The sequence below is a fragment of the Micromonospora sp. B9E7 genome (assembly GCF_039871815.1).
GTDB lineage: Bacteria > Actinomycetota > Actinomycetes > Mycobacteriales > Micromonosporaceae > Micromonospora.
The window spans coordinates 112574-166308 of sequence record NZ_JBDPLX010000006.1 but is presented as its reverse complement, the minus strand read 5'-3'; the positions used below and the strand labels follow the sequence as shown (position 1 = coordinate 166308).

Sequence of the window (53735 nt, the reverse complement as noted above, 5' to 3'; positions counted from 1 at the left end):
GCACGGTCCGCGTCGGTTCCGACGGCGCGCGTCCGGTGGGGTGTCACGGTTGGGGTCCCACCGGACATGGAGTGAATGTGAGCTCCGGGACAGAACAGGACGAGGACCGCTTCCGACGGGTGTACGCCGACGATTTCGAGTCGCTGCTGGCGTACGCGTTGCGGCGTGTCGCACATCCGGAAGACGCGGCCGACGTGGTCGCGGAGACCTTCCTGGTGGCATGGCGTCGCCGGCAGGACATTCCGATCGCCGGTGCGACCCGGCTGTGGCTGTACGGGGTCGCCCGGCGTGTGCTGGCCAATCATCACCGTGGTGGCGTTCGCCGGCAGCGCCTCGGTGAGCGGTTACGCCAGCAGATTGCCGCGTCGGTGGCCGATCCGGGAAGTGAGGTGCCGGAGCGCCTTGCCGTTCGGGCGGCGTTGGCGGGTCTGGCCGAGGTGGACCGGGAGGTGCTGATGCTCACCGTGTGGGAGGGGCTGCAACCGCATGAGGTCGCCTCAGTGCTGGGGGTGTCTCCTGCGGCGGTCCGGACGCGGCTGTCGCGGGCGCGGACGAGGTTGCGGGGGTTGGTTGGTGACGATCCGGGGCCGCCCGGACATGTACTCGACGTGCTGACCACATCCACCCGCAAGGAGGACTGATGACCACAGAGGAGCGTGTCGACCAGCTGGTTCGGGATTCCGACCCGGGTGGGCTCGGGATGATGGGGGACCTCGGCGGGGTGAAGCACACCCTCCTGGAGGACATCATGTCCGAGTCGTTGGTCCGGCGTAGCGTCGGGATGCCGTCGCGGCGGTTGTGGGTGCGTCGCTTCGCGGGCGTCATGACGGCGGCGGCCGTGCTCCTGAGCATCGTGCCGGCGTCCATAGTGTTACGGGGGCAGGGCGAGGATGACGGGGTCTCTCCGATCGTCAGCGCGGGTGCGGGAGCCGGGGCCGTCTTTTCCCCGTTGGCGATGAAGGCGGCGGAGAGGAGCCCGCGGTTGCTGATCGATCAGGCCGGTTGGACGGTCGTGGCCCTGTCCGAGTTCTCCGAGAATTCTGGCGTGGTCAGGTTTCGCCGGGGTGGGCGGGAACTGGAGATGAACTGGTATCCGGCGTACGTGTACACGGACCGGTATGCCGGTCAGCGCGATGCGGGGCCGGGGAAGTCGGTGCGGGTGGACGATTGGCCGGCCGATGCGTTCCAGAGCCTCAGCGGTGATTTCACTGTGCTGTTGCGTCCCCGCGACAACCTGGTCGTGGAGATGAAGACCTCCGAAAACTGGTCGCGCGAGGACCTGGACCGGGTTCTCACGGACATCGTTCGGGTGGACGCGCGGACCTGGTTGGCCGTTCTTCCGGCGGAAATGGTCATGCCGGTGCGGGAGCGGGCGGCGAAGGTGCTTGCCGACGTGCCGCTGCCGCCGGGGTTCGATATGGCTGCGCTGGAGGAGATCGGGGTGAGCGACCCGTACCAGTTCGGCGTGGGGGTGACGTCCCGGGTGGGTTGTGGGTGGATCGCGGAGTGGCAGCGGGCGAGGGCGAGCGGGGACGAGGCCGGGGTGCGGCGGGCCGTCGACGCGTTGCGGAGCAGTCACGGGTGGCGGGTGCTGCGGGACATGAACAAGACGGGCGACTGGCCGGAGGTGTTCTGGGAGTACGCCGACGAGGTCGCGGCCGGGACCCTGCGGCCCTCCTACGTCCAGGGCCTGGGCTGCCAGTGACGGAAGACGGCGGCGCCCCCGGGAAGACCACCCCGGGGGCGCCGCCGTCGGTGGGTCAGTCGTCGCGGTGGTCGTTCCACCACTGCTGGCCGCCCTCGGGCAGGGTGTCGATCGGGTCGTAGTAGGCGTAGCGCTTGTTGAGCGCCTCCAGGTCGGCGGATTCGATGGAGGTGCGGTAGTTCTTCGTCCAGTAGGAGATGCCGCGCTCACGGTCGTAGTCGGTGAGCATGTGCACCCAGCGTTTGCCGACGAAGGGCACGTCGCAGACGATCCGCGGGGTGGCGTAGCCGGGGAGGTAGCCCATGATGTCGTGCTGGAGTTGCTGGGCGTGCCAGACGGGGACCCGCCAGTGTTCGGCGTTGGGGATCATGTCGCACATGTAGAAGTAGTACGGCAGGATCCCGGCTTCGCCTTGCAGGGCGAAGCAGAGGTCGAGCAGTTCCGGGGTGGTGGCGTTGACGCCGCGCATGAGGACGCCCTGGTTGCGGACGTCGCGGACGCCGACGTCGAGGGCGGTCTGGGCGGCCTTGGCGACCAGTGGGGTGAGCGACTGGGCGTGGTTGACGTGGGTGTGGATGGCGAGGTTGACACCGCGGCGGGCGGCGGTGCGGGCGACGCGCTCCAGGCCTTCGACGACGTCGGGTTGCAGCCAGTGCTGGGGGAGGCCCATGAGGGCCTTGGTGGCGAGCCGGATGTCGCGGACCGTCTCCAGTTCCAGGAGTCGCATGAGGTACGACTCGAGGTTGCGCCACGGGACGTTGGCGACGTCTCCGCCGGAGACGACGACGTCGCGGACGCCGGGGTGGGCCTTGAGGTAGGCGATGTGGGCGTCGTAGCGGTCGACGGGCTTGAGGGTGAGCTTGAGTTTGTCGACGGCGGGGGTGGAGTTGCCGACGAGGTCCATCCGGGTGCAGTGCCCGCAGTACTGGGGGCAGGTGGAGAGCAGCTCGGCGAGGACCTTGGTGGGGTAGCGGTGGGTGAGCCCTTCGGCGACCCACATGTCGTGTTCGTGCAGGCTGTCGCGGCTGGCGTAGGGGTGTGACGGCCAGTCGGTGCGTCGGTCGGAGGCGACCGGGATCATGTAGCGGCGGATGGGGTCGGCGAGCAGCGCCTCGGTGGTGAGGGGCGCGAACGGCACCATCGTGTTGATCATTTGGGGTGGCACCAGCATCGACATGGTGGCCAGGGCCTTCTGGTCGGCCTCGAGGTCGGCGTAGAAGGTGTCGTCGATGAGGTCGCCGAAGACGGCGCGGAGCTGCTTGATGTTCTTGACGCAGTTGACGCGCTGCCACTGGGCGGATTCCCACTGGTCGCGGGTGACGTGGCGCCAGCCGGGGAAGCGGGTCCAGTCGGGTTCGACCAGGGGGCGGCGGTGGTATTCGTAGGGCTGCCCGGCGGTCGGTACGGCGACCGGGGCGTGACGGGGTTGAGGGATGCTCTCAACCGGTTGGGTCTGGGTCACGGCCCCTCCTCGGTGTTGCAGTTGATCGACGGGCCCGAAGGCTACTGGAAAATATTCGGTACAGAAACTAGTCTGCCGTAAGTTTTCCCGTTACGCGAGCCTTGACCGGGGCTTCGGACGGCTGGGCAGGGGAGGTCGGCGTGACGTCACCGGTGGGACTGCACCGCGTCGTGCAACCGGCGGGGGTGCTGCCGCAGGCAGCCTGGCGCCTGGACGCGTCGGCGGCGATCGCGCCGAACGAGGTGCGGATCCGGGTGCAGCGGCTGAACCTGGACGCGGCGAGTTTCCGGCAGTTGTCGGAGAAGCACGGCGGTGACGGCGACGCGGTCCGCGCCGAGGTGCTGGAGATCATCTCCACCCGGGGGAAGATGCAGAACCCGGTGACCGGGTCCGGTGGGATGTTGATCGGCACGGTCGAGGAGGCCGGTCGGCGGTCCCCGCTGGGGCTGAAGGTGGGCGAGCGGGTGGCGACCCTGGTGTCGTTGACGCTGACCCCCCTCGTCGTGACCGACGGGTTGGCGCGGTGGGACGGGCGCAGTGAGCAGGTGCCCTGCGACGGGTGGGCGATCCTGTTCGCCCGTTCCATCGCCGCGGTGCTGCCTGATGACGAGGACCCGCAGTTGTCCCTGGCGGTGCTGGACGTGTGCGGGGCGCCCGCGTTGACCGCGCGGGTGGTGTCGCGCTACGTCGAGGACCGGCGTCGGGTCGGTGACCCGACGCCGGTGCGGGTCGCGGTGATCGGTGGGGCGGGCAAGAGCGGGTCGCTGTCGCTCGCGGCGGCGCGGCGGGTGGGTGCCGCGCGTACCGTCGGGGTGGTGCCGGTGGCGGCGGAGCGGGACGCGCTGACGGCCGCGGGGCTGGCGTCGGTGGTGGCGTTGGCCGACGCGCGGGACCCGGTGGGGTTGTCCACGGCGGTGACCACCGCGTTGGGCGCGCCGGCGGACGTCACGGTGGTGTGCGTGGACGTGCCGGGGTGTGAGCACGGTGCGGTCCTCGCCACGGCGGACGGCGGCACGGTGATCTTCTTCTCGATGGCGACGAGCTTCTCGGCGGCGGCGTTGGGCGCGGAGGGATTGGCGGCGGACGTGACGATGCTGGTGGGCAACGGGTACGTGCCGGGGCACGCGGAGTTGGCGTTGGGGCTGCTGCGCGCCGAGCCGGGGGTGCGTCAACTGTTCGCGGCGAGGGTCGCGGCAGACTGAGGTCATGACGAACCCCTCGACGTTGTACCGCGGCGGCGTGCTGCACTGCCCCGCCGACCCGAGCGCTACCGCGCTGCTGGTGTCCGGTGGGCGGATTGCCTGGTTGGGGACCGACGGTGACGCGCCGCCGGCCGACCGGGTGGTGGACCTGGGCGGGGCGTTGGTGACGCCGGCGTTCGTGGACGCGCACGTGCACGCCACCGACACCGGGTTGGCGTTGTCCGGGCTGGAGTTGTCCGGGGTGCGCTCGGCGGCGCAGTTGTTGGAGGCGGTGGCCGGTTTCGCGGCGGGTCTGCCGGCGGACGCGGTGGTGCTGGGGCACGGCTGGGACGAGTCGGGGTGGTCGGATCCGACGTTGCCGGACGCGGCGGCGTTGGATCGGGCGGCCGGTGGGCGGCGGGTGTACCTGTCGCAGGCGTCGATCCACTCGGCGTTGGTGTCGTCGGCGCTGCTGGCGGCGTGCCCGCAGGCGGCGCAGGCGGCCGGGTACGACGCGTCGGGTTGGTTGCGGCGCGACGCGCACCACGTGGTGCGGGCGGCCGCGCAGGGGTCGGTGAGTCGGGCGCAGCGGGTCGCGGCGCAGCGGGTCGCCCTGTCGCACGCGGCGTCGTTGGGGATCGCGGCGGTGCACGAGTGCGGTGGCCCGGAGATCTCCGACGAGGAGGACTTCACCGGCCTGCTGGGCATCTCCGGCGCGGGGTTGCCGGAGGTGTACGGGTACTGGGGTGAGTTGGGTGGCGCGGCGCGGGCCCGGGAGTTGGGCGCCGTGGGCGCCGGCGGGGACCTGTTCGCCGACGGGGCGTTGGGTTCGCGCACGGCGCACGTGTCGCAGGCGTACGGCGACGGTGAGGGCTGCGGGCACGGGTATCTGACGGCCGAGCAGGTGCGTGATCATCTGTTGGACTGCGCGGCGCACGGCATGCAGGGCGGGTTCCACGCGATCGGCGACGCGGCGATCGGCACCGTCCTGGACGGGTTCGCGGCGGCGGCCGCGACGGTGGGTGTGGAGCGGTTGCGGGCGGCCCGGCACCGCATCGAGCACGCGGAGATCATGAACAAGCGGTTGATCGCGCGGTTCGTGGAGTACGGGGTCGTGGCGAGCATGCAGCCGGCGTTCGACCGGTTGTGGGGTGGCGCGGGCCGGATGTACGAGGCGCGGTTGGGGTTGGACCGGTCGTTGGAGTCGAACCCGATGGGTGCGATGCACTCGGTGGGTGTGGCGTTGGCGTTCGGATCGGATTCGCCGGTGACGCCGCTGGACCCGTGGGGTTCGGTGCGGGCGGCGGTGGCGCACCACAACCCGGCGCAGCGGATGAGTGTGCGGGCGGCGTTCGCCGCGCACACCCGTGGTGGGTGGCGGGCGGTGCACCTGGACGTCGAGGGGGTCCTCGCGTTGGGTGCGCCGGCGACGTTCGCGGTGTGGTCGACGCCGGCGGGGGTGGAGCGGGGTCTGCCGGTGTTGCAGGCCGAGGACCCGGACCTGCGGGGTCCGGACGACCCGACGCCGCTGCCGGTGTGCCGGCGCCTGGTGCTGCGCGGTGAGGTCATCTATGAGGAAGGGTCATCATGACCGGGAAGCTTGATCTTGATCCGGTGCTGGTGGCGCGGGCGCGGGAGTTGGCGCGTCGGGCCGGGCAGCCGGTGGTGGACCTGGCCCGCAGCCACACCACGGTGTCGGTGGAGCGGGCGGTGCTGCGGCTGGCCGGGGTGACCGGCGCCGACCCGGACGGTATTCCGTGGGTGAACCGGCTCGTCGACGCCGTCGCCGCGGACGTCGGTCTGGGGCACGGGGTCGCGGTGCCGGTGTTCGACGCTCTCGCGCGTGAGGGAATCACCGACGTGACGTTGCTGGCGCAGAAGGCCGCGGCCGGGTCGGTGCGGTTCGCCCAGCCCACCGGTCGGGCGGCGACGGCGGCCCGGACGGCGGCGCGCAAGGCGGTCGGGGCGGGCATCCGGCGCATCGACCGTCGGCGCGCCGAGCGGGACCGTCTCGTGAAGCGTCACGGTGACCCGGCGCAGCGGCCGTGGATCTACCTGATCGTGGCGACCGGGGACATCTACGAGGACATTCCGCAGGCGCAGGCGGCGGCGCGGGCCGGCGCGGACGTGATCGCGGTGATCCGTTCCACCGGGCAGTCGTTGCTGGACTACGTGCCCGAGGGCGCGACCCGGGAGGGGTTCGCCGGCACGTACGCCACCCAGGAGAACTTCCGGTTGATGCGCGCGGCGTTGGACGAGTCGTCGAAGGAGGTGGGCCGCTACGTGCGGTTGACCAACTACGCGTCCGGGTTGTGCATGCCGGAGATGGCGACCCTGGCCGGCCTGGAACGGCTCGACATGATGCTCAACGACTCGATGTACGGGATCCTGTTCCGCGACATCAACCCGGTGCGTACGTTCGTCGACCAGCGGTTCTCCCGGCAGGTGCACGCCCGCGCCGGGATCATCATCAACACCGGTGAGGACAACTACCTGACCACCGCCGACGCGGTCGACGAGGCGCACACGGTGACGGTGTCGCAGCTGCTCAACGAGTTCTTCGCCCACGAGGCGGGGCTGGCGGACTGGCAGTTGGGGCTGGGGCACGCGTTCGAGATCAACCCGGAGGTTCCGGAGTCGTTCCGCCTGGAGTTGGCGCACGCCCTGCTGGCCCGGGAGTTGTTCCCGGACGCGCCGTTGAAGTGGATGCCGCCGACGAAGCACATGACCGGTGACGTGTTCCGGGGCAACCTGCTCGACGGGTTCTTCAACCTGGCCGGTGCGCTGACCGGTCAGGGCATCCTGCTGGTGGGGATGATGACCGAGGCGGTGGTGACGCCGTGGTTGTCCGACCGGGACATCGCCCTGCAGAACGTGCGGTACGTGCTGGGCGCGGCCGGTGGGTTGCACGAGGACTTCGTGCCGGCGCCGGGTGGGTTCATCCGCCGTCGCGCCAACCAGGTGCTCGGTGAGGCGCTGGACCTGTTGGAGCGCATCGGGGAGCAGACGCTGCTGACGGCGATCGCCGAGGGCACGTTCGGGATCATGAAACGGCCGGCGGACCGGGGTAAGGGCCTCGCCGGGGTCGCCGCCCACGAGGCGGACTACTGCAATCCGGCCACCGACATCCTGGAGGCGTCAGCGTGAGCAAGGCGATCGTGCGCCCGTACGGGGACACCACCGGTGACGGGATGGTGCAGGTGTCGTTCACCCTGCCGGTGTCGCACGACAAGCGCGCCGAGGGCGCGGCGGTGCAGTTGGCCAACAAGATGGGCATCGACCCGGCGATGGTGGTGCACGCCAAGCCGATGGGCGACGGGTTCACGTTCTTCGTCGTGTACGGGCGGGTCAACCACCTGGTCGACCTGAACGCGGTGCAGGTGGTGGAACGGGACTTCGCCCTGCTGTCGGCGAAGGACGTCAACACGGTGATCAAGCAGCGGCTGCGACGCAAGCTGTCCGTGGTCGGGGCGTGCATCGGCACCGACGCGCACACCGTGGGCATCGACGCGATCCTCAACGTCAAGGGCATCGCGGGGGAGAAGGGCCTGGAGTACTACCGGGAGTTGAAGGTCACCAACATGGGGGCGCAGGTCAGCGTGCCGGAGTTGGTGGAGACCGCGAGGGTGGAGAAGGCCGACGCGGTGCTCGTGTCACAGGTCGTCACGCAACGCGACGCGCACCTGCACAACACCCGGGAGATGTCCGCGGCGTTCCGGGAGGCGATGCCGGCGGGGCGGCGACCGTTGCTGATCGTCGGTGGTCCCCGGTTCGACGAGACGATGACCGACGAGTTGGGTGTGGACCGCATCTTCGGTCGGGGCACCACTCCCGGCGAGGTGGCCAGTTACCTCGTGCACGCCCTGATCACGCAACGGAAGGCGATGGCATGACCGACGCACGGCTCGGGTTGACGGTGACGCACCGGCGGTATGTGCCGTACTCGCACGCGCACTACGCGGGCAACCTCGTCGACGGGGCGTACGCCCTGGCGTTGTTCGGCGACGTCGCCACGGAGGTGTGCATCCGTACCGACGGCGACGAGGGGTTGTTCGCCGGGTACTCCGATGTGCGGTTCACCGCGCCGATCCGCGCCGGTGACGTGGTGGAGGTGACCGCGCAGGTGTCGTGGGTCGGCACCCGAAGCCGCACCCTGGAGTTGTCCTGCGCGGTGGTGTGCCGGGGTCGCCCGGACCGCTCCGAGTCCGCCGCGGAGGTCCTGGACCCGCCGATCGTGGCGGTCACCGCGACCGGCACCGTGGTCGTTCCCGCCGCCACAGTGAGTCGCGAGGAGTGAGCCGGGTTTGCGAGCCCCGCGGTCGCGAACAGGAGGGCTCGTGACCCTGGCGGTCTGCGCGGACGTCGGGTCCACGTACACCAAGGCGGCCGTGGTGGACCTGGCCGCCGGTGTGCTGGTGGGAGCGGCGTCGGCGCCCACCACTGTCGGCACCGACGTGCTGCGCGGCCTGGACGCCGCGGTCGCGGCGGCCACCGCCGGGCTCGGCGTCCGCGACGTGCCGTGGTACGTGTGCTCGTCGGCCGGCGGTGGGCTGCGGCTGGCCGTGATCGGCTACGAGCCGCTGGTCACCGCGCAGGCCGGTCGGCGGGTCGGGTTGTCCGCCGGCGCGCACGTGGTGCACGTGGCGGCCGGTCGGCTCGGCTCGGCGGACCTGACGGCGTTGCGGGCGGCCCGATGCGACGTGGTGCTGCTGGTCGGTGGCACCGACGGCGGTGACGCCGACACGATCACCCACAACGCGACCCGGCTGGCCCGTGCCCGGTGGCGGGTGCCGGTGGTGTACGCCGGCAACGCCGACGTCCGCGAGGAGCTCACCGCCCTGCTGGAGGCCGCCGGGGTGCCGGTGACGGGCGCGGAGAACGTCCTGCCGCGCATCGGGGTCCTCGCCCCGGCGTCGGCGCGGGCGGCGATCCGCGCGGTGTTCCTGCGCCACGTCATCGGCGGTAAACGGCTGTCGAAGGGCACCCGGTTCGCGCGGCTGGTCCGCGCGGCCACCCCCGACGCGGTCCTCACCGGTGTGGAGGTGCTCGCCGACACCATCGGCGGTGACCTCGCCGTGGTCGACGTGGGTGGGGCCACCACCGACGTCTACTCGGTGCTCACCCCCGACGAGCGGGCCACCGGGCCCGGGCGGGAGGTCGCCGGCAGCCTGTGGCGGGCGCGCACCGTCGAGGGTGACCTGGGCATGCGGTGGAGCGCCCCCGGGGTGCTCCGCGCCGCCGTCGAGGAGCGGCTGCTCACCCCGGGCGACGCCGAGGACCTGACGGACGCGGCGGCCCGGCGGGCGGCCGACCCGGCGTTCCTCGCCGTCGACGACGCCGAGCGGGCCGTGGACGCCCGGATCGCCACCCTCGCGGCGACGGTGGCGTTGCGCCGACACGCGAGGGGCGCCGCGACGGGCGAGCGGGCCGGGCGGGACCTGCGTGACGTGCGGTTGATGGTGGGTTCCGGTGGGGTGCTGCGGCACGCGTCGACGCCCGTGTCCGGGCAGGTGTTGGCGGCCGTCCTCGCCGACCACGCCGGCGGGTGGGCGTTGCCGCGCGCCGCCGCCGCGGTGGTCGACGCCGACTACGTGTTGGCCGCCGGAGGGCTCCTCGCGCAGGAGCATCGGGTGGCCGCGGGGGCGCTGCTACGTCACCATCTGCGGACACATTGAGACGCGCCGACCCGACACGCCGTGTCGCAACACACGACAGGCCGGGTGTGGGTTGACAACCGACGGGGGTCGGCACGTACCGTCTTTGAGTCCTACCACGGGAAGCGGCTGTTGTTCGCTTCGTCCCTTCGTCCGCTGGCCGAGCGACATTTTTGAGCGTCATCGTCGCGGCGGCCAGGTCCAGCGGGCGGGGGTCGGCGGGGCGGCGCGAACCGGCCGCGGTTACCGGTGTACGGGCAGGGTGAGGTGCACGGCCAGTAGACAACGGCCCGGCGGGGGCAGCCAGTCCACGTCCGGTCGGTCCGAAGGTCGTCGTGCCCCATCCTCGCCACACCGGCCGGGAAGGGCCTGGGAGCATCGGGGCGCGGCGTGAGCCGCGCCCCGATTTCATCCCCGCCGACCGGTTCGTGCCCGACGGCCCGATGCGTCTGCTCCAGCCCCCGGCCAGGTAACCTTCGCCCCGTGATCGAGGTGAAGCCGTGACGACCCTGGACCGGGATGAGACCCACACCCCGGCAGCGCCCAACCGACCGGTCCTGACCGGTCGGCCGCTGCCGCTGCGGGTCGCCGCGCCCCTGGCCGTGGCCGCCGGCCTGGCCCTGCTGGTGGCGTTCCCCCCGTACGGGGTGTGGCCGGCAGCCCCGATCGGGGTGGCGTTGCTGGCCGCCGCCACCCACCGGCGGCGGATCCGCGCCGGCGCCGGCCTGGGCTTCCTCACCGGGGTCGCGTTCTTCGCGCCCCTGCTGGCCTGGACGAACCTGCACACCGGGTACCTGCCGTGGGTGCTGCTGTCGCTGCTGCAGGCCGGCTACCTGGCGTTGCTCGGCGCAGCCGCCGCCTGGGTGTCGCCGCTGGTCGACCGCGTCCGCTGGTCGTGGCCGGTGCTGACCGGGCTGCTGTGGGTCGGGCAGGAGGCCCTGCGGGACCGCACCCCGTTCGGTGGGTTCCCGTGGGGGCGGCTGGCGTTCAGCCAGGACACCTCCCCACTGCTGCGCCTGGCCTCGCTGGGCGGCGCCCCGCTGGTGACCTTCGCGGTGGCCCTCATCGGCGGGTTGCTGGTCACCGCCGTCTGGCGGGGTGGGGTCACCGCCCAGCGCCGCGCACCTGAGCCCACCACCGCGCAGGGCGACGCCGTGCCGGGCGCTGACGGCCCGCTCGACGCCCCGCCAACCGCCGGGGGTGCGGCGGGACGCCGGTGGGCGCCCGTGGTCGTACCGGCCGTTGTGGCCGTCGCGTTGACCGCCGGGGGTCTGCTGGTGCCGGTCGCCACCGCCGGGTCCGGCGCCACGGTCACCGTGGCGATCGTGCAGGGCAACGTGCCCCGCCTGGGCCTGGACTTCAACGCCCAACGGCAGGCGGTGCTCAACAACCACGTCGACGCCACCCTCGAACTGGCCGAGCAGGTCGCCGCCGGCCAGCAGCGGCAACCCGACCTGGTGGTGTGGCCGGAGAACTCCAGCGACATCGACCCGCTGCGCAACCCCAGCGCCGGGGCGCGGATCTCCCAGGCCGCCGACACCGTCCGCGCGCCGATCCTGGTCGGCGCGGTGCTGCTCGGGCCGGGCGTCGGGCAGGTCCGCAACGCGGGCATCCTGTGGCGGCCCGGCACCGGCGCCGACCTCGAGCAGCTGTACACGAAACGCCACCCCGTCCCGTTCGCCGAGTACGTGCCGCTGCGCGACGTGGCCCGCATGGTCAGCAAGCAGGTCGACCTGATCCGCAGCGACTTCGTGCCCGGGAGCACCCCGGGCGTGGTACGTGTCGGCCCGGCCGTGCTGGGTGACGTGATCTGCTTCGAGGTCGCCTACGACGAGGTGGTCCGCGACACCGTCATCGGCGGCGCGCAACTGCTGGTGGTGCAGACCAACAACGCCACCTTCGACGTGGCGGAGGCCCGCCAGCAGTTGGCCATGGTCCGGTTGCGGGCCGTCGAGCACGGCCGCCCGGCGTTGATGGCCTCCACGGTCGGTGTGTCCGGGTTCGTGGCACCCGACGGGCGGGTAAGCGATGCCACCGGGTTCAACACCCGGGAGGTCGTGGTGCGGCAGGTGCGCCTCGACGACGGACGTACCCTCGCCACCCGGCTCGGTTGGTGGCCGGAGGTGGTGCTCGCCGCGCTGGCCGCGGCGGCCCTGGTCGGCGCCGCAGTGCTGCGTCGGCGGCAACGGATCATGCCCGGTTAGCAACAGCCGGCTTCGCCGGCGGGAGCGGAGGAACCGTGATCCAGGCGACCGATACGATCCGACGCCCGGACGAGGTGCCCGGGGTGGGCCGGGTGCTGGTGGTGATCCCCACCTACAACGAGGCCGACAACATCGCGGCGATCGTGGGCCGGGTCCGGCGTGCCGCCCCGGCGGTGAGGATCCTCATCGCCGACGACAACAGCCCCGACGGCACCGGCGCGATCGCCGACGCCCTCGCCGACGGCGACGCCCACGTCCAGGTGCTGCACCGCCACGGCAAGGAGGGCCTCGGCGCTGCGTACCTGGCCGGGTTCGGTTGGGCCCGGCAGCGCGGCTACCAGGCGGTCGTGGAGATGGACGCCGACGGCTCCCACGCCCCGGAGGACCTGCCCGCGCTGTTGGACGCCGCCCGTGACGCCGACGTGGTGATCGGGTCGCGGTGGACCAGCGGCGCGCAGGTGGTCAACTGGCCGTTGCGGCGGCTGCTGCTGTCGCGCTGCGGGAACCTGTACGCGCGCCTGGCGCTGGGCATGCCCGTCTCCGACGCCACCGGCGGTTACCGGGTGTACCGGATCAGCGCGTTGGACGTCATCGACCTGGAGTCGGTGACCTCCCAGGGCTACTCGTTCCAGGTGGAGCTGTCCCGCCTGGCGCACCAGGCCGGTGTGCGGATCGTGGAGGTGCCGATCACCTTCGCCGAACGGGAACGTGGGGACAGCAAGATGAGCCCGAAGATCGTGGCCGAGGCGCTGTGGCGGATCACCGCCTGGGGTGTGCAGGACCGCCGTCAGGCGGTACGCCGAGGCCTGCACGGCACGGCCACCGGTCAGGCACGGTGGCCGTGAGCACGGACGTGTCATGCTGGATGAGCGGGACACGTCCATGGTGTCGCGGGAATGGCGATGAGGTGAGATGCGCCGAGGACTGAGGTTCGTACCGTTGGCCCTGTTGCTGGCGGTGGTGCTGGAGCTGGTGGTGTTCGTCGGTGTGGGGCGGGCGCTGGGGTTCGGGGTGGCCGTGCTGCTGGTCTTCGCGGCGTCCCTGCTGGGGTTGGTGCTGTTGCGCCGTGAGGGGATGCGCGCCTGGCGCGGTTTCCGCTCCGCCGCGGCGGCCGGGCAACCACCGGGCGGGCAGGTGACCGACGGGCTCGTCGGGTTGGCCGGAGCGTTGCTGCTCGCGGTGCCCGGTCTGGTCAGCGGGCTGGCCGGGTTGCTGTTGCTGGTGCCGCCGGTGCGGCGGCTGGCCCGCGCCGGGGTGCGCCGCGCCACCGAGCGGCGGGTGTCGTCGATGGTCGCCGGTGACCTGTTCGGCCCGCGTACGGTGCGGGTGCGTCAAGGTGCGCCGCAACCGACGGCGTCACCGACCCCGCAGCCGGAGCGACCGGTGGTGGTCGACGGCGGCCGCGCCATCGAGGGAGAGATCGTCGAGCCCGGTCGCCACTGAGGGCACTGAACGACGACGCCGCCCCCGGGATAACCCCGGGGGCGGCGTCGTCGTTCGTCGTGCGGCTCAGGCGCGGCCGCGACGGGTTCGGACCTCCTGCAGGCGCTCCTCGAGGATGTCCTCAAGCTCGGCGATCGAACGCCGCTCCAGCAGCATGTCCCAGTGGGTACGCGGCGGCTTGGCCTTCTTCTGCTCCGGCTCGCTGCCGTCGACGAGTCGGGCGACGCTGCCGTCGAACTTGCACTCCCAGGTCGTCGGGACCTCGGCGTCGACGGCGAACGGCACCTCGAACTGGTGGCCCTTGGCGCAGAGGTACTCGCGGGTCTGACGCGGCGCGAGCTCCGTGTTGCGGTCGGATTCATAGCTCACCGCGCCAAGGCGGCTTCCGCGCAGCATACGCTCGCCCATGATCGACTTCCCCTCGTTCGTGGTGCTGGTCTTCTGGGTGTAACGGTGTGTTCCCGTCGAGCCATTCCCGCCCGAGGGCGTGAGGCGTCCACGGGCGGACCGGGACCAAGGGTAGCCGGCCGGGACGGTCACCCGGCCAGGTGATCCCCGGGCGGGTCGCAGCGGCGGTGTGTCCGCTGCCACCGGGGATGTTAACCGCCCGGGCCCGCCGGAGGTTGCGGCGGCCCGCTCAGCCGTTCGCCTCGCCCGTCGGCCCCGGACCCAGCCGGGCCAACGCCAACGCCAGATCGCTGACCTGGTCACCGAGCTGCGCCACCCGCCGCTGGGCCAGATCCCGATCGGTTTCGGCGGCGTCGAGTCGTACCGTCAGGGCGGTGACCTGGCCCTCGGCGGTGGCCGTGGCCTGCCGGGCCGCGGTCAGCTCGGTGGTCAGGGTGTCCCGGTGGGCGGCGGTGGCGGCCAACTCCGCGCGCAGCCGCGCCGCGAGCTCGGCGGCCTCCTGCCGGGCGTCGTCGGCCTGCCGGGCCGCGACCAACGCCCGGTCGCGGGCCCGGTCGGCCTGCTCGCGGGCGCGGGCGGCGTCGGCGGCCTCGGCCCGGGTCCGTGCGGCGTCGGCGCGGGCCTGCTCGATCTGACGTCGCACGTCCTGCACCTCGGCCTGCCACCGCCCGGCCCGCTCGGTCGCCTCGGCGGCGGCCCGGGTGGCCCGTTCGGCGTCGGCGCGCGTCGCGTCCCGGTCCACGGTCAGGTCGGTCACCCGTTGCCGCTCGGTGTCCCGCTCGACCCGCAGGTCGCGCACCTCGGCGCGGGCCTGGTCCCGGTCGCGCTCCGCCTGGGCGCGCAACGCCTCGGCGGCGCTGACGTCGTGGCGTGCCTGGTCGCGGGCGGCCTCGGCGTGCTGGGCCCGCTCGTCGGCCTCGGCGGCCCGCCGCGCCGCCTGCTCGGCGCGCTGTCGGGCGTCGTCGGCCTCGGCGAGGGCACCACGGGCCTGCTCGCGGGCGCGAGCGGCGTCGGCCGCCGCGGCCTCGGCGTCGTCGCGGGCCTCGTCGCGTTCGGTCTGTGCCGCCGCGACCTCGGTGGCGGCCTCCGCGCGAGCCTGCGCGAGCTGCCGCTGCACACCCACCGGGGACAACTCGGCGTGCAGCGACTCGGTCAACGTCTCGACGATCTGGTCGAGGCGGTCCACCGCCTCCCAGGTGCGGGCCACCTGCCCGGGCAGGCCGGGGGCGTTGCGGTGGCGCATCCGGCTGTTGCGGGAGGCGCGCTGGCAGGCGCCGTCGTTGTCCCGGCAGTAGCGAAACGGCCGGCCCGCGCCGACACGCTGCGCCACTGGCGCTCCACAGTGGGCACACGGGCGGGTTTCGGTGGTGCTGGGCTGGGCGTCCATCGAGGGCGAAGTCTAGTGCCGACCCCTACCTCGTCGCCCGGGCGGTCGCGTCCAGGGTGTAGCGGCGTTGCAGCAGCAGGGCCGCGAGCATCGCCACCGCCGGCAGCAACCCGAACCCGTAGCGGACGGCGGCGAGCGCCGCGTCCGGCTGCACCGGCGACTCACCGGCCGTCGACGCCACGAAACCACCGACGGCCAGGCACAGGGCGTAGGCGTACGGGCCCAGCGCCGCGCCGGTGGCCTCGGTGGCCGTCCACACCCCGGTGTAGGTGCCGGCGCCGGTGGCGGTCCCGTCCGCTGCGGCGTTGGTGGTGCCGGCCGCGCGGATCACGTCGGGCAGCATCGAGAACGGCAGCAGTTGCATGCCGGCGAACGCCACGCCGAGCACCGTCACCGCGCCGATCAGCACCGGCAGGCCGGCCGGTCGACCCACCGCCAGCACCAGCGACCCGAGGGCGAACGCGCCCTGCGCGCCGAGCAACGCCCGTTGCTTGCCGACGCGGCGGGCCACCACCAGCCAGGCCGGGGTGACCAGTAGCGCCGGCGCGACGAACGCGGCCACCAGCACGGTCGTGAGGCCGGGGGCCCGCAGTTCGTACTCGGCGTAGTAGGGCACCCCGGCGAGCACCAGGTGGGTGGTGGTGGACATGGCCAGGTAGGCGGCGACGAGCCAGCGGAACTGCCGGTCGCGCAGCGCGGTGCGCAGCGCCCGCCACCCGCCGTGCCCCGCCGGGGCGGAGCCCGCCGCCGACCCGCGCAGCCGGGTGATGCCGGCGACACCGACCAGCATGGCCACCAGCATCCCGACGGCGAGGACCACGCCCATCCGCTGGTAGCCGGCGCGGGTCGCGGCGTCGCCGCCGGTGAGCAGCGGGGCCAGCAGACCGGAGACCAGGATGCCCAGGGTCAGCACGACCATCCGGAACGCCATCAGCCGGGTGCGTTCGTCATAACCGATGCGCAGGTCGGCCGGGGTGGCCAGGTAGGGGACCTGGTAGGCGGCGAAGAGCAGGTTGCCGACGACGAAGAACACCGCCACCCACGCGGCGGCCGGCGCGCCGGTCAGACCACCGGGCACCGCGAACAACGCGGCGAACGCGACCGGCAGGGCGCAGCCGAGCAGCAGCAGGCGACGCCGGTCGCCGCGTCGGGTCTGCTCGACGTCGGCGCGGTGCCCCACCCAGGGGTGCAGCAGCACGTCGGCGACCTTCGGCAGCAGCAGCGCGAGGCCGGCCAGCCACGGGCCGACGGCCAGCACGTCGGTGAGGAAGTAGAGCAGCAGCAGGCCGGGCACGGTCACCCACACGCCCATGCCGAGCGAGCCGGCCGCGAAGCCCGCCAGGGGGCCACGGGGGAGCGTCGTGTCGGTGCCGGCCGGGGGCCGCCGGTCGAGCCCGGTCATCGCCGCATCCTCTCCGCAATCCAACGGTTGCTGGATTCTAGGGGCAGAATGGCGGCCATGACCATGCCCCGACGCCGTCCGGGTCGCCCGCGACGCGACGAGACCCGGCCGACCCGCGAGGTGGTGCTCACCGCCGCGACCGCGCTGTTCGCCGAGCGTGGCTTCGACGCCGTCGGGCTGCGGGAGGTCGCCGCCGCCGCCGGGGTCGACGTCGCCACGGTCGCGCACCACACGGGTACGAAGGCAGCGCTCTACGACGCCTGCTTCGCCCGGGTCTTCGCCGCCGAGCGGGAGATCCTGACCGAAGCCGCCGAGCAGGCCCGCGCTGCTCTCGACGCGGGACCGGACTCGGCGCGGCGAGCCCTGCACGAGCTGGTCGACGTCTTCGTCGACTTCCTGCAGGACCGCCCGGAGACCACCGCGCTGTGGTTGCGTCGCTGGCTGGAACCACAGCGGCACGCCGAGCTGGACCAGCGCTACGCCGACCCGTTGTACCGGTTGGTCGCCGAGCTGCTCACCGCCGCCGCGGCGGCCGGCGCCCTCGCGGAGCCGACCCCGCACATCACGGTGCGCAGTCTGGTGTGGGCGACGCACGGTCACGTGGTGGCATTGGCGGCGGGCGCGCCGGGCGCACGGGAGCGGCGCGAGTTCCGGGCGTTCGTGCATCGCCTGCTCGACGGGTTGTACGGGCCGTCGGCCCCTTGACGGGTCGCCGCCCGGCGACGATTATCCATCGGACGTTGGATTAGATGGGGGCGGCGATGGGCGTACCACCTCAGGTGGCGGTGATCGGCGCCGGCGCGGCCGGGCTCGCCGCGGTCAAGGCGCTGCGCGACGCCGACGCGTCGGTGGTCTGCTTCGAGGCCACCGACCAGGTCGGCGGCCTCTGGGTGTACGGGGCACCCGACTCACCCGCGTACCGGACGTTGCACCTGAACACCAGCCGGGGCCGCACCCAGTTCGCCGACCACCCGATGCCCGCCGACTGGCCCGACTACCCCGACCACCGTCGGGTCGCCGGCTACCTGGCCGACTACGTCGACCGGTTCGGGTTGGGCGAGCACATCCGGCTGCGCCACACCGTCGAGCGGGTCACCCGGAATCCGGACGACACCTGGACGGTGGCCGCGAGCGCGCCGGACGGGCCGGTCGAGGTCACCGTCGACGCCGTGGTCGTCGCCAACGGACACAACCGGGTGCCCCGGCTGCCCGAGCCGTCGTACCCCGGCACCTGCACCGCCGAACAGATGCACAGCCACGACTACCGGGGTCCGGAGCAGTTGGTCGGCAAACGGGTCCTCGTCGTCGGCGGTGGTAACTCCGCGATGGACATCGCGGTGGACGCCTCGTACGCCGCGACCCGCACGTTGTTGTCGCTGCGCCGGGGCGTCTGGGTGGTGCCGAAGTACCTGCTGGGGCGCCCCTCGGACACCCTCAACGGGGCGCTGGCCCGCCGCCTGCCGTGGCGGCTGCGGCAACGCATCAGCCAGACGATGCTGAGCACCACCGTCGGCAACCCCACCCGCTACGGGCTGCCCGCGCCGAACCACGGCTTCCTGCAGGACCATCCGACGCTCTCCGACGGGTTGCTGTCCCGGCTGACCCACGGCGACGTCGAGGCCCGACCCGGCGTCGCCTCCGTCTACGGAGAGCGGGTCGAGTTCACCGACGGCCGCAGCGACAGCGTCGACCTGATCATCTGGTGCACCGGCTACCGGGTGGCGGTCCCGTTCCTCGACCCGGCGCTGCTCGGCGAGGGCGCCGACAGCCTGCCGCTGTACCGGCACGTGTTCCACCCGGACGCCCCGGGCCTGACCTTCGTCGGGCTGGTGCAGTCCACCGGTTCGGCGTTCCCCCTGGTCGAGGCGCAGGCCAAACTGATCGCCGCGCACCTCGCCGGCCGGTACGCGCTGCCGGACCCGCAACGACAGCGGACCGTCTGCCGAGCCGAACTGCGGGCCGCGACCGCCCGCTGGGGTCAGCGCCGTCCGGCGATGCGCGTGGACTTCGACGTCTACCTGGCGGAGCTGACCCGGGAGTTGGCCGCTGGAGGCCGCCGGGCTGCGGCCGGGGCCGGGCGGTGACGAACCGGTCCCTGGCCGGCCGGCGGGTGCTGCTGACCGGGGCGAGCGGCACCTTCGGTCGACATCTCGGGACGGCGCTGAGCGCCGCCGGCGCACGGGTGGTGGGGCTCGACCTGCACGCGCGCCCCGACGGTGACGTGCCGGTGCTCGGCTGCGACCTGACCGACCCGGACGCCGTGGCACCTGCGGTGCGGGCCGCCGTCGACCAACTCGGCGGGCTCGACCTGCTGGTCAACAACGCCGGGGTGGGTGGACCCGCCCCGGCCGAGCTGCCACCCGACGAGGTGGTCCGCCGGCAACTGGAGGTCAACCTGCTCGCCGCGTGGCGGACCACCGCCGCCGCGCTGCCACCGCTGCTCACCGCCCACGGACGGGTGATCTTCGTGGCCAGTCGGATGGCGGTGCTGCCCCTGCCGCTCGCCGCCGCGTACGGGGTCAGCAAGCGGGCCCTGGTGGCCTACGCCGACGCCCTGCGGCACGAGGTGGGCAGCCACGTCGGGGTCAGCGTCGTCTACCCGAGCATGGTCGCCTCACCCATCCACGACAGCACCGCCGAGGCCGGGCTGTCGTTGCAGGGGGTGTCCCGCCCCGAGCCGGTCGAGGGGGTGGTCGCTGCGATCCTGCGTACCGCCACCGCCCGTCGGGCACCTCGGGACGTGGCGACCACTGCCCGTGGGCGTCTGGAGATGGCCGTCGGCCGGCACGCGCCCGCGCTGGCCGACCGGCTGGTACGCCGTACCCTCGCCGCCCGGCTCGCCGCCGGTGACCTGGACGCCGCACCGCTGGCCGCCGGGATGGTCCGCCGCCACCGGGGGCGGTGACCGTCGGGTCAGGGCGTGGCGACCGCCGCGCGGGACCGGTCGGTGGCGATCCGGACGGCCAGCGCGGCGAGGGCCGTCCCGGTCACCCACCGCTGCACCCGTAGCCAGACCGGCCGGCGGGCGAAGAAACCGGCGAGGGAGCCGGCGGTGAGCACGATCAGCGCGTTCACGCTCAGTGCGACGGCGATCTGGGTCAGGCCGAGCAGCAGACTCTGCGCCGCCAGGTGCCCGCGCGCCGGGTCGACGAACTGGGGCAACAGCGACACGTAGAGGATGGCGATCTTCGGGTTCAGCAGGTTGGTGACCAGGCCCATGGTGAACAGCCGCCGGGGTGGGTCCGGTGGCAGCGGCGCGGGCGTGAACGGCGAGTGCCCACCGGGGCGCAGCGTTCGCCAGGCCAGCCACAGCAGGTAGCCGGCGCCGGCCAGTTTCACCACCGCGTACAGCGTCGGCACCAGGACGAACACGGCGGCCAGACCGGCGACCGCCGTGGCCAGGTAGACCCCGAAACCGGCGGCCACCCCGAGCAGCGAGACCAGCCCGGCGCGTCGACCCTGCGCCACCGAGCGGGACACCAGGTAGACCATGTTCGGGCCCGGGGTCAGCACCAGCCCCAGCGCGACCAACGCGATGCCCAGCAGCGCACCCGAACCCACCATCAGCTTCCCCCACTCGGTAGTCCCCACACCGACCGTAATCGGGACGAACATCCCGGCCGAGGGCCACCTCGCAGGCCGTGGCCTGGGATCCGTGGTGATCCGCCACCGGACGGGAATGGTCACCGGGCCCGGTGTGCTGACCTCCTGCGAGGCGTGTCGCCGTCCGGAGGCGGCGCGTTACCGTGACCGGGGGAGGTGCCGCAGGGTGACCGAAGCGTGGGAAGCGGCCGTGGAGGCGCAGATCCGGGGAGCCGTGCAACGCGGCGAGTTCGACGACCTGCCCGGCATGGGCAAGCCGATCCCCGGCCGTGGGACGCCGTACGACGAGTCATGGTGGATCAAGAGTTTCCTGGAGCGCGAGGCGCTGCCCAGCGACCTTCTCCTCCCCACACCGCTGCACCTGCGCCGACGCATCGAGCAGATCCCCGACGAGGTCCGCGACCTGCCCACCGAGCAGTCCGTGCGGGACGTCGTGGGGCAGTTGAACGCGCAGATCGTGGCCTGGCTGCGCAACCCCGACGGCCCTCGGGTCGTGGTGCGTCCGGTGAACGTCGACGAGGTGCTCCGCCGCTGGCGTGCCGAGCACGCCCCGCCCAGCGTCTCGACTCCGCCGACCCAGCGGGTGACAGTCGTCGCCCCGCCGCGCCGGTCCCGCCGGAACTGGTGGCTGCTGCCGTGGCGGCGCCGGTCGCGCTGACCCGCCTGGTGGGCCTCGCACGCCACCGGCAGACTGTGCGGATGGTGATCGAGTTACGGGCGTCGGACCTTGCCCTGCGGCCCTGGCGCGACGACGACCTGGACGCGCTGCTGGCGGCGTACCGGGACCCGGTTCTGCGGCAGTGGACCCGGATGCCGGTGACCAGCCCGGACGAGGGCCGGCGGTGGCTCTCGCGGACGCAGCAGGACTGGGCCGACGATCGGCGGTACACCTTCGCCGTCCTGGAGGACCACGCGGACGGTCCACGGCTGGTGGCGAACGTGGTGCTCAAGCGGGTCACCCCGGAGCGTCCCGCCCCGGAGGTGGGCTACTGGACGGCATCGTGGGCTCGGGGCCGAGGCGTCGCCCCACGCGCGGTCACCGCGCTCAGTCGGTGGGCGTTCGACAGGTTTCCCGAACTGACCCGCCTCGACCTGCTGCACCAGGTGGACAACCTCGCGTCCTGCCGGGTGGCGCAGAAGTGCGGATTCGTGTTCCAGGAGGTGCTGCCGGCCCGGCCGCCGTTCCCGCTCGACGGTCACCGGCACACCCTCGACGCCGCGTAGCGCCTCACTCCACGGCGGCGCGCCAAGTCCACGAGGTGCGCCGCGCCCGTCCGGGCAGCTCACCGCGGCCGGTCGCCCACAGCAGCACGTCGGGTGCGGGCCCGTCCGGGGCGTCCGGGAAGAGCCGCCTCAGCACCAGCGCGCTCAGCCGCTGCGGCGGCTGCCACGGCACGCCGAGACCGAGGGTGATGTCGTGGGTGTGCAGGAGAGTCTCGGCCACCCCCATCGCGGCGAAGCCGGCCGGGTCGCAGGGACCCCAGTGCCAGGCCCGCGTGTCGGTCGGGGCAGCGTCGACGGCGGCGGCGAGCAGCCCGGCGCAGGCGCCCACCACGGTGAGGGTCTGCGCCGGGCTGGCATCGGGGGAGATCCGCAGGTCGTACGGCAGGTAGCCGTCATCCGGGCGGCCGGTGACCTGACCGGCGTACGCGAGGAGGTCGTGCGCGACGTGCGCGGCGGTGGTCCAGCAGCTCCACTCCAGCGGGCCTGCCGGCACCGACCAGTCGCGCTCCTGGTGCGGCGTCAGCGCCCGCCGCATCTCGTCGGCCGCCTGGAGCAGGTCGGCGCCGGTCACCTCTGACATCCGTCGACCCTCGCAGGTCCCGTCGGGCGTGGCAATCGAGATCCTCCACCGGTCGCCACCCGTCGGATGACCCGGGCGATGCTGCGCTGATTCCTACCCGCCGAGTTGGTGCACCTGGTCCGTCACCGCCGTCAGGAGGGCGATGAGCGCGGGAGCGGGTGGCGTGTCCCGGGTGGCGGCGACGAGCCGCCGTCTGAGGGTGGTCTCGGCGATGTCCCGGATCGCGAGCGCGGGGTCGTCGCGGGGCAGGGTCAGGGCTGGCATGAGGGCGACGGCGGTCGCGGCGCGGACCAGTTCGAGTTGGACGTCGGCGTCGTTGGAGCGGTGCCGCAGGTCGGGTTCGTAGCCGCCGAGGGAACGGCAGGTCCCGACCACCATGGCGTGGTGGCCGGTGCCTTCGGCCGAGGCGGCCCAGATGTCGGACCGCAGGTCGGTCACCGCGACCGGTCCGCCGGACCGGGCGAGTGGATGCGCGGCGGGGAGCACGATCCTCAGGGGCTCTTCGAGCAGGAGCGTGAAGCGCAGACCGGCCGGTCGTGGGCGGGGATGGCTGTCGTACTCGTCGCCGATGACGAGGTCGACCGTGCCCAGGCGGAGGCCGGGCAGGGACTGTTCGAGTTCGAGTTCGAAGATTTCCACCCGGACCTGCGGGTGCTCGGCCCTCAGGCGCGCGACGGCGGGGATGAGCAGCCGGCGGGCCGCTGATTGCAGGCCCCCGGCGCGGACGGTGCCGCGGATGTCGCCGCCGAGGGCGGCGAGGTCGGCCTGCGCCGCCTCGGCGGCGGAGAGCAGGACTCGCGCGTGTTGGGCGAGCAGGTGACCGGCGTCGGTGAGCCGCAGGCCACGGCCGGCTTTGTCGAGCAGGCGGGCTCCCACCTCCTTCTCCAACAGGGCGAGTTGTTGGGAGACCGTGGACGGGCTGTAACCCAGAGCCGCCGCCACCGCGGCCAGGGTGCCGCGTTCCTCGAACTCACGCAGGAAGCGCAACCGCCGCAGGTCCAACTCGATCATGTGGAAATCCTAACGATTGACCTGCGGTAATCATCGCTGGACCTGATGGGTCAGGTCCAGTGATCCTTGCTGGATGGGTGCAGCACTGTGTCTCCTGTCCGCGGCGTGCTTCGGCGCCATGGCGATCTTCGGCAAGCTCGCCTACGACGCCGGCGTCTCGCCCGGGGCGTTGCTGCTGGTGCGCTTCACCCTGGCCGCAGTCCTGCTCGGGGTCGCCCTGCTGGTGCGGCCGGGTCTACGCCGCGCCGAACCCGATCCCTCCCCGGGGCAGACGCCCGGTCGGCCGGCGGTGACGGGTCGACGGGTGCTGGCCATCGCCGTCGGACTCGGTGCCGTCGGGTACGCCGCCCAGGCGAGTCTGTTCTTCTCCGCGCTGCAACTGATGGACGCCTCGCTGCTGGCCCTGATCCTCTACACCTATCCGGTCCTGGTGACCGTGGGGGCGGTGCTGCTCGGTCGGGACCGGCTCTCCCCGAGGCGCGGTGCCGCGTTGGTGGCCGCGTCGGGCGGAACACTGCTGGTCCTGCTCGGTGCCGGTGGCATGAGTTTCCATCCGCTCGGGGCGCTGCTGGCCTTCGCCGCCGCGTTGACCTACACGATCTACATCCTGGTCGCCGACACCGTCGTACACCGGCTGGCGCCGGTGGTGCTGTCCGCGCTGGTGATGTCCGGCGCGGCCGGGACCTTCGGGGCCCGCGCGCTGCTGAGCGGCGGCGTCGACCTGGACTTCGGGTGGCGAGGGTGGTTCTGGTTGGCCTGCATCGCCGTGGTGTCCACAGTCGTGGCGATGCTGACCTTCTTCGCCGGGCTGAGGCGCATCGGCCCGTCGTCCGCCGCCATCCTGTCCACCGTCGAGCCGGTGGTCACCGCCGCACTGGCCACACTGGTCCTCGGCGAGAACCTGACCCTGGTGCAGCTCGCCGGCGGCGCCCTGGTGCTGTCCTCCGTCGTCGTCCTGCAACGCCAGTCGGCCCGCCCACACCGGGACGGTCAGGACTCTCGCCCGGTGCCCCGCCGGCCGCAGGATCCGGCCCGCGACGACCTCGCCGAACCGACGGCGGTAGCGCCGTAGGCACCGACCGGTTCCCACTCCCACCGGGCGTTGTCAGCCGGCGGTACCGGGATGCGAGTCGAGGCGCTGGGTCGAACCCGCCGCGAGAGCCTGGTCGACGTGCTGGATGCCCGCGCGGATCAGGTCGCCGTACTGGTCGCTCGGCAGGTGCTCGGCGAGACTGCGAGCGGTCGTCAGGTGTGCCCGGGCCCGGGCGGTGTCACCCAGTCGCCGGTGCACGTCGGCGAGGTTCAGGTGCAGCGACGGCAGGAAACCCTGCACCTGAAGCGCGTGGTGGTGCTGTCGGGCACGTTCGTCGGTGAGGTCGGTGGCGGCGGCGAGGGCGCGTTCGTCCCACACCAGCTCGACCTCGGGGGTGTCCTGCAGGTCGGCGAGGTAGTGGGCCAGGGTGCAGCGGTGCAGGGCGTCGCCGGTGGCGCCGATCTCGTCCCACAGCGCGGTGAGGAGTTGCCGGGCTCGGGTCGGGTCACCGGTCTGGCCGAGCTGCACCGCTTCGATGATGCGCGTCATGGTCGGATCTGGTGTGGGCTGGTCGTCCATGCCGCCGATGGTCGGGGCTCAACCCGGTCGAGGGTCAAGCCACAACCGCACCGACTACCGATCCGGGCGCTCCCCGAGGGTGGACACGACGGCCCGTTGCAGCACCGCCGTCGTACCCAGCACCGTCCCGGCCGGCCCGTCGGCGGTGTCCGCCACGAGATAGCTGCGCTCGCCGAGGTACTCGTACGTCCGCTCGTCGAAGATCCACTCGTCGCGCCTGTCGAGTTCGGTGTGCCCGACGGCTATCCCTCGCCGGCCGGCGGCGTCGGTGACCCCACGGACCACCTCGACCCCGGGGATCTTCGCCGCCGCCCGGTAGAGCGCCGCGCTCGTGTGGGGCGGCACCAGCGACTCGCGCAGGATGTCACCGATCGCGGTGAAGGCCGCGCCGTCGCGGCTGTTACCCCGACCCCGTTCGCCCCGCTCCCGGTAGAGCTTCGTCAGCAGCGCGTCCGGGTCGGTGGGTAGATCGACGAGCGCCGCGTTCGGCGTCACGTCGCTGAGTCTCGACTGTCGGGGGATCACCTCCGCGAGGGGTACGTCGAAGCGCGGCTCCCGCAGCAGGCCCTCGCCCGGCTCGTACCGCGGGATCCAGAGCTCCCGTTCGCGTACCGGTTGTAGCCGGGCTGGCCCGTCGCCCACCTCGGCGTACGCGCCCTTGCTGCGGATGTAGACGTACTCGCCCTCGCCGGACGATGGTCCCGGCTCGTCGCCGGCCGCCTCGGCCATCCGGTTCAGCAACAGCGTGGCACCGCCGTGTTCGCCCGGCGCGACCGCCACGACCAGTGGCGCGCTGTCCGGCGCCCACGGCTGGGTAACCGCACCGGCCGCGACAACGGCGGTCAGCACGCCCGCCGCCGGCGCGAGCACCAGCATCCGTCGCGGCCGGTGGACCGGCCGTCCGATCTCGTTCAACAGGTGGTGTCGCAGTGCCTGCCGGCGCGCGGCCGGCATGGCCGGCACGTGCGGGGCGGTGCGCTCGCTCATCGGTGCTCTCCCTGCTCGACTGGGATCTTTCGGGTACGTGCCATCTCCTGCTCGGCCAGCGCCCGGAGCCGGGACCGGGCCCGTGACAGTCGCGAGCGCACGGTCCCGACGGGTACGCTCAGCGCCTCGGCCGCCGCCACGTAGTCCAGTTGCGACCACACGCACAGCAGGAACACCTCCCGGTCCGCCCGGCGCAGCGCCCGCAGCGCCGCCACAGCCGCGGCGACCTGGTCGGCGTCGTGCATCCGGCCGACCACCTCGTCGGCGAAGTCGGGGACCTCGTCGCGTGTCGGCAGTCGCCGTAACGCCTCCCGGTGCCGTCGCGCCGCTCGCCGCCGGTTGCGCAGCACGTTGGTGGCGATGCCGAGCAGCCACGGCCGGAGAGTGTCCCCGTCCGGGCGCAGGGACTCGCGAATCCGCCACGCCTCAAGGAAGGTCAGCGACACCACGTCGTCGGCGAGCACCGGATCGCTCCCACTCCACACCGCATGGCGACGCACCGCGTCGGCGTGCCCGTCGAAAAGCTCCCCGAACGCCTCGGTGTCTCCCGCGCGGATTCGGCTCCGCATCTCAGCTGTCACACCGGTACCTGTCCGCAGCCGCCCCCGAGTTCCCGTATTCGTCAGGCGACGGACGACCTGTACTGGCCGGATCGCGTGACGCCCTGCTGATGTTGGCAGACTGGCTCGTATGACAGGTCTGACCGCCGAACTCGTGGTTGATGGTCGTGACCCGCGAACCCCGGTACTCGCCCGGGACGGGCGTCTGCTCTGCTACGTCCTCGCCCCGAGCAGCCGGACCGGTGACCACCTCGACACCGAGGTCTGGTACGTCGACATCGATGTCGGCGTGTCGCGCCGGGCGACCGCCGACACCGCAACGGAGTCTCGGCCACGCTGGTCGGCAGACTCGGCGACGCTGTTCTTCCTGTCCGACCGCGCCCACCGCGGCACCCCGCAGGTACACAGGCTCACCGTCGCCGACGCCACGGTGACCGCGTTGACCAGTTGGCGCGTCGGCATCATCGACCATCTGCCCCTCGCCGACCCCGGCCTCGTCGCTCTGCTCGCCGAGGACGAACCCACCGAGGAGGACGAGCGCCGTGCCCGGGACCGCGACGACGCCATCGTCGCCGGCGAGCGGGAGCCACGGGCCCGGTTGCGGCTGCTCGACCTCGACACGGGCAGCGTCACCACACCCGATGTGTTTGGCGATCGACACGTCGTGGAGCTGCGGCAACGACCCGACGGCGGCCCGCTTGCCGTGCTCACCCAGGCCAGCGCCGACAGCGACTACGGCCCCCGCACCGGTCGGCTGCACCTGTTCGACCACATCACCGGGACCGTTGAGGAGCTTGGACCGGTCGCGGTCGACGCGCGTTCCCTGGCCTGGTGGCCGGCTGAGGACGGGTGGCACCTCGGTTACCTCGCCCTCACCCCACCGGGCCTACACGCCGGTAACGCCGTGTTCGACCTCGCCCTGGGCAGCCGCGTCCTGCGCAATCGCACCGCTGATCTCTCGATGTGCCCCACCGAACTGTGCCAGACCGATGCCGACGCGCTGGTGGTGTTCGCCGACGGCCTGAACTCGACCCTGGCCCGGCTCGGCCCCGCTGACCTCACGATCCTGTCGCAGCATCCGGGACGCCTCGACAGCCTCACCACCAGTGGTGCCGGTGAGAGGATCGCCGCGCTGACCGGTAGCCGGTATCAACCCGCCGACGTTCACGTCGGGCCCTCGGCCGGGCCGCTACGAAAGATCACCAACACTCGTCCAGAGCTGAACGGGCTCGCTCTCGGCACACAGGAACGGCTGGCCTACCGGGCTGCCGACGGACTCGCCCTCGACGGCCTGCTCGTCCTCCCGGTTGGACAAACCGCCACCGAAGGACCGTTCCCGCTGGTCACGATCGTGCACGGCGGCCCGTACGATCGCTACGCCGACCGTTGTCAGTTGTTCTGGTTCCCTAGCGCCCAGTGGTTGGCCACCGCCGGCTATGCGGTGTTCCTGCCCAACCCGCGCGGTGGGCAGGGCCACGGCCACCGGTTCGCCGCCAGCGTCGCCGGTCGGGTCGGTCAGGAGGAGTGGACCGACATCCAGGCTGGCATCGACCTCCTCATCGCGCGGAACATCGCCGACCCCCACCGGTTGGGCATCGCCGGGTGGAGCCACGGCGGCTTCATGTCCACGTGGGCCGTCGGACAGACCGACCGGTTCCGCGCCGCGTTGGTCGGCGCTGGCATCGTCGACTGGGGCATGCTCGCCGCGACCGGGGAGAACGGCCAGTTCGAAGCCGCGCTCGGTGGGAGCACCGGCTGGTCCGGCGTCGGCCCACACCGACACGACACGGTCAGTCCTGTCTCCTTCGCCAGCCAGATCCACACTCCGGTGCTCATCCTGCACGGTGCCGAGGACACCAACGTCCCCCTCGGACAGGCCGTGTACCTCCACCGGGCGCTGCGCCACTTCGAGGTCGAGCACGAGTTCGTGATCTACCCGAGAGAGGGTCACTCGATCCGGGAACGCAATCACCAACTCGACGTCATGCGCCGGACTCGCGCATGGTTCGATCGCTGGCTAGGGCCTGACCGAGGGCGCGTCCCAGGCCGAGACACGCGCCCACCTGCGAGACCCGCTCTCGCCACCGACCCGAATTCCGTCTTGCCATGACTGCCGGTGTGCCCGCCCCGACTCTGGTCTGCCTGGTACCGGCGTTCCCAGGAAGACCAGACCTCTGGCTGCTCGCCCGGCCGTTTCGCAGGCTTGAGGCGTGAGAACGCACGACAATCACTTCGTGCCGGCATGCACCGAGCGCAAGGGCGCCAAGCGATGACCGCGGCGGCCGACCACAGGAAGAGGGAAGAACAGTGAGCAAGTACGCGCTCGTCACCGGCGCCACCTCCGGCATCGGCAGGGCCTTCGCCGAACGTCTGGCCGCCGACGGCTACCACCTGGTGATCGTGGGCCGGCGCGAGGACCGGCTGGCAGAGTTCGCCGCCGCACACCCCGAGGTCACGGTCAGGACCGTGGCCGCCGACCTGTCCACCACCGCGGGCATCGACGCGGTCGCCGAGATCTGCGCCACCGAGCCGCTGACCATGCTCGTCAACAACGCAGGCGTCGCCCACTACATGCCCCTCGCCCAGCTCCCCGCCGACAAGGCCGCCGAACTGGTCAACGTCAAGGTCCTCGCCCCCACCATGCTCACCCGCGCGGTGGTCTCGAGCATGCAGGAACGCGGCAGAGGGGCCATCATCAACGTGGCCGGCATGATCGCGTTCAGTGGCCCCGCCCCGCACTCCCAGATGCCCCGCCGCGCCGTTTACGGTGGCAGCCTGGCCTACCTCGTCGCCATCTCCCAGACCCTCAGCGCGGAGCTGGAGGGCACCGGGGTCACCGTGCAGGTCGTGTGCCCGGGTGTGGTGGCCACCGAGTTCCACGAGCGTCAGGGCCTGGACCTGAGCAGGCTGCCCCGCATGTCGGCCGACGACGTCGTCGCCGCCAGCCTGCGCGGCCTGGAACTGGGCGAGACCGTCTGCGCCCCGGGTGTCGAGGATGCCAGCCTCCTCGACGCGGTCTTCCAGGCCGATCTCGCCGCGTTCGGCGCGCAGAGCCCCGAGCTGGCCACACGTTATCGAGCAGCCTGAACCGACACGGCCGTCGGCCCGGCGCACGGCCACCGCTCGCGCCACCGGCGCGAGCGTCGTCACCGGGGACGAAGTCGCGTCGCGCCGGCTCCTGGACTGCGGATCGCAAGGTCGTCGGGCGGCCGCTGACCCCGGCTCATCGGGTGGCGACGAGGGCCTCGAGCGTCGAGCGCGCCGATGTCGGGCGGCGGCCGATGAGGGTCTGCAACGTCGGGTCGGTGACGGTGAACTCTCCTCGACGCGCCGCGCGGTACATGCCGAGGGTGAAGTCGGCCGCTGCGACCGGCATGCCGCGCTCGATGGCTGTCGCCCGCCACTGGTCGTCGCTGACGACGATGCGAGTGACAGCGCGGCCCGTGATGTCGGTCAGGATGCCGGCCACCGCCTCAAGGTCGAGCGTCTCGGCTGCGGTCAGCGCCGGCGTGATGCCGTCGAGTGGGCCCTCCTCGGTCAGGGCGATGGCTGCCGCCTCGGCCAGGTCGGCGTGCGCGGTCCAGGACACTGGGCCGTCCGCCGGCGCCACGAGTTGACCGGTCTCCAGCGCCGTGCCGATGGAGAAACTCAGCGTGCTGGCGTAGAACCCGTTTCGCAGGGCGGTGAAGGGAACCCCCAGGCCGGCCAGGTGCTCCTCCGTCGCGGCGTGCGTGGCCTGAGGGGCAAAGAGCGAGTCCAGGGAGGCGGCCTGGTGGCTGGTGTACAGGATTCGTTTGGCCCCTGCGGCGTGGGCGGCGTCGATGGCGGCGCGGTTGGCGACGAGCGCCCCGCCGCCGCGGATGGCGGCGGACACGATGAGTACCTTGTCGGCCCCCTCGAAGGCGTGCTCCAGGGTGGCCGGTTCGGTGAAGTCTCCGGCACGGACCCGGACACCGCGCTCGGCGAGGCCCGCAGCCTTGTCGACGTCACGCACGCTCACGCCCACGGCGTCGGGTGGCAGTCGGTCGAGCAGGCGGTCGACGATCTGGGACCCGAGTTGACCAGTGGCACCGGTGACGACGAACATGATGAACACTCCCTTGTTATCAGCGTTACATCGGCGACGTTATCACCGATATTCCGAGGTTAACAAGACGCTGTTAGCATTGGTTCATGGTGACGACGCAGGACACGGCATCCCGCGACGACGTCCGTGCGGGCATCGTCGCGGCAGCAACCCAACTGCTGCGGGAGAAGGGCGCGAACGCCGTGACGACACGCGCCGTCGCCCAGGCCGCGGGTGTGCAGGCGCCGACCATCTACCGCTTGTTCGGCGACAAGGACGGCCTCATCGACGCCGTCGCCGAGCACGTCATGGCCACCTACGTCAGCGGCAAATCGGCCGCAGCGGACGTCGCGACGGGCGACCCGGTCGCGGACCTGCGCTCCGGGTGGCGCACGCACGTGGAGTTCGGCCTGACAAACCCCGAGCTGTACGCGCTGATCGCCACGCGGGGGAGCGGCGCGCCCTCGCCGGCGACGGTCGCGGGCCTCGACGTACTGCGTCGCCGGGTACGGCGACTCGCCGCAGCCGGCCTCCTACGGGTCGACGAACAGCGCGCGCTCATGATGATCCACTCCGCGGGCAACGGAACCATCCTCGCCCTACTGGGAATGCCCAGCGAACAGCGCGACCTCGGTCTGGGCGAGGCCATGCTGGATGCGGTACTCAACAGCATCCTGGCGACAACTCCGGCGACGCCCGACACGACCACGAACGCGGTCGCGGTGACATTCGCGACGGTGCTGCCCGACCTCCCGGGGCTCACCGACGCCGAACGCGCGCTGATGGCCGAGTGGCTCCACCGGTCGCTGACTCACTGAGGCCGTGGTCACCTGACGGATCATCGATTTCCCTGCGGCGGCGCTGACCTGAGGGTCAACCAGGGAGGCTTCACCCGCCAGGGGCATCGCCGACTGCGAACCGATCGAGGGCACGAAGAACCTGCTCGCGCGTCTCGGTGCTGCCGAGATGTCCTGCGCTCTCGATCACGGTCAACGTCGAGTCGGGCCAGGCGCGGTGCAGGTCCCACGCTGTTTGCAGCGGCCCGCCCAGGTCGAGCCGGCCATGGACGAGGACACCGGGGATGCCGGCCAGTTGATCGGCATCGCGCAGCAGTGCGCCTTCCTCCAGCCACGCGCCGTGGGAAAAGTAGTGCGCGCAGATTCGCACGAAGGCCAACCGAGCCGCGGGAGGGCGGTCGCCGTACGGATTGGATGCGCCGCCGGTCTCTCCGGACAGGACCGCGTCTTCCCAGGCACACCAGTCGATCGCGGCCCTGTCCCGCACGGCGGCGTCAGGGTGTTCCATGAGGCGGGCGTACGCGGCGACGACATCCCCGTCGCGGGGTGTGCCCGGGGCTCCTTCGAGGAATCGTTGCCACTGCTCGGGGAAGAACCGGCCGACGCCTCGGTAGAGCCAGTCGATGTCGGCGCGTCGGGTCATGGTGACGGCGGCGATGACGATCTCGGACACCCGCCGGGGGTGTTGCTGCGCGTAGGCCAGGATGAGCGTGGAGCCCCAGGAACCGCCGTGCAACAGCCAGCGGTCGATGCCGAGGCGTTCGCGTAGCCGCTCCATGTCGGCGATCAGGTGCCAGGTGGTGTTGTGCCGCATGTCGGTCGACGGGTCGCTCGCGTGTGGCGTACTGCGGCCGCAACCACGCTGGTCGAACAGGACGATCCGGTACCGGTCTGGATCGAAGTACCGGCGCGCGCCGGCCCCACACCCGGAACCGGGCCCGCCGTGGACGACCAGCGCCGGCTTACCGCCCGGGTTGCCGCACACCTCCCAGTACACGACGTTCCCGTCGCCGACGTCGAGCATGCCGGTCTCGTACGGCTCGATTGGCGGATGCAGCTCGGTCAAGGTGCAGACCTCCAGGAAGCGGGCAAGGGAACCAACCGCATTCTGGCGCTCGCCCAGCGACGATCCGGTCCAGGAATTGACCGAGCCTGCGGATCTCAATTACTGGATTGTCGTTAACGATAATCCAGTAAATAACTAACGCAAAAGGTGCGCAACGGACGTGCATCATAATGACAGTTCTTGGGCGTAACGACTCAGGCTGGTGTGGTGCGAGCAGAACCGGGTGCGAACGTCACGCCAGGTCGTGGTCGAGACCGTGGTGCCGAACCTCAGTCCGCCTGCCGCCCGTACGCGGCACGGGCTGCGGCGACCTCTGCGGACTGACGCGCGCGCCACCGCTTCTGCGCCTCGTTGTTGCACTCACGACAGACCTTGCGGTACCGACCACTCGTGGGGTCGATCTCCCGCTCGTGCCCGTTGCGGCACTGCGGCTGCTGGGTGCGGTTGCGGCAACTGTCGGCGTGGGTCACCTGCCGCAGATGGGTGGGCTCGATGCAGTCCGGCACGCCACACAGGTGGTGCACCTTCAGGTCGGGGTCGTAGCCACCGACGAAGACGACGTACGCCGTGATGTGCGCCCAGGCCCGGCCGGCGACCTTCTGGTACCCGCCTCGCTGGCTGCCGTAGCCGCGCACGATCAGACAGCCGTCGTCTCGACGAACCGAACGTTCGGCGAGGTACGCGCGAAGGGTTTCCTCCGTGAAATGCCGGGACAAGCCCTTCACCTGCGACAGCATCGCACCAGGCTAGATCAAAGCCCCGACAGGCCCGATCGGCTGGCCCGCGCGAAGCCCGATCCGGGTCAGGCCGACCCGTGGGCGGGCAGGTCGAGGAGATCACGGGCGCCCTGACGCAACAGGGCCGCAGCGACGGACGTCCCGAGGGTGATCGGATCCGCCGCCCACTCGTGTACGTCGAGGACGGTCTTGCCGTCGAGGCTGATCACCCTCGCGCGTAGGCCGAGACGACCGTCGGGTTCGGTGCGCGCGAGCGCGGCGATCGGCGAGTGACAGTTGCCCTGGAGGATGTGCAGCATGGTCCGCTCGGCCATGGTCTCCTGCCAGGTTCGCGGGTCGTTGAGGCTCGTGGCCAGGTCGCGGGTGCGGGTGTCGTCGTCGCGGCACTGCAGGACCAGGGTGCCGGAGCCGACCGCCGGGATCATCGAGTCGACGTCGATCGGGTGGGTGATCCGGTCGGTCTGCCCGATCCGTTGCAGACCGGAGACCGCGAGCAGGAGCGCGTCGTACGCCTCGCCGGCGTCCAGCTTGGCCAGTCGGGTGTTCGCGTTGCCGCGGATGGGCACCGGAACCAGGTCGGGCCAGTGCAGGGCCATCTGCGCGACCCGCCGTACGGCGGAGGTGCCGATCCGGGTGCCGGCGGGCAGTTGCTCGATGCGGATCCCGCCCGGGTGTACGAGGCAGTCCCGGACGTCGTCGCGGGCGACGTAGGCGGCCAGCACCGTGCCCGCCGGTGCCGGCCGGTCCCCGGGTACGTCCTTGACGCAGTGCACCGCCAGGTCGACGTCTCCGGTCAGCAGGGCGGCGTCCACCTCCTTGGTGAACGCCCCCTTGCCGCCCAGCGCGGCCAGGTCGCCGAGCCACCGGTCCCCGCTGGTCGACATCGACATCACCTCCACGGTGACGTCGGGATGCCGGTCGGCGAGCATCGCGCGGACCCGCTCGACCTGCGCCAGCGCCATCGGAGAGTTGCGGGTGCCGATGCGTAGCAGGCGGGAGTCGGACATACCGGCGAGAGTAGACCGTTGCACACGCGCATCGACGGCCAGGCCAGCACGTCGGGACGTTTGGTACCTCAGACGTGTGCGCGGCTGCCCGTCGAAGGGATCCAGCCGATCCGCTCCTCCGGTCGGTCGCGGCACCCACGCCCTAGGATCGGCTGGTGTTCCGGCCGACGTACCCGATCCGTACCGCGCGGCTCACCCTGCGTCCGGTCAGGTCGGATGACCTCGACGACGTGTACGCGTACCAGCGCAGGCCCGACGTCACGCGGTGGATGCGCGGTGCCGGGCCGCGTACCCGGGAGCAGTCGCGCGCGTCGGTCCTCGCCATGACAGGCGAGGACGCGCTCCGCGCGGAGGGCGACTGCCTGACGCTGGCCGTGGTCGAACGCACCGGGGTGATCGGGGCCGTCGAGTTGGTGTGGCGCAGCGAGGTCGACCGGACGGCCGAGGTCGGGTTCGTCTTCCACCCTGACCACGGCGGTCGCGGGTTGGCCACGGAGGCCGCCGCGGCGTTGGTGGACTGGGGTTTCGCCGAGTTCGGGCTGCATCGCGTCTACGGTCGGTGCCACGCGCGCAACGACGCTTCCGCTCGGTTGATGCTCCGCCTCGGCATGCGTCAGGAGGCCCGTCACGTGGCGAGTTACCTGTTCGAGGGGGAGTGGGCCGACCAGTTGGTCTTCGCGGTCCTAGACCACGAATGGCGGTCCCGGGACCCGGGTTGATCCCCGCGTGGGCCGGCGGCGCTCGATAGATTGACCGCCATGTCATCAGTGGACACGCTCGACGGTTGGGAGTCGCTGTCGCCGGAGTTGCGGAAGCGGCTGGCCGCGGCCGACCTGCCGGACACCCTGCGCCTCGACGAGTACGACCTGTTCCTGCTCGGCCCGGATCTGGTCCAGCGCGACGGGATGCTGCGATTCGGGTACGGCACGGACGCGTGGGGCGGCGAATTCTGTCTCGATCTGGAATCCGGCGCGGTGTACGTCCTGGGCCACCACGGGTCGCTGACGTTCGTGAACTCTTCGATCGAGTTGTACGCGCGCTCGCTTCGCCTGGTCGCCGGTCTCGCGCCCGCGATCGTCGGTGGTGACCCGGATGAGTGGGAAGACGCCAAGGACGAGATGCAGCGTGTCATCGCGGAGTGGGACGAGCAGGCGATGACCTCGGACAACTACTGGGACGCCCTCTCGTGGGACATCGCTACCGGCAACTACGCCGACCAATCGGACCTTTAGCTCTTTTCCGAAATGTCAGTCGGGGCTACTTCGTTAACATTGACCGCCTAGCATCCCTCGGGTTCGTATGACATAGACGTACGGACATGTCCGGGCTCGCCTGTGACAGGCGGGTCAACAAAAACATCACTCGTGCCGCCGCGCGATCGTCGTCGCGCGTTGGGGGGCCATTTGTGTCACGGGTGCGAAGGGGGACAGCGAATCTGATGGGCAACGTCATCAAGGAGCGCTCGCGGATCGCGGTGCTGACGCGACTCGCGGCGGTCCTGGTCCTGATCTGGTCGGTGATCGGCATCGCGCCGGCCGCCGGACACGCCAGACCGCAGGCCGCCGCACCATGGCCGATCATCGATGCCCGGTGTGCGCCGATCACGCCGGAAGGCCTGGTCGGCTACGGGTGCCACAAGCTGAGCGTCTACCTGCAGGAGGCGCGGATCGATCTTCGGTACAACCGGCCGCCGAAGACCACCGACAAGCTGTACACGAACGTCCGGGGCAACTACGCGATCGCCCAACTGCAGGACGGCAAGTACATCATCGGTTACAGCGATGGTCTGAAGCACGCCGAGGCCCGGCTGATCGACCAGATGCAGGGCAAGGCACCGCGCATCGAGTTCGACCCGAAGACCGGCAAGGTGTCGTACCAGCCGGCCAAGGCATCGCCGATCAAGGAGGGTTACTCCGAGATCGAGCCCTGCAAGAACTCCTGTGACCGGGACCTGAAGAACGCCAAGGTCCGCGACAAGTTCACCTACAGTCACCGCTGGAACGCCAAGCCGGGTGAGGACGAAAAGGCCCTGCGGGACCGGACCAATAACCGCAACACGGGCGCGAAGCAGGTCGCGGTCCAGACGCTGCTCAAGACGAGGCAGACCGGCCCGATCCTGCCCAAGACGCCGGAGGAGTTGGCCAAGGGCAGCGCGGTGAGCAAGGCGGTCGGGAAGCAGTTGGGACCGATCCGGCCGGGTGGCATCGACTTCTCGTCGGTCCAACTGCGGTACGTCACCGACGGTGGCGGATCGACGGGTGACACGTACTCGTTCGAGACGGCGACCACCCCGGGCCAGGAGTCGAAGGACGGCACCGTCCAGATCTACGACGCCGACGAGGCGCTGAACACCTGGATGACCGTGGAGTCGGCGCGGTTCTGGGTGAACCTGAACCCGAGCCAGCCGGACAAGGTGATCGACGAGTACCTCGGCCGTACCGCGGTCGGTCGCATCATGCTCGACGCCGACCTGGAGTTGAAGCGGGCCTGGACGCGGTTCCAGGACCCGAAGACGGCGGTCGGCCTGGAGTACTGGAACCGGATGACCGGCCTGGACGGGGCCTGCATCCGGCAGTGGATCGTCCCGAAGACGGCGACGATCCGCGAGGAGGGCGACCGCCTCTACATCCTCGACGCGCCGCTCGAGGTGAAGGCCGAGGCGTTCGACTTCACGATCCCCGGCAACCCGGACTTCACCTGCCCGGCCAACCCGGAGCCGTCGATGGCCGTCTACCGGGATCTGCTCCTGCCCGAGTTGAACAAGGCCGTCAACGAAGCGGCCGGGTTCAAGGACCTGCGCCGGGTCTACATCAGCCGGGTGGCCGCCGAGTGGTACCGGGCCCGGATGGCGGCCGACGGCCGGGCGGCCGAGGCCGGCATCGACAGCAACGACGTCAGCACCCTGGAGCGGGAGGACGACTGGAGCCCGACGGACGTCTTCAACCAGTACGTGAAGGAGATCTCCGCCACCACGTACGAACTGCCGAACGGCGTGAAGGTGACCGCGGGCGGCGTCGACTTCACCCAGCCGGTGAAGACGACCAAACTCAGTGACACCAGGTTCAAGGAAGAGCACGCGACTCTGCCGACCACCGTCGACAAGTCGCTCACGGCGGTCACCAAGACCCCGGACGAGAAGCAGGCCTACCTGGGTGGCACCGACGAGATCCCCGAATTCGTCGTTCTGAAAGCGGCGACTCCGCGGCCGGGTGGCGGGGATGGCGGAGGTGGTGGCCTGCCGGTCACCGGTGCGTCCATCTTCACCATCGCGGCGGCTGGCATCCTGCTGGTCCTGATCGGCGTGGTGGCCCTGTGGCACACCCGCCGGGTGCGGTGGGTCGTCAAGAAGTAGGTCACGTGGTCCCGCCGCGCTCCATTGGAGGGCGCGGCGGGACCGTCGTGTTTCCCCATCTCGGTAACCAGACCTCGGCGTCGGGTATCCGGGTCCGCGTGTGCCGGGAGTCGAGGTGCTCGCGAAGCGCGACGAGCGCGGGATGCGGGTTGTCGTCGCGCCAGATCAGGGACATGGGATAGATCGGCGCCGGATCGCGTACCGGCACCCGCCGCAGGTCGTAGCTGTCCGGCCACAGGTACCGCGTGCGTTCACCGGCCAACGTCGCCAGGTGCGCGGAGTCGGCGATCTCGGCCAACAGCGCCTCGTTCCCGAAGACCGGGCCGACAACGTCGATGGTGAGGCCGAACGCGGCGGCGAGTTCGTCGTAGTAGTCGGCCCACTCGGTGCCGGGAGCCATGCCGGGCATCCAGATCCGGTGCGCGGCGAGTTGGGCGGGCGTGACCGCGCGGGCGTTGGCGAGCGGGTGGCGCGGCCCGACGAGAAGGTCGTGGTGCTCGTCGATCACGCGAACGACTCTGATCGCGGCGGGCAGGTGCCGGGCGCGGACGGGCACGGCGTGGAAGGACGCGTCGACCGCCCCGGCCTCGACGGCGGCGATCGCGGCGTGGACGTCGGCGTCGAGGGTGACGACGTCCAGGTCGATGCGTGGGTACGCGCGGTGGAAGTCGTGCAGGACCACCGCCGGGGCGGTGCGTCGGCTGTGCACGTCGACGCGCAGGGCGCGCCGACCCGGTCGTACGGACGCGTCGGCGCGCGCCGCGACGCGGATCAGTTCACGGGCGTGCGGGAGGAACGTCTGACCGTCGATGGTGAGTTGGGCGCCGCGAGGCGTGCGGTTGAACAGGCGTACCTCCAGGTCCTTCTCCAGCGCCGCGATCCGCTTGGACACGGCCTGCTGGGTGATCGACAGCGCGGCGGCGGCGTCCTGGAACTGGCCGGCGTCGGCGGCGGCGACGAAGGTACGCACGGCGTCGAGATCCACGGCGTGGACCCTACCCACACAACGTCTGGTTGTGGCTGCCGGCTCGTTCGGTTGTTTGATCCGTGGTCCTGCCTTTGCTTTGCTCGCATCGGTCAACGGTGAGTTGTCCGGAGACGGGGTGAGGCGTGGTCGCGAGACGGTCCCTGGGCCGGCGGTTCGGCTGGTTGTGGGCGTCGTACGCGGTCAGCGCGTACGGCTCCGGTTTCGGTTTCGGGGCTCTGCCGTTGATCGCCGTGCTGGTGGTGGATGCCAGCCCCGCCCAGGTGTCCGCGCTGTCCGCGGTGGGCCCGGCGGTGGGCGCGTTGGTCGCGTTGCCGCTCGGTCCGTGGGTGGAGTTCCACCGCAAACGGCCGGTGATGATCGCGATGGACCTGGTCCGGTTCGCTGCCCTGCTGACGATTCCCGTCGGGTACGCCCTCGGCCGGGTCACCTTCGCGCAGTTGCTGGTCGTCTCGGCCGTCGTGGCCACCGCCAAGATCGCTTTCGGGGCGGCCAGCGGCGCCTACCTCAAGGCCCTGGTCCGGCCGGACGACCTGCTGGTGGCCAACGCGCGGTTCGAGTCGACGACGTGGAGCGCCATCGCGCTCGGGCCGCCGCTGGGCGGCGCGGCGGTCGGCGTGTTCGGGCCGGTCGCCAGCATCGGGGCCGATGCGGTCAGTTACCTGCTGTCCGCGCTGGGGATCACCGCGATTCGCGGTCGGGAGGAACGCCCCCGGCGCGGCGGCGGACGCCAGGGCCGGGCCGGTGAGGTGCTGGACGGTTGGCGGCACCTCCTGACCCACCGAGGTCTGCGGGCGCTCTACCTCAACCAGTTGCTCGTCAGCGGACTGATCATGGCCACCGAGCCCCTGCTGGCCGTGCTCCTGCTCGGCGACCTCGGATTCCCGCCCTGGCAGTACGGGCCTCGCCTTCGCCGTGCCCTGCGTCGCTGGACTGGTCGGCTCACGCCTGGCCCACCGGGTCGTGACACGGTACGGCCAGTATCGGATCCTGCGTACCGTCGGGACGGTGCGCGCGGTCTGGCTGATCGGGCTGGCCTTCGTCCAACCCGGCGTCGCCGGTCTCGCGACGGTGATCGCGGTCGAGTTCGCGATCATCCTGAGCATGAGCCTGTACAACCCGGTTCTCGCCACCTATCGCCTGGAGCAGACTCCCCGAGATCGCACCGTCCGTACGCTCGCGGCCTGGTCGATCGGCACCAGCGCCGCCATCGCGGTCCTCAGCGCCCTCGGCGGACTGCTCGCCGACGCCACCAGCCCTCGCACGGCCATCACGGTCGCGGGACTGCTGATCCTCGCCAGCCCGTTGCTGCTTCCCGGCCGCCCGACGGTCGCCCCGGCGCCGGATCGTGAACTGGTGACGACCGCCCCGACGTCCTCGTGACCCAGCGCCCCGTACCGCACGTCGCCGTGGTGGTCGACCACCACGGCGACGTGCGTGCCGGTCGGCACCTCAGCTCTGGCGGCCGAGCCACTCCCGGTAGGCGGTGGGTGCGATGACCGCGCCGTCGGAGGCGATCAGGACGTCACCGGGAACGGCGGCGAACATGCCGGCGGTGTCGTCGGTGGTGACGGTGCGCTGGTCGCCGCGGGCGGCGAGGGTGATCCGGCCCAGCTCGTCGAGGGCGAAGACGTCAGGGCCGGCGACGTCGCGGATGCCCTGCAGCGGCGCGCCCATGCTGACGTCGGCGACGGCCTGCGCCACGTCCGCGGCGGCCATGGGCTGCACCGGGGTGCTGGGCAGACGGACGGTGGTGTCGTCGGCGGTCCAGGACAGGATCGCCTCGACGAACTCGAAGAACTGGGTGGCGCGCACGATCGAGTACGGCACGGGACCGGCCTTGAGGATGTCCTCCTGGAGGACCTTGGCGCGGTAGTAGGCCAGGTCGGGCACCTGGTCGACGCCGACGATGGAGAGCACCACCGCGTGCCCGACACCCGCGCGCCCGGCGGCGGCCAGGAGGTTGTCCATGGTCGTCTGGAAGAAGGCGGGCGAGGCGTCGTCGAAGGTCGGAGAGTTCGTCAGGTTGACGACGACCTCGGCGCCGGTGAGCGCCTCGGTCAGGCCCTGCCCGGTGAGCAGGTCCACCCCGGTGGACGGCGAGAGCGGCACCGCCTCGTGTCCGGCGGTCTGCAGGATCTTGACGACCTGTGACCCGATGAGGCCGGTCCCACCCAGTACGGCGATCTTCATGGTCATGCACCTTCCTGTGACTGTGTGGTCCTCTGTCGGGCTTCGCGCCGCCAAACTCGGACCTCTTCTGTCCGAGAACTATACTCGGACACAATGAGTCCGAGTAGCGGGGTGACTAGGGTGACGTCATGAAGATGTCCGGCGGGGTCGAGTGGGCGCTGCACTGCTGTGTGGTCCTCACCGCCAGCAACACGCCCGTCCCGGCGGCCAAGCTGGCGGAGCTGCACGACGTCTCCAGCAGCTACCTCGCCAAGCAGCTTCAGTCCCTCGCCCGCGCCGGGCTGATCCACTCGGTCCAGGGCAAGTCCGGCGGTTACGTCCTCACCCGCGCCCCGGAGAGCGTCACCCTGCTCGACGTGGTGCGTGCCGTCGACGGGCCCGGGCCCACCTTCGTCTGCACCGAGATCCGTCAGCGTGGCCCGTTCGCGACCCCGGCCGACGCCTGCACCACCCCGTGCCCGGTCGCGCGTGCCATGTGGGCAGCCGAGGACGCGTGGCGGCAGGCGCTCGCCGCGGTCACGATCGCCGATCTCGCCCGCGACGTCGACGCCAACTCCGGGCCCGAGGCACTGGTCGGCATCCAGACCTGGCTCACCAGCGGAGCAAGCTGAGCGCGGTCACCCGGTGTGGCGTACCTCGGTGTCCCAGATCTGCGCCCACGGACGCCGCAGCCCCCGGCACACGTGGATCGGGCCGCCGTTCTCGTCGTTCTCCACCTCGACGCGCTGGTCCACCCACCCGGCCTGCGTGCACGACTCGAACCAGGAGGTCAACCGACCGGGACCGTCCCACCCGACGGCGATCACCACGTCCGCGTCGGCGGGTGGCCGACCGAAGTCGACCATGCTGTTGTGCCCGGAGTACGCCCTGGGAAGGTCACGGGCCGGGCCGTAACGAGCCACGGCGCCGGCCTCGCCGTAGTTGCCGGTCAGGATCACCGCCCGCGAGCGCTCCTCCGGTGGCAATCCACGATGGACCGCGGCGACCGAGTCGGCGAACGCCGGCCAGCCGATCGTCTCGCCCGCGTCGTAGTTGACGTCGACCACGAAACCGGGCAACCGGTCGGCCGGCAACACCGGCAGCAGCAGCACGATGTTGGGTAGCAGGAACGGCACCACAGCCAGCCCGAGCAACCCCCGACGCAACCGGACCGACCCGCGCGACGCCCACGCGGCGGTGACCACCGCGCCGGCCGCGGTGAGGACCAGCAGCAGCGGGGCGTCGTAGTAACCCTTGCCGCCGGCGACCAGCACGATGCCGACCACCACCAACCAGGCCCAACCCACCGCCCGGTACGACCGCCACGCCGGTCGCCGCAGCAGGGCGACGAAACCCGCGATCCAGATCGGCACGGCGTACGGGCTGATGATGACGAACTGAAGCGTGAACGCCTCTAGGCGGCCACTGTAGGAGCTGTCCCCGCCGGAGATGGAGGCAGCCACCCCGAGTTGCGGAAAGCCGTGCGCCGCCTGCCAGATCAGGTTCGGGGCGGCCAGCAGCACCGCGATCCCGGCGGCGGCGAGCACCCACCGGTCCCGCAACAGCCGACGCGGCCCGGCGATGAGCACCCCGGCGATCAGACCCACGGCCAGCAACGCCGGCAGCACCTTGCTGAGCATGCCCACGCCGAGCGCCAGCCCGATGCCCAGCGCCCAACGGCTGTCACCGGTGCGCAGCAGACGCACCGCACACCACGCCGCGACCAGCCAGACCAGCAGGTCGACGGTGGTGGTGCTGAGCAGGTGCCCGCTGGCGAGCACGATGCCGGACAGCGCCGCGAGCACCGCCGCGAAGGTCTGCGCGCCCCGGCCGGCGCCCAACTCCCGGGCGATGGCGGCGACCAGCAGCACCGCGCCACCGGCGAGCAACGCCGACGGGGTACGTAGCACGACCAGGTTGCCCGGCGCGATCGTGTCGAGCAGCCGGGCCAGCGCCGGGACCAGCGGCCCCTGGTCGACGTAGCCCCAGTCGAGGTGTCGGCCGGCGAGCAGGAAATACAGTTCGTCGCGGTGGTAGCCGTAACGGCCCGCGAGCAGCAGCAGTGTCACGGCGGTGGCGGCGGCCACCAGCCACGGGCCGCGCGTGGGCGCGGGTGGCGTCGCCGACGGCGGCGACTGGGTGGGCTGGTGCGGTCGGTCGATGTCGATCGCGGGATCGCTCACGGACTCATGATGACCGGCTCCGTCGGCACGTGGGTGCCCGTGCCGGCGTTCGGCACTGTGCCGTGTGCGGGCGGTCGGGCCGAGTGCGAAGATCAGCTTGTCACTCGGACCGAAAGGACGATATGCGCTATCGCAATCTGGGCGCCACCGGCACGGTCGTGTCGACCCTGTGCCTCGGCACGATGACCTTCGGCGCGGAGACCGACGAGGCCGGCAGCTTCGCCCAACTGGACCGGTTCGTCGAAGCGGGCGGCACCTTCATCGACACCGCCGACGTCTACTCCGCCGGCGTCTCGGAGGAGATCGTCGGACGCTGGCTGCGGGCACGGCCCGACATGCGGGACCGCCTCGTCATCGCCACCAAGGGACGCTTCCCGATGGGCCCGGGGGCCAACGACGCGGGGCTGTCCCGGGTGCACCTCACCCGCGCTCTCGACGCCAGTCTGCGGCGCCTCGGCGTCGAGGCCGTCGACCTGTACCAGGCGCACGCCTGGGACCCGCTCACCCCACTGCCGGAGACGCTGCGGTTCTTCGACGACGCCGTCAGCGCCGGCAAGATCCGCTACGCGGGCGTCAGCAACTTCACCGGGTGGCAGTTGCAGAAGGCGGCCCTGCTCACCCAGCACCTCAACCTCACCCCGATCGTGACCCTGCAACCGCAGTACAACCTGCTGGCCCGGGAGATCGAGTTCGAGGTGGTGCCGGTCTGCGAGAACGAGGGCATCGGCATCCTGCCGTGGTCACCGCTGGGCGGTGGTTGGCTGACCGGCAAGTACCAGCGCGACAGCGCACCCACCGGGGCGACCCGGCTCGGCGAGAACCCGGAGCGGGGCGTCGAGGCGTACGCGGGTCGCAACGCCGAGGAACGCACCTGGCGGGTGCTCGACACGGTGCGCCAGATCGCCGGCGACCGGGGTGTGTCCATGTCGGCGGTGGCGCTGGCCTGGTTGGCGGCCCGACCGGCGGTCACCTCGGTGATCCTCGGTGCGCGTACCACCGAGCAACTCGACGACAACCTGACCGCCGCCGACCTGGATCTCGACGCCGAGCAGATGCGGTTGCTGGACGAGGCGAGCGCGCCGCTCGTGGGCGACTACCCGTACGGCGGGGCCGGTGTGCGTCAGCGCGCACGTGACCTGCCGACCGCCTCATGACGTCGTTCCCCGAGCCCACCACCCCGGCCGGCAGCCGCACCGAGGTCTTCCTGCGCTACCTGGACTACTTCCGCGAGTCCATGGTGGCCAAGGTGTCCGGGCTGGACGAGGCGGACCTGCGGCGGAGCCGGCTGCCGTCGGGGTGGACCCCGTTGGAGCTGCTCACACACCTGTGCCACGTCGAGTTGCGCTGGATCGAGTGGGGTTTCCAGGGTCGGGACGTCGCCGAGCCCTGGGGTGACCGTCGCGAGGACCGCTGGTACGTCGCCCCGGACGAGACCCGGGAGGACCTGGTGGCGGCGCTACGGGCGCAGGGCGCACACACCGCCGAGGTGGTGACGGCCCACGACCTGGCCGAGATCGGCGCGCCGGGCCCGCGCTGGAAAGGCGCGGACCCGGCGTCGCTGGAGCGGGTGCTGTTCCACCTCGTCCAGGAGTACGCCCGCCACCTCGGCCACCTCGACGTCGTCGCCGAACTCGCCGGGGGCGCGACCGGAGAGTGAGGCGCCGGCTCGATAATGGGGCAATGCCGCTGCTCGTCGCACCCGCCCTGCCCGCCGGGAGCCTCGCCGCCCAGGAGCAACCCCACCTTCCGGTACGCCCCGGGCTGGCGCTGCGGCCGTGGCGTGACGACGACGCCACGGCCGTCCGGGCTGCCTTCGACTGTCCGACGATCCAGCGGTGGCACGTCCTGCGCCTGGACGACGATAACGAGGCGCGGGCGTGGACGGCGCAGTGGGCCGGCCGTTGGCGCGATGAGAGCGCCGCCAGTTGGGCGATCGTCGACGCCGACGACCGACCAGTGGGTCAGGTGGGACTGCGGGGCGTGCTGCTGGCCGAGGCATCGGCGCACGTGTCGTATTGGACAGTGCCCACCGCGCGCGGTCGGGGGATCGCGACCGAGGCGCTGCTCGCACTGACCCGGTGGAGTTTCACGCTGGCCGGGTTGTATCGGCTGGCGTTGGAGCATTCGACGGCCAACGCGGCGTCGTGCCGGGTGGCCACGCGGGCCGGTTTCACTGTGGAGGGCGTGGCCCGGGGGTCGGTGCGTCACGCTGACGGCTGGCACGACATGCACCTGCACGCACGGCTGCGTACCGACGAGCCGATCTGATCAGCGGGCCTTCGCCCAGCCGACGAAACGCGGGGTCAGGTCGGGAAGCGCGACGCCCGGGTGGAGCGTGGTGAGGTCGGCGGTGGCCGCCTCCTGAACCTTCGCCAGATGCGCCAGCAGACCGGGCCGATCCTCGCGGTACTCGGCGAGCAGGCGAAGCTTCGCGGCCGAGCAGGGCCACAGGATGCCGCAGACTGGGCACCGCCACGACGGCCGCGACGGGGAGTGTGTCCGGCGCTCGGGCATCAAAGGGCCCGCGCGGTGGTCCGACGCCGCACGGGTGCGGGCCGCCGCGTCTCGTCGGGCGCTGGTCGCCGTACGCCCGCGCGCATCACGAACAGCTCACGCCGTGCCACCGCTTCGCCCTTCGTGTCCAGTTGGTAGGCGTCGAGCCAGAGCCACCCGTCGTACGTGTGCCGGTCGGGTATCTCACGGATGACGCGGACGACGATCGGTGTCCGGAACTGCACGCTCGCGGCGGCGGTCAGGAGGACCACGTCCCCGGCCCTGAGCCGGCCAGCGTTCTCTGTGCTTTCCGGCACCGGTCTTCCCTCTGCTCGGCGTCTGGGAAGGGGCCGCTCCCGGGAGCGCTCGCCCCCCGGAAGCGGCCCCGCTCCGAACGCGCCCGCCGGGTCGTGAACCCTGCCGGTCGCGCCGTCTACACCGCACTTTGCCGGTAGTCGCTGGACAAGCACACAGCGTTACGTTATGTCTTCATCGCAGCCGGTTTGCACCAGGAGAGGACGGCATGAACCACGCCTTTGTCGCAGCGCTCGCCGCCGCGGGTCACACCGCCGAAAGCCTCGCCGATCGGATCGGCGTGCATCCGAAGACCGTCGCCCGGTGGGCGAACCCGGGGCACATTCCACAGAGTCGGCATCGGGCGACCATCGCGGGCCTCCTGGCCAAGGAGGTCGACGCGCTGTGGCCGGACGCCGGCCGTCGCCGTGAGCCGGTGTGGTTCCGGCCGTGGGTCGACCTGGAACGCGAGGCGGTGACGCTGCGGTCCTTTCAACTCGCGTGGGTGCCCGGGCTGTTGCAGACCGAGGCGTACGCGCGGGCGACCCTGGCCGGCGGGATGCTGACGGCGGAGGAGGTCGACGAGTTCACCGAGGCGCGCCTCGGCCGGCAGGCGATCCTCGCCCGGGGAGGTGACGGGCCCCTGCTGGTGGTCGTGCTGGACGAGGGGGTGCTGCGACGGCGCGTCGGCGACGACCGCGCCCTGATGGCCGCGCAACTCGCGCGCCTGGTCGGTCACGCCGAGGCGGGCACCGTGCAGTTGCACATCGTCCCGGCCGACGCGCCCAGCTATCCCGGCCTCGACGGGCCGTTCACCATCGCGGACATGCCGGACGGTTCCCGGGTCGCGCACGTCGACAGCGCGGCCCAGGCGCAGATCCTGGACCAGCCATCGGACCTTGTTAATCTGGAGCGACGGTGGGAGCGCATTCGCGGAGAGGCACTGCCCCGAGGGCGCTCCCTGGCACTCCTCAGAGAAGCGGCAGCAGCATGGACATGACCGGCGCGCGGTGGCGGAAGAGCACGAGGAGCGGTGGCAACGGCGGCGACTGTGTCGAGGTCGCCGACAACCTGCCGGGTGTGGTGCTCGTACGGGACACGAAGGATCGCGACGGCGGCACGCTGGCCTTCAGCCCCGGGTCGTGGCGGTGCTTCGTCGCGTTGGCACGACACACCGGCTGACCGGCCACATCGCACACCGGCCCGGCCTCTCGGCCGGCGTGCCGATCTGATCAGCGGACGGCGGCGGGTTCGGCCGGTTGCGGTTGTGGGGTTGCCGGCCAGGTGAGGCGGCGTACGCCGGGGACCAGCGCGGTGCCCGCGCAGGAGGCGAGGACCAGCAGCCCGGCGACGGCCAACGGCACCGGTGCGCCGAACGCGTCGGCGGCCAACGGCGCCAGCGCGTACCCCAGCGGCATGGCGCCCAGCGACACCAGCCAGTCGTACGAGGTGACGCGGGCCAGGACCTCGGGCGGAAAGTGGTGCTGCACGACGGTCTCCCAGACCGGGTTGAGGTAGCCGAGGGCGGTCAGCGCCACGGCGTAGGCGGCGATCACCGCGGCGGCGGGCGCGGCGACGGCCAGCAGGAACAGCGGTGCCGCGTAGCAGGCCAGGCCGAGGTTGGCCAGCAGCACCGGCCGGTGTAGCCGGACCCGCCCGGCCAGCAGCGATCCGGTGAGCATCCCGATCGCACCGGCCTGCAACAGCACCACCCAGGTCGTCTCACCGCCCAGCCGGTCGATGGCGACGGCCGGCCCGAGGGTCATCAGCACGGCGGCGGCACCGTTCCACACGCCGTGCCCGATCAGACTGGTCCAGAACCAGTCGCGGGCGCGGACCTCACCGAAGCCCTGCCGCAGGTCGGCGAGGACGGATCGGCGGGGCACCGGCACGTGGCGGACCCGCACCAGCACGAGCAACGCGGCGCTGAGCGCGAACGACGCACCGTCCAGGATGAACGCCCAGCCGGGCCCGGCGGCCCAGATCAGCGCGCCGGCCAGCGCCGGGCCGGCGAGGCGGCTGGTGTTGGCGGTGATGCCCATCAGGGCGTTGGCCTGCTGCCGGTCGGCCGGCTCGACGGCGCCGGCGACCAGCGGCGACGCGGTCGGAATGGCGAACGCCGAGGCGACGCCGCCGAGCGCGGACGCCACGACGACGGTGCTCAGCGACGGGTCGCCGCCGAGCAACTCCACGCCGACCGCGAGTTGGGCCGCGCAGCGGACCAGGTCGGCCAGCAGGGCGACCCGGCGGGCGTCGAAGCGGTCGGCGACGACACCGCCAAGGGGCAGCAGAAGCAGCCGGGGGACGACCGCAGCGGCGAGCACGGCGGCCAGTGCGCCGGTGGAACCGGTGGCCCGCAGCACGGCCAGCGCCAGCGCGGCCGGCACCACCGCGTCGCCGAGGGCGGAGACGGTGCGACCCAGGAACAGCAGCCGGAAGGAGGGGTTGCGGAGAGGGTGAGCCATGACCCAGAACATACTTCGACGCCGAATATTTCGCCAATGAATATTTCGGCGTTGAGGTAAGCTGGTGCGGTGACCAGCGCCCCGGACGCCGCCGACCGACACATCGAGCGGTGGCTGCCCGTGGTGCCGGACCTCGACCCGGACGTCGAGGGGGCGGTGACCAGGATGATCCGACTGACCCGGCACCTGCGGGCGGTCAAGGAACGGGTCCTGGTCGATCTCGACCTGTCGGCACACGAGTACGACACCCTGCACGCCCTGGCCGGCCGCCGGGGTCGGGCGGCGCCCTCGGACCTCGCCGCGGACCTGGCGATGGCCCCCGCCTCGATCACGGCGCGGGTGGACACGTTGCTGCGGCGGGGTTTCGTACGCCGGATTCCGTCGACAGTCGACCGTCGACGGGTCGACGTGGAGCTCACCGAGGCTGGCCAGGCCGCGTGGCGTGGGGCGATGGAGGTCCAGGGCGCCGAGGAGCACCGGCTGTTCGGTGCGCTCACCGCAAGCGAGCGGCGGCGCCTCTCCGACCTGCTGCGCCGGGTGCTGCTCGTCGCCGAGCAGCCACAGAGCACGCCGGAGACCTGAGCAGGCCGGAAATTGCCTGGCGGTGCGCGTACCGCCGATGGAAGGGTGACCGGCGTGACTGCGCATGCTCTGGCCGGGGCCCTGGCCGACGACGGACGGCGACGGATCTTCGCGGCGATCGTGTTGGGTGCGACCAGCGCGACCGACGTCGCCGAGCGGACCGGGCTGCCGGCGCGGGCGGTGCTCACCGGGGTCCGCCGGCTCACCGACGCGGGTCTGGTCACCGGCGCGGACGGCACGCTCGCGGCCGACCACGAGTCGCTGCGGGCGTCCGCGCGCACCAGCCGTCCGGCCGACGACGCCGAACCCGGCGCCGACCCGGTGCTGCGGACCTTCGTGCGCGCGGGTGTCCTGGTGGGCCTGCCGGCGCAGCGAGGCCGGCGGCGGGTGCTGCTGGCGCACATCGCCGAGCAGTCGTTCGAGCCGGGCACCCGCTATCCGGAGCGAGCCGTCGACGACGCGCTGAAGCCGTGGTGCGCCGCCGGAGGATCGGACCACGCGACGCTGCGCCGGTACCTGATCGACGAGCAGTTGCTCACCCGCGAGCACGGTGTCTACCAGCGGCTCTGATCGCCCGCCGCACAAATCGTCTGGTCACGGAGCATCTTGCTAGCCTCGGCGCATGACCTCCTGCACGCCCGCCGACGGCCCACCGGACCTGTTGTTCCTCCTCTCCTGGGCGAGCCATGCACTGCAGGCCGAGCACGCCGCGGGGCTGGCCGAGTTGGGCATCTCGCCGCGGGCGCACTACGTGCTGGCGCAGGCCCGCACCGGTGACCTGACCCAGCGCGAGATCGGCGAGCGGTGCGGCGTGGACAAGACCACGATGGTCGTGACGCTCGACCAGTTGGAACAGGCCGGGTTCGCCGAGCGTCGCCCGGTGCCGACGGATCGGCGGGCCCGGCTGGTCGCGGTGACGCCGGCGGGGGAGCAGGTCCTGCGGCAGGCGCAGCAGGTGGTGCGGCGCATCCAGGACGACCTCCTCGCGACCCTGCCCGAGCAGGACCGGGAGGTGTTCCTGCGCGCCCTCCTGGCGCTGATGAACGGCCCGCTGGCCAACACCTCCCCGTACGCGCCGGGGGCCCGCTCCGGCTGTTGATCCCGAGAAAGATAGTTCCGAACAAGACTATCTGCTACGGTCTTACTCGTTCGTTTCCCCTGAACGAGGAGCCGTCATGAGTGCTGCCGCCGTCACGAGCCCCACCACCTCACCGCTGCGCCGCCGCGCCCTCGGCGTCGGCGCAGCGGTCCTGGCCTGCCTGGCGATCTGGTCGATCGGCGCGCTGGCCGGCGTCGACTACACAGTCGAAAGCCCGGGTCAGCCCGCCACGGTCATCGGGGCTGGCGCGATCGTCATGGTCGCCCTGGGCGCCGCCCTGCTCGGCTGGGCGACGCTGGCCCTGCTGGAGCGGTTCGCCCCACGTGTCGCTCGTCCGATCTGGATCTCCTTGGCCGTCGTGGTGACGCTGCTGTCCTTCGCCCCCCTGCTCACCGTCGACGCCACCGGCGGCGCCAAGCTGGCCCTCGGCGCGACGCACGTGGCGGTGGCGGTCGCGCTGATCGCCCTGCTGCCCCGAGCCCGCCGGTAGTCGTCGCGGTCAGCTGCTTGATCACCGATCTGGTCAACTCGGGTTCCTGGAAACCGCGGTGTCCGAGCTGCCGCGACGCCCCGGTTTCCAGGAAGCCGAGTCGATCAGCGGGCGAGACGGCCGCCCTGGAGGGCGAACCCGTGCGACCTGTCGAGAGCCCGGGTAAAGCCGTTGACCGGGCGGTGATGATCGACAGGTGACCGTCACCGCCCGACCGACCTGGTCGACCAGTGCCACCCGACCCGACCAGCCCGACGCGGTGCAACTGCTGCGCGAGTACATGACCGAGATGGTGGTCCGCTACCACCGTCGACCCGCCCTGCCCGGCGAGGTCGACGCGGCGCTGGCCGAGATGCCCAGCGACGACCTGACCCACCCGGGCGGGGTGCTGCTGCTCGCTCACCACGGCCCCGACCTGGCCGGGTGCGCCGGACTGCGCTGGCATCCCGGCTGGGCGGAGCTGACCCGGGTGTTCGTCCGAACCGCGCATCGAGGCGCCGGAGGTGGTGCCGCGTTGTTGGCCGCCGTCGAGCGGGCGGCCCGTACCGCCGGGGTGGACCGGATCCGGCTCGACACCCGTCACGACCTGGTCGAGGCCCGCGCCCTGTACGCCCGGCACGGTTACGTGGAGATCCCGGCGTACTCGCAGGGCCCCTACGCCGAGCACTGGTTCGAGAAGCAGTTGACGAACGCCGCCGGAGGCGCTAAATAAGTAGAGGAAGTTGAGTCGCCCCGGCTCAACTCATCACCTTCGGCCAGGAGAACCGAGGAGGCATGACCATGTTGATGCGTACCGACCCGTTCCGCGAGATCGACCGGCTCGCCGAGCAGTTCTTCGGTACGGCAGCCCGTCCCGCGACGATGCCCTTGGACGCGTACCGCGACGGGGACCACTTCTACGCGGCGTTCGACCTGCCCGGCGTCGACCCCGACACCATCGACTGCACCGTCGAGCGCAACGTGCTCACCGTCCGGGCCGAGCGTCGCCGGCCCTCCGGCGACGGCGTCGAGCTGGTGGCCGCCGAACGCCCGATGGGCACCTTCACCCGGCGACTGTTCCTGGGCGACACCCTGGACACCGACAAGCTCGAGGCCGGCTACGAGCACGGGGTGCTGACGCTTCGCATCCCCGTCGCGGAGCGGGCCAAGCCCCGCCGGGTCACCATCAGCGCCAACGGCGGCGGACGCCGACAGATCAACGCGTGATCACGGCCTCGGGTGGGATCGGCGCGCCTGCACGCCGATCCCACCCGAGGCTGAGAGCCTTTTTCACATGGTGTTCTCCGACGCTCCGGCGCTCGCCCGCCCGTCCGCGCCACCCGCTCTGCCGAGCGGGCCGGTCGAGGTCACCGAGGCGTGGCTGCGCAACCGGCGGTTGTCCGAGCACACCCGCGACGCGTACCGACGCGACGTCACCGGCTGGCTCACCTGGTGCGCCGGTCGTGACCTGGACCCGCTACGGGCCACCTTCCTGCACGTCAACGAGTACGCGCGGGCGTTGGAAGCCACCATCGGCGCGCGCAGCGGCCGACCGCTGACGCCAGCGACCGTGGCGCGGCGACTCTCCGCGCTGTCCAGTTGGTACGACTTCCTCGTCAAACTGGGCGCCGTGCCGGCCAACCCGGTCTCCGGCGCGGACCGGCCCCGCGTCGACCGGGACCACTCCGCCACACTCGGGCTCACCCCCGAAGAGGTCGACGCGCTGCTCAGCGCCGCCGACGCGGACACCGGCGCGACCGCCTCCCGCAACCGGGCGGCGATCGCGCTCCTCGCCGACCTGGGCCTACGGGTCGGCGAGCTGATCTCGCTGGACCTGACCGACCTCGGCACCGAACGCGGACACCGCAGCGTGCGTTTCGTCGGCAAGGGCGGCAAGCAACGCCGCCGCGCCCTCACCCCCAGCAGCGGGTACGCCGTGGACGCCTACCTGGCCGAGCGGGCCGCCGCCGCCGGTGTGCCGGTGGCACAGTTGACCGGGCCGCTGCTGGTCACCGCCACCGGCGGCCGGCTGGACCGGCACTCGGTGTTCCGGCTCGTGCGCCGGCTCGCCCGAGCAGCGGGCATCCCGGCCTGGGCGAAGCTGTCCCCGCACTCACTGCGCCATGCGTTCGCCACCACCGCCCGCTCCGAGGGCGTGCCGCTGGAGGACGTGCAGGACGCGATGGGGCACGCGGACCCGCGCACCACCCGCCGCTACGACCGGGACCGGCACAACCTCGACCGCGACCCGGCCTACGCGGTGTGGGCGGCCCGGTCCCGTCGCCGCGGTTGAGTGCCTCGCGCCCGACGTCGGGTGGTCGATCAGTCGAGAACCGCGGTGGCTTCGACCTCGACCAGGAGATCAGGCTCGCCCAGAGCACTGACACCCAGCAGCGTGATGGGCTTGACCGGGTCAACTCCCAGCTTCGCACTCGCCCGAGCGACGCCTTCGCCCAACAGGGGCATCTTGTCGGGCGACCAGTCGACGACGTAGACGGTCAGTTTCGCCACGTCGTCGAAGGACCCACCGATCTCGGCCAGGGCGGTGCCGATGTTGAGATAGCACTGCTCGACCTGGGCGGCGAAATCTCCCTCGCCGACTTTGCGCCCTTCGGCGTCGCGGGCCACCTGACCGGAGAGGAAGACCAACTTGGACCCGGTTGCGATCGACAACTGACGGTAGACGTCCGGCTTCGGTAACCCGTCCGGGTTGACGAGAGTGATGGCCATGCTGACTCCTTCTGTCGCTGCGCCGGGCCGTCTCAGCTCTGTGGGCGGGGGCAGATGCAGAACGGCTGCCCGATCGGGTCGAGGAGCACCACCCACTTGTCGCCACCGGGCTGGAACTCGGGCTTGGACGCGCCCGCCGCGACGAACTTCTCCTCCGCCGCCGACAGGTCGTCGACATAAAGATCGAGGTGGTAGCGCTTGCCGCCGGTCGCGTCCGGCCAGGACGGTGGACGGTAGCCCTCGACCAGGCCGAAGCCGATGGAGACACCACCGGCGCTGATCATGGCGTACTCGGCTTCGCTGTGGGTGATCTCCCAACCGAGCGCCTCGTGGTAGAACGCGGCGTGGCCGGCGGGGTCGGAACTGTCGAGGTTGACCATGGCGAGGTCGGCAGAGACTGTCACGCCGGCAGTATGCCCCCGGGGCCCGACAAAACCGGTCCAGCGGCCGACCCCCAGCCTGGTCAGGGCGTGTCGAACGGCCAGACCGCGACCCGCGCGGTGCCGTCGCGGCAGATCAGCCCGGTGGTGACCCGCCGACAGTCGGTCAGGCCCGCCGGGAGTACCGCGGTCACCCGGAGGCCGTCGCGACCTACCGTCGCGACCAGGGTGCGCTCGTCACCCGACGCCGTCCCGAGCACCACCAGCGGTTCCGTGGTGGCCCGTGATCCCGCCACCGTCCGCCAGCGCGCCCCCGCCGGCCACGTCCACACCCGCACGCCGGTGCCGGCGTCGAGCGCCCAGCGTCCACGCTCGTCCTGCCCGCAGATCAGGCCCTGGCAGGGCCGCAGGGTCAACTCACCCGCCTCGACCGGC

At 71.8% G+C, this 53735-nt stretch carries 59 protein-coding genes and 2 pseudogenes (1 of these 61 cut by a window edge); 38 read left to right on the top strand and 23 right to left on the bottom strand.

Features of this window, described 5'->3' with window-relative positions; all coding sequences use genetic code 11:
• The first annotated feature begins 77 nt into the window (after positions 1 to 77).
• Positions 78 to 641 (top strand): RNA polymerase sigma factor, encoded by a 564-nt coding sequence (locus ABGB10_RS12075; RefSeq protein ID WP_347660957.1) that lies wholly within the window; start codon positions 78 to 80, stop codon positions 639 to 641.
• Complete coding sequence (locus tag ABGB10_RS12070) at positions 641 to 1705, top strand: hypothetical protein (RefSeq protein ID WP_347660956.1); 1065 nt, start codon at positions 641 to 643, stop codon at positions 1703 to 1705. Before ABGB10_RS12075 ends, ABGB10_RS12070 begins: the two co-directional genes overlap by 1 nt.
• A 55-nt stretch (positions 1706 to 1760) precedes the next feature.
• Here ABGB10_RS12070 and ABGB10_RS12065 read toward each other — a convergent pair whose 3' ends face one another.
• The gene (locus ABGB10_RS12065) at positions 1761 to 3167 is read right to left on the bottom strand and encodes a lysine 2,3-aminomutase (protein ID WP_347660955.1); all 1407 of its coding nucleotides are present in this window, start codon (positions 3165 to 3167) and stop codon (positions 1761 to 1763) included.
• 152 nt (positions 3168 to 3319) lie between these two features.
• Here ABGB10_RS12065 and ABGB10_RS12060 point away from each other — a divergent pair, with 152 nt between their 5' ends.
• The 9 genes from ABGB10_RS12060 (at position 3320) to ABGB10_RS12020 (ending at position 13649) form a co-directional block, all read left to right on the top strand.
• Positions 3320 to 4369 carry a zinc-binding alcohol dehydrogenase gene (locus ABGB10_RS12060; RefSeq protein ID WP_347661167.1) on the top strand — a complete coding sequence of 350 codons (1050 nt, stop codon included), beginning with the start codon at positions 3320 to 3322 and terminating at the stop codon, positions 4367 to 4369.
• A 4-nt stretch (positions 4370 to 4373) separates the two neighbouring features.
• Entirely contained in the window at positions 4374 to 5939 is a 1566-nt protein-coding gene (locus ABGB10_RS12055; protein WP_347660954.1) for an amidohydrolase, read from the top strand.
• Positions 5936 to 7495, top strand: coding sequence for a lysine 5,6-aminomutase subunit alpha (locus ABGB10_RS12050; protein WP_347660953.1), 1560 nt, complete (start codon positions 5936 to 5938; stop codon positions 7493 to 7495). Before ABGB10_RS12055 ends, ABGB10_RS12050 begins: the two co-directional genes overlap by 4 nt.
• Positions 7492 to 8241 carry an OAM dimerization domain-containing protein gene (locus tag ABGB10_RS12045; protein WP_347660952.1) on the top strand — a complete coding sequence of 250 codons (750 nt, stop codon included), beginning with the start codon at positions 7492 to 7494 and terminating at the stop codon, positions 8239 to 8241. The genes ABGB10_RS12050 and ABGB10_RS12045 overlap by 4 nt, the downstream gene beginning before the upstream one ends.
• A complete protein-coding gene (locus tag ABGB10_RS12040; RefSeq protein WP_347660951.1) occupies positions 8238 to 8645 on the top strand; it encodes a hotdog domain-containing protein in 408 nt (135 codons plus the stop codon). Before ABGB10_RS12045 ends, ABGB10_RS12040 begins: the two co-directional genes overlap by 4 nt.
• Positions 8646 to 8685: 40 nt before the next feature.
• Positions 8686 to 10023 (top strand): glutamate mutase L, encoded by a 1338-nt coding sequence (locus ABGB10_RS12035; RefSeq protein ID WP_347660950.1) that lies wholly within the window; start codon positions 8686 to 8688, stop codon positions 10021 to 10023.
• A gap of 536 nt (positions 10024 to 10559) precedes the next feature.
• Entirely contained in the window at positions 10560 to 12206 is a 1647-nt protein-coding gene (gene lnt, locus ABGB10_RS12030) for an apolipoprotein N-acyltransferase (protein WP_347661166.1), read from the top strand.
• 35 nt (positions 12207 to 12241) lie between these two features.
• Positions 12242 to 13051: a polyprenol monophosphomannose synthase gene (locus ABGB10_RS12025; protein ID WP_347660949.1), complete on the top strand. Its 810-nt coding sequence runs from the start codon at positions 12242 to 12244 to the stop codon at positions 13049 to 13051.
• Positions 13052 to 13118: 67 nt separating this feature from the next.
• Positions 13119 to 13649, top strand: coding sequence for an FxsA family protein (locus ABGB10_RS12020; RefSeq protein WP_347660948.1), 531 nt, complete (start codon positions 13119 to 13121; stop codon positions 13647 to 13649).
• 66 nt (positions 13650 to 13715) lie between these two features.
• Here the strand turns inward: ABGB10_RS12020 and ABGB10_RS12015 are convergent, their stop codons facing one another.
• The 3 genes from ABGB10_RS12015 to ABGB10_RS12005 form a co-directional block, all read right to left on the bottom strand.
• Complete coding sequence (locus ABGB10_RS12015; RefSeq protein ID WP_030327608.1) at positions 13716 to 14057, bottom strand: RNA polymerase-binding protein RbpA; 342 nt, start codon at positions 14055 to 14057, stop codon at positions 13716 to 13718.
• Positions 14058 to 14286: 229 nt separating this feature from the next.
• The gene (locus ABGB10_RS12010; protein ID WP_347660947.1) at positions 14287 to 15444 is read right to left on the bottom strand and encodes a hypothetical protein; all 1158 of its coding nucleotides are present in this window, start codon (positions 15442 to 15444) and stop codon (positions 14287 to 14289) included.
• 25 nt (positions 15445 to 15469) lie between these two features.
• On the bottom strand, positions 15470 to 16846 hold the full coding sequence (locus ABGB10_RS12005; protein ID WP_347660946.1) for an MFS transporter: 1377 nt from the start codon (positions 16844 to 16846) through the stop codon (positions 15470 to 15472).
• A gap of 57 nt (positions 16847 to 16903) precedes the next feature.
• On the opposite strand from ABGB10_RS12005, the gene ABGB10_RS12000 reads away from it, so the two are divergent.
• From ABGB10_RS12000 to ABGB10_RS11990, 3 genes are read left to right on the top strand one after another with little or no spacing between them, the layout of a single operon-like run.
• Positions 16904 to 17551 (top strand): TetR/AcrR family transcriptional regulator, encoded by a 648-nt coding sequence (locus ABGB10_RS12000; RefSeq protein ID WP_347660945.1) that lies wholly within the window; start codon positions 16904 to 16906, stop codon positions 17549 to 17551.
• Between the two features lie 56 nt (positions 17552 to 17607).
• Positions 17608 to 18930 carry an NAD(P)-binding domain-containing protein gene (locus tag ABGB10_RS11995; RefSeq protein ID WP_347660944.1) on the top strand — a complete coding sequence of 441 codons (1323 nt, stop codon included), beginning with the start codon at positions 17608 to 17610 and terminating at the stop codon, positions 18928 to 18930.
• Complete coding sequence (locus tag ABGB10_RS11990; RefSeq protein ID WP_347660943.1) at positions 18927 to 19751, top strand: SDR family NAD(P)-dependent oxidoreductase; 825 nt, start codon at positions 18927 to 18929, stop codon at positions 19749 to 19751. The genes ABGB10_RS11995 and ABGB10_RS11990 overlap by 4 nt, the downstream gene beginning before the upstream one ends.
• An 8-nt stretch (positions 19752 to 19759) precedes the next feature.
• Here the strand turns inward: ABGB10_RS11990 and ABGB10_RS11985 are convergent, their stop codons facing one another.
• Positions 19760 to 20410, bottom strand: a complete 651-nt coding sequence (locus ABGB10_RS11985; RefSeq protein ID WP_347661165.1) for a LysE family translocator — start codon at positions 20408 to 20410, stop codon at positions 19760 to 19762.
• 205 nt (positions 20411 to 20615) lie between these two features.
• Here ABGB10_RS11985 and ABGB10_RS11980 point away from each other — a divergent pair, with 205 nt between their 5' ends.
• Together ABGB10_RS11980 and ABGB10_RS11975 are read left to right on the top strand one after the other, a co-directional pair.
• Complete coding sequence (locus ABGB10_RS11980) at positions 20616 to 21107, top strand: DUF1992 domain-containing protein (protein WP_347660942.1); 492 nt, start codon at positions 20616 to 20618, stop codon at positions 21105 to 21107.
• A 41-nt stretch (positions 21108 to 21148) separates the two neighbouring features.
• Positions 21149 to 21673, top strand: coding sequence for a GNAT family N-acetyltransferase (locus tag ABGB10_RS11975; protein ID WP_347660941.1), 525 nt, complete (start codon positions 21149 to 21151; stop codon positions 21671 to 21673).
• A 4-nt stretch (positions 21674 to 21677) separates the two neighbouring features.
• On the opposite strand, the gene ABGB10_RS11970 is transcribed toward ABGB10_RS11975, so the two are convergent.
• Both ABGB10_RS11970 and ABGB10_RS11965 read right to left on the bottom strand, forming a co-directional pair.
• Positions 21678 to 22253, bottom strand: coding sequence for a maleylpyruvate isomerase N-terminal domain-containing protein (locus tag ABGB10_RS11970; RefSeq protein WP_347660940.1), 576 nt, complete (start codon positions 22251 to 22253; stop codon positions 21678 to 21680).
• A gap of 93 nt (positions 22254 to 22346) precedes the next feature.
• Entirely contained in the window at positions 22347 to 23264 is a 918-nt protein-coding gene (locus ABGB10_RS11965; RefSeq protein ID WP_347660939.1) for a LysR substrate-binding domain-containing protein, read from the bottom strand.
• A 73-nt stretch (positions 23265 to 23337) separates the two neighbouring features.
• Here ABGB10_RS11965 and ABGB10_RS11960 point away from each other — a divergent pair, with 73 nt between their 5' ends.
• Positions 23338 to 24336: a DMT family transporter gene (locus tag ABGB10_RS11960; protein WP_347660938.1), complete on the top strand. Its 999-nt coding sequence runs from the start codon at positions 23338 to 23340 to the stop codon at positions 24334 to 24336.
• Positions 24337 to 24369: 33 nt separating this feature from the next.
• Here the strand turns inward: ABGB10_RS11960 and ABGB10_RS11955 are convergent, their stop codons facing one another.
• The 3 genes from ABGB10_RS11955 to ABGB10_RS11945 are packed head-to-tail and all read right to left on the bottom strand — an operon-like array spanning position 24370 to position 26432.
• Positions 24370 to 24876: a hypothetical protein gene (locus ABGB10_RS11955; RefSeq protein WP_347660937.1), complete on the bottom strand. Its 507-nt coding sequence runs from the start codon at positions 24874 to 24876 to the stop codon at positions 24370 to 24372.
• A gap of 54 nt (positions 24877 to 24930) precedes the next feature.
• Complete coding sequence (locus ABGB10_RS11950) at positions 24931 to 25863, bottom strand: CU044_5270 family protein (RefSeq protein ID WP_347660936.1); 933 nt, start codon at positions 25861 to 25863, stop codon at positions 24931 to 24933.
• The gene (locus ABGB10_RS11945) at positions 25860 to 26432 is read right to left on the bottom strand and encodes an RNA polymerase sigma factor (RefSeq protein ID WP_347660935.1); all 573 of its coding nucleotides are present in this window, start codon (positions 26430 to 26432) and stop codon (positions 25860 to 25862) included. Before ABGB10_RS11945 ends, ABGB10_RS11950 begins: the two co-directional genes overlap by 4 nt.
• A 121-nt stretch (positions 26433 to 26553) precedes the next feature.
• On the opposite strand from ABGB10_RS11945, the pseudogene ABGB10_RS11940 reads away from it, so the two are divergent.
• Positions 26554 to 28455, top strand: a pseudogene (locus tag ABGB10_RS11940) (prolyl oligopeptidase family serine peptidase); the annotation flags it as partial.
• Positions 28456 to 28730: 275 nt separating this feature from the next.
• A complete protein-coding gene (locus ABGB10_RS11935) occupies positions 28731 to 29510 on the top strand; it encodes an SDR family NAD(P)-dependent oxidoreductase (RefSeq protein ID WP_347660934.1) in 780 nt (259 codons plus the stop codon).
• 136 nt (positions 29511 to 29646) lie between these two features.
• Here the strand turns inward: ABGB10_RS11935 and ABGB10_RS11930 are convergent, their stop codons facing one another.
• On the bottom strand, positions 29647 to 30510 hold the full coding sequence (locus ABGB10_RS11930; protein ID WP_347660933.1) for an NAD(P)H-binding protein: 864 nt from the start codon (positions 30508 to 30510) through the stop codon (positions 29647 to 29649).
• A gap of 86 nt (positions 30511 to 30596) precedes the next feature.
• Between ABGB10_RS11930 and ABGB10_RS11925 the strand changes: the two genes are divergently transcribed.
• Positions 30597 to 31307 carry a TetR/AcrR family transcriptional regulator gene (locus ABGB10_RS11925; RefSeq protein WP_347660932.1) on the top strand — a complete coding sequence of 237 codons (711 nt, stop codon included), beginning with the start codon at positions 30597 to 30599 and terminating at the stop codon, positions 31305 to 31307.
• Positions 31308 to 31377: 70 nt separating this feature from the next.
• Here ABGB10_RS11925 and pip read toward each other — a convergent pair whose 3' ends face one another.
• The 3 genes from pip to hemC all read right to left on the bottom strand — a co-directional run bounded on the left by pip (position 31378) and on the right by hemC (position 34096).
• Positions 31378 to 32352, bottom strand: coding sequence for a prolyl aminopeptidase (pip, locus tag ABGB10_RS11920; RefSeq protein ID WP_347660931.1), 975 nt, complete (start codon positions 32350 to 32352; stop codon positions 31378 to 31380).
• Between the two features lie 269 nt (positions 32353 to 32621).
• Positions 32622 to 33089 carry an HNH endonuclease gene (locus ABGB10_RS11915; RefSeq protein ID WP_347660930.1) on the bottom strand — a complete coding sequence of 156 codons (468 nt, stop codon included), beginning with the start codon at positions 33087 to 33089 and terminating at the stop codon, positions 32622 to 32624.
• A 65-nt stretch (positions 33090 to 33154) separates the two neighbouring features.
• Positions 33155 to 34096, bottom strand: coding sequence for a hydroxymethylbilane synthase (gene hemC, locus ABGB10_RS11910; RefSeq protein WP_347660929.1), 942 nt, complete (start codon positions 34094 to 34096; stop codon positions 33155 to 33157).
• Positions 34097 to 34251: 155 nt separating this feature from the next.
• On the opposite strand from hemC, the gene ABGB10_RS11905 reads away from it, so the two are divergent.
• The 3 genes from ABGB10_RS11905 (at position 34252) to ABGB10_RS11895 (ending at position 37448) form a co-directional block, all read left to right on the top strand.
• Positions 34252 to 34815 carry a GNAT family N-acetyltransferase gene (locus tag ABGB10_RS11905; protein ID WP_347660928.1) on the top strand — a complete coding sequence of 188 codons (564 nt, stop codon included), beginning with the start codon at positions 34252 to 34254 and terminating at the stop codon, positions 34813 to 34815.
• Between the two features lie 39 nt (positions 34816 to 34854).
• Positions 34855 to 35328, top strand: coding sequence for an SUKH-4 family immunity protein (locus ABGB10_RS11900; RefSeq protein ID WP_347660927.1), 474 nt, complete (start codon positions 34855 to 34857; stop codon positions 35326 to 35328).
• Between the two features lie 206 nt (positions 35329 to 35534).
• Positions 35535 to 37448, top strand: a complete 1914-nt coding sequence (locus ABGB10_RS11895; protein WP_347660926.1) for a hypothetical protein — start codon at positions 35535 to 35537, stop codon at positions 37446 to 37448.
• A gap of 1 nt (position 37449) precedes the next feature.
• Here ABGB10_RS11895 and ABGB10_RS11890 read toward each other — a convergent pair whose 3' ends face one another.
• A complete protein-coding gene (locus ABGB10_RS11890; protein ID WP_347660925.1) occupies positions 37450 to 38433 on the bottom strand; it encodes a LysR family transcriptional regulator in 984 nt (327 codons plus the stop codon).
• 125 nt (positions 38434 to 38558) lie between these two features.
• Between ABGB10_RS11890 and ABGB10_RS11885 the strand changes: the two are divergent.
• Positions 38559 to 39266, top strand: a pseudogene (locus ABGB10_RS11885) (MFS transporter); the annotation flags it as partial.
• A gap of 82 nt (positions 39267 to 39348) precedes the next feature.
• On the top strand, positions 39349 to 39816 hold the full coding sequence (locus ABGB10_RS11880; protein WP_347660924.1) for an MFS transporter: 468 nt from the start codon (positions 39349 to 39351) through the stop codon (positions 39814 to 39816).
• Between the two features lie 69 nt (positions 39817 to 39885).
• On the opposite strand, the gene ABGB10_RS11875 is transcribed toward ABGB10_RS11880, so the two are convergent.
• The gene (locus ABGB10_RS11875) at positions 39886 to 40632 is read right to left on the bottom strand and encodes an NAD(P)H-binding protein (protein ID WP_347660923.1); all 747 of its coding nucleotides are present in this window, start codon (positions 40630 to 40632) and stop codon (positions 39886 to 39888) included.
• Positions 40633 to 40754: 122 nt separating this feature from the next.
• Between ABGB10_RS11875 and ABGB10_RS11870 the strand changes: the two genes are divergently transcribed.
• Positions 40755 to 41237: an Rrf2 family transcriptional regulator gene (locus ABGB10_RS11870; protein ID WP_347660922.1), complete on the top strand. Its 483-nt coding sequence runs from the start codon at positions 40755 to 40757 to the stop codon at positions 41235 to 41237.
• A gap of 6 nt (positions 41238 to 41243) precedes the next feature.
• On the opposite strand, the gene ABGB10_RS11865 is transcribed toward ABGB10_RS11870, so the two are convergent.
• Positions 41244 to 42788: a glycosyltransferase family 39 protein gene (locus tag ABGB10_RS11865; RefSeq protein WP_347660921.1), complete on the bottom strand. Its 1545-nt coding sequence runs from the start codon at positions 42786 to 42788 to the stop codon at positions 41244 to 41246.
• Between the two features lie 122 nt (positions 42789 to 42910).
• Between ABGB10_RS11865 and ABGB10_RS11860 the strand changes: the two genes are divergently transcribed.
• The 3 genes from ABGB10_RS11860 to ABGB10_RS11850 are packed head-to-tail and all read left to right on the top strand — an operon-like array spanning position 42911 to position 45056.
• Complete coding sequence (locus tag ABGB10_RS11860) at positions 42911 to 43942, top strand: aldo/keto reductase (RefSeq protein WP_347660920.1); 1032 nt, start codon at positions 42911 to 42913, stop codon at positions 43940 to 43942.
• Entirely contained in the window at positions 43939 to 44445 is a 507-nt protein-coding gene (locus ABGB10_RS11855) for a DinB family protein (protein WP_347660919.1), read from the top strand. The genes ABGB10_RS11860 and ABGB10_RS11855 overlap by 4 nt, the downstream gene beginning before the upstream one ends.
• Before the next feature lie 23 nt (positions 44446 to 44468).
• Complete coding sequence (locus tag ABGB10_RS11850) at positions 44469 to 45056, top strand: GNAT family N-acetyltransferase (protein ID WP_347660918.1); 588 nt, start codon at positions 44469 to 44471, stop codon at positions 45054 to 45056.
• Here ABGB10_RS11850 and ABGB10_RS11845 read toward each other — a convergent pair whose 3' ends face one another.
• Together ABGB10_RS11845 and ABGB10_RS11840 are read right to left on the bottom strand one after the other, a co-directional pair.
• Positions 45057 to 45302, bottom strand: a complete 246-nt coding sequence (locus ABGB10_RS11845; RefSeq protein WP_347660917.1) for a flavin reductase — start codon at positions 45300 to 45302, stop codon at positions 45057 to 45059. It lies immediately after the preceding gene.
• Positions 45302 to 45598 (bottom strand): hypothetical protein, encoded by a 297-nt coding sequence (locus tag ABGB10_RS11840; RefSeq protein WP_347660916.1) that lies wholly within the window; start codon positions 45596 to 45598, stop codon positions 45302 to 45304. The genes ABGB10_RS11845 and ABGB10_RS11840 overlap by 1 nt, the downstream gene beginning before the upstream one ends.
• 206 nt (positions 45599 to 45804) lie before the next feature.
• Between ABGB10_RS11840 and ABGB10_RS11835 the strand changes: the two genes are divergently transcribed.
• Positions 45805 to 46575 (top strand): DUF5753 domain-containing protein, encoded by a 771-nt coding sequence (locus ABGB10_RS11835; protein WP_347660915.1) that lies wholly within the window; start codon positions 45805 to 45807, stop codon positions 46573 to 46575.
• A complete protein-coding gene (locus tag ABGB10_RS11830) occupies positions 46566 to 46757 on the top strand; it encodes a DUF397 domain-containing protein (RefSeq protein WP_347660914.1) in 192 nt (63 codons plus the stop codon). The genes ABGB10_RS11835 and ABGB10_RS11830 overlap by 10 nt, the downstream gene beginning before the upstream one ends.
• A gap of 50 nt (positions 46758 to 46807) precedes the next feature.
• Here ABGB10_RS11830 and ABGB10_RS11825 read toward each other — a convergent pair whose 3' ends face one another.
• Positions 46808 to 48040 carry an MFS transporter gene (locus ABGB10_RS11825; protein ID WP_347660913.1) on the bottom strand — a complete coding sequence of 411 codons (1233 nt, stop codon included), beginning with the start codon at positions 48038 to 48040 and terminating at the stop codon, positions 46808 to 46810.
• Between the two features lie 69 nt (positions 48041 to 48109).
• Between ABGB10_RS11825 and ABGB10_RS11820 the strand changes: the two genes are divergently transcribed.
• From ABGB10_RS11820 to ABGB10_RS11790, 7 genes are all read left to right on the top strand, one after another.
• A complete protein-coding gene (locus tag ABGB10_RS11820) occupies positions 48110 to 48622 on the top strand; it encodes a MarR family transcriptional regulator (protein ID WP_347660912.1) in 513 nt (170 codons plus the stop codon).
• Between the two features lie 54 nt (positions 48623 to 48676).
• Complete coding sequence (locus tag ABGB10_RS11815) at positions 48677 to 49192, top strand: DUF2087 domain-containing protein (RefSeq protein WP_347660911.1); 516 nt, start codon at positions 48677 to 48679, stop codon at positions 49190 to 49192.
• Positions 49193 to 49244: 52 nt separating this feature from the next.
• Positions 49245 to 49721: a MarR family transcriptional regulator gene (locus ABGB10_RS11810; protein ID WP_347660910.1), complete on the top strand. Its 477-nt coding sequence runs from the start codon at positions 49245 to 49247 to the stop codon at positions 49719 to 49721.
• Between the two features lie 76 nt (positions 49722 to 49797).
• The gene (locus ABGB10_RS11805; RefSeq protein WP_347660909.1) at positions 49798 to 50211 is read left to right on the top strand and encodes a DUF6069 family protein; all 414 of its coding nucleotides are present in this window, start codon (positions 49798 to 49800) and stop codon (positions 50209 to 50211) included.
• A 196-nt stretch (positions 50212 to 50407) separates the two neighbouring features.
• A complete protein-coding gene (locus tag ABGB10_RS11800) occupies positions 50408 to 50923 on the top strand; it encodes a GNAT family N-acetyltransferase (RefSeq protein WP_347660908.1) in 516 nt (171 codons plus the stop codon).
• A 68-nt stretch (positions 50924 to 50991) separates the two neighbouring features.
• Positions 50992 to 51417: an Hsp20/alpha crystallin family protein gene (locus ABGB10_RS11795; RefSeq protein ID WP_347660907.1), complete on the top strand. Its 426-nt coding sequence runs from the start codon at positions 50992 to 50994 to the stop codon at positions 51415 to 51417.
• Between the two features lie 67 nt (positions 51418 to 51484).
• Entirely contained in the window at positions 51485 to 52483 is a 999-nt protein-coding gene (locus ABGB10_RS11790; protein ID WP_347660906.1) for a tyrosine-type recombinase/integrase, read from the top strand.
• 29 nt (positions 52484 to 52512) lie between these two features.
• Here ABGB10_RS11790 and ABGB10_RS11785 read toward each other — a convergent pair whose 3' ends face one another.
• The 3 genes in view from ABGB10_RS11785 to ABGB10_RS11775 are tightly spaced (at most 59 nt apart) and all read right to left on the bottom strand, a layout consistent with a single transcriptional unit that may run on beyond the window.
• Positions 52513 to 52920: a RidA family protein gene (locus tag ABGB10_RS11785; RefSeq protein ID WP_347660905.1), complete on the bottom strand. Its 408-nt coding sequence runs from the start codon at positions 52918 to 52920 to the stop codon at positions 52513 to 52515.
• A 32-nt stretch (positions 52921 to 52952) separates the two neighbouring features.
• Positions 52953 to 53324, bottom strand: a complete 372-nt coding sequence (locus ABGB10_RS11780; protein ID WP_347660904.1) for a VOC family protein — start codon at positions 53322 to 53324, stop codon at positions 52953 to 52955.
• Positions 53325 to 53383: 59 nt separating this feature from the next.
• A protein-coding gene (locus ABGB10_RS11775; RefSeq protein WP_347660903.1) for a PQQ-binding-like beta-propeller repeat protein crosses the window boundary here: on the bottom strand, positions 53384 to 53735 show its 3' portion. 812 nt of this gene lie beyond the right edge of the window; only the last 352 of its 1164 coding nucleotides appear in the window; its start codon lies beyond the right edge, outside the window; it ends in the stop codon at positions 53384 to 53386.

What these genes read in the sequence shown, in the direction of transcription:
- ABGB10_RS12070 (WP_347660956.1), top strand. Translation starts at nt 641, where the DNA reads ATGACCACAGAGGAGCGTGTCGACCAGCTGGTTCGGGATTCCGACCCG.
- ABGB10_RS12055 (WP_347660954.1), top strand. Translation starts at nt 4,374, where the DNA reads ATGACGAACCCCTCGACGTTGTACCGCGGCGGCGTGCTGCACTGCCCC.
- ABGB10_RS12050 (WP_347660953.1), top strand. Translation starts at nt 5,936, where the DNA reads ATGACCGGGAAGCTTGATCTTGATCCGGTGCTGGTGGCGCGGGCGCGG.
- ABGB10_RS12040 (WP_347660951.1), top strand. Translation starts at nt 8,238, where the DNA reads ATGACCGACGCACGGCTCGGGTTGACGGTGACGCACCGGCGGTATGTG.
- ABGB10_RS12020 (WP_347660948.1), top strand. Translation starts at nt 13,119, where the DNA reads ATGCGCCGAGGACTGAGGTTCGTACCGTTGGCCCTGTTGCTGGCGGTG.
- ABGB10_RS12015 (WP_030327608.1), bottom strand. Translation starts at nt 14,057, where the DNA reads ATGGGCGAGCGTATGCTGCGCGGAAGCCGCCTTGGCGCGGTGAGCTAT.
- ABGB10_RS12010 (WP_347660947.1), bottom strand. Translation starts at nt 15,444, where the DNA reads ATGGACGCCCAGCCCAGCACCACCGAAACCCGCCCGTGTGCCCACTGT.
- ABGB10_RS12005 (WP_347660946.1), bottom strand. Translation starts at nt 16,846, where the DNA reads ATGACCGGGCTCGACCGGCGGCCCCCGGCCGGCACCGACACGACGCTC.
- ABGB10_RS12000 (WP_347660945.1), top strand. Translation starts at nt 16,904, where the DNA reads ATGACCATGCCCCGACGCCGTCCGGGTCGCCCGCGACGCGACGAGACC.
- ABGB10_RS11995 (WP_347660944.1), top strand. Translation starts at nt 17,608, where the DNA reads ATGGGCGTACCACCTCAGGTGGCGGTGATCGGCGCCGGCGCGGCCGGG.
- ABGB10_RS11985 (WP_347661165.1), bottom strand. Translation starts at nt 20,410, where the DNA reads ATGGTGGGTTCGGGTGCGCTGCTGGGCATCGCGTTGGTCGCGCTGGGG.
- ABGB10_RS11975 (WP_347660941.1), top strand. Translation starts at nt 21,149, where the DNA reads ATGGTGATCGAGTTACGGGCGTCGGACCTTGCCCTGCGGCCCTGGCGC.
- ABGB10_RS11970 (WP_347660940.1), bottom strand. Translation starts at nt 22,253, where the DNA reads ATGTCAGAGGTGACCGGCGCCGACCTGCTCCAGGCGGCCGACGAGATG.
- ABGB10_RS11965 (WP_347660939.1), bottom strand. Translation starts at nt 23,264, where the DNA reads ATGATCGAGTTGGACCTGCGGCGGTTGCGCTTCCTGCGTGAGTTCGAG.
- ABGB10_RS11960 (WP_347660938.1), top strand. Translation starts at nt 23,338, where the DNA reads ATGGGTGCAGCACTGTGTCTCCTGTCCGCGGCGTGCTTCGGCGCCATG.
- ABGB10_RS11955 (WP_347660937.1), bottom strand. Translation starts at nt 24,876, where the DNA reads ATGGACGACCAGCCCACACCAGATCCGACCATGACGCGCATCATCGAA.
- ABGB10_RS11950 (WP_347660936.1), bottom strand. Translation starts at nt 25,863, where the DNA reads ATGAGCGAGCGCACCGCCCCGCACGTGCCGGCCATGCCGGCCGCGCGC.
- ABGB10_RS11945 (WP_347660935.1), bottom strand. Translation starts at nt 26,432, where the DNA reads ATGCGGAGCCGAATCCGCGCGGGAGACACCGAGGCGTTCGGGGAGCTT.
- ABGB10_RS11930 (WP_347660933.1), bottom strand. Translation starts at nt 30,510, where the DNA reads ATGTTCGTCGTCACCGGTGCCACTGGTCAACTCGGGTCCCAGATCGTC.
- ABGB10_RS11925 (WP_347660932.1), top strand. Translation starts at nt 30,597, where the DNA reads ATGGTGACGACGCAGGACACGGCATCCCGCGACGACGTCCGTGCGGGC.
- ABGB10_RS11915 (WP_347660930.1), bottom strand. Translation starts at nt 33,089, where the DNA reads ATGCTGTCGCAGGTGAAGGGCTTGTCCCGGCATTTCACGGAGGAAACC.
- hemC (WP_347660929.1), bottom strand. Translation starts at nt 34,096, where the DNA reads ATGTCCGACTCCCGCCTGCTACGCATCGGCACCCGCAACTCTCCGATG.
- ABGB10_RS11900 (WP_347660927.1), top strand. Translation starts at nt 34,855, where the DNA reads ATGTCATCAGTGGACACGCTCGACGGTTGGGAGTCGCTGTCGCCGGAG.
- ABGB10_RS11895 (WP_347660926.1), top strand. Translation starts at nt 35,535, where the DNA reads ATGGGCAACGTCATCAAGGAGCGCTCGCGGATCGCGGTGCTGACGCGA.
- ABGB10_RS11875 (WP_347660923.1), bottom strand. Translation starts at nt 40,632, where the DNA reads ATGACCATGAAGATCGCCGTACTGGGTGGGACCGGCCTCATCGGGTCA.
- ABGB10_RS11870 (WP_347660922.1), top strand. Translation starts at nt 40,755, where the DNA reads ATGAAGATGTCCGGCGGGGTCGAGTGGGCGCTGCACTGCTGTGTGGTC.
- ABGB10_RS11860 (WP_347660920.1), top strand. Translation starts at nt 42,911, where the DNA reads ATGCGCTATCGCAATCTGGGCGCCACCGGCACGGTCGTGTCGACCCTG.
- ABGB10_RS11855 (WP_347660919.1), top strand. Translation starts at nt 43,939, where the DNA reads ATGACGTCGTTCCCCGAGCCCACCACCCCGGCCGGCAGCCGCACCGAG.
- ABGB10_RS11850 (WP_347660918.1), top strand. Translation starts at nt 44,469, where the DNA reads ATGCCGCTGCTCGTCGCACCCGCCCTGCCCGCCGGGAGCCTCGCCGCC.
- ABGB10_RS11845 (WP_347660917.1), bottom strand. Translation starts at nt 45,302, where the DNA reads ATGCCCGAGCGCCGGACACACTCCCCGTCGCGGCCGTCGTGGCGGTGC.
- ABGB10_RS11835 (WP_347660915.1), top strand. Translation starts at nt 45,805, where the DNA reads ATGAACCACGCCTTTGTCGCAGCGCTCGCCGCCGCGGGTCACACCGCC.
- ABGB10_RS11830 (WP_347660914.1), top strand. Translation starts at nt 46,566, where the DNA reads ATGGACATGACCGGCGCGCGGTGGCGGAAGAGCACGAGGAGCGGTGGC.
- ABGB10_RS11825 (WP_347660913.1), bottom strand. Translation starts at nt 48,040, where the DNA reads ATGGCTCACCCTCTCCGCAACCCCTCCTTCCGGCTGCTGTTCCTGGGT.
- ABGB10_RS11810 (WP_347660910.1), top strand. Translation starts at nt 49,245, where the DNA reads ATGACCTCCTGCACGCCCGCCGACGGCCCACCGGACCTGTTGTTCCTC.
- ABGB10_RS11805 (WP_347660909.1), top strand. Translation starts at nt 49,798, where the DNA reads ATGAGTGCTGCCGCCGTCACGAGCCCCACCACCTCACCGCTGCGCCGC.
- ABGB10_RS11795 (WP_347660907.1), top strand. Translation starts at nt 50,992, where the DNA reads ATGTTGATGCGTACCGACCCGTTCCGCGAGATCGACCGGCTCGCCGAG.
- ABGB10_RS11790 (WP_347660906.1), top strand. Translation starts at nt 51,485, where the DNA reads ATGGTGTTCTCCGACGCTCCGGCGCTCGCCCGCCCGTCCGCGCCACCC.
- ABGB10_RS11785 (WP_347660905.1), bottom strand. Translation starts at nt 52,920, where the DNA reads ATGGCCATCACTCTCGTCAACCCGGACGGGTTACCGAAGCCGGACGTC.